Here is a 57671-nt window from a genome sequence, read left to right as displayed (position 1 = left end):
CTGGCCTTCGGCATCGGTTTCGAGTTCCCGATCGTGCTGATATTTCTCCAGATGGCCGGCATGGTGACGCCGCGGCAGCTGAACCGGGCCCGCCGCTATGCCATCGTCGGCATCGTGGCCGGCGCGGCGATCATCACGCCGTCTGGCGACCCTGTGTCACTCGCTGCACTGTCTGTGCCCCTGTACGTGTTCTACGAGCTGTCGATCCTGGTTGGCCTTCTGATCTTGCGCCGCCGCGGCGGGTCTGCGGGGTGGCGATTCGGTCGCCGTCGAGCCCAGGAATCCCAGACACCCGCAGCCGGCGTGACGGACTCCTCCCCGTGAGCGCAACGGACGGTCAAGCGGATCCAGCGGCGCGATGTCCCGAAGCCACCCAGCCAGAGCCGCCGCTTGTCGACCTGTTGACGGCGCGGGGAATCTCGCCGGACGGCTTTCAGGTCGAGGCATTCGAAGCGCTCGACCGGGGCAACTCGGTGCTGGTGGCCGCACCGACGTCGTCGGGCAAGACGCTGGTCGCCGAGTACGCGATCGCAGCGACCCTGCAATCGGGAAAGCGTGCGGCCTACACGACGCCGACCAAGGCCCTGTCGAACCAGAAGCTGCGCGAGCTGCGCTCATGGTTGGGATCGGAGCGTGTCGGGCTGCTCACTGGTGACAACGTGGTCCGCCCCGAGGCCGACGTGGTCGTGATGACCACCGAGGTGCTCCGCAACATGATCTACGCCGACTCGCCGCACGTCGCCCAATTTGGCGTAGCGGTGCTCGACGAAGTGCACTACTTGCAGGATCCGTACCGGGGGGCTGTCTGGGAGGAGGTCATCATCAGCACTCCTGCACATATGCGCTTGGTGTGCCTGTCGGCCACGGTCAGCAACGCGCACGAGCTGGCGTCGTGGATCGGGGCGACTGCCGGCCGGTGCGAGGCGGTGGTGTGCACGCAGCGGCCCGTGCCCCTCGAAGACCGCTACTTGCTTTTCGAGCGGCACAGTCGGCGTCTCGTGGACTTGCCCACCCTGCGGGACGGTCAGCCCAATCCCGAGATCGAACGGTTGCTGGAGCGAGCCCGTTCCCGTTCGGGAGGCCACCGTCGCCCTCGTGCGACAGGTGTGCGTCCGGCGAGACCACGACGCACCGAGATCGTGGAACACCTTGCTTCCACCGCAAGGCTGCCCGCAATCATCTTTGTGTTCTCCCGCCAAGGTTGCGACGATGCGGCCCGGATGCTCGCAGCAGAGGGAGCGGCCTTCTTGGATGCCTCCGAGCAGTACCGGGTACGCCAGATCGCTGCAGCCCACACCGCCTCCTTGGAACCAGGTGACCTCGACGCACTCGGCTACGACGAGTGGCTTGAGGGTCTGACCGCAGGCGTCGCAGCCCACCACGCAGGTCTTGTGCCGGCGTTCAAGGAGGCAATCGAAGACTGTTTCGCCGCCGGGCTGCTGGCGGTGGTCTTCGCGACCGAGACGCTGGCGGTCGGCGTGAACATGCCAGCCCGATCCGTGGTGGTCGAGCAGCTCAGCCGCTTCCGTGGGGAGGGCTTCGCCTCATTGACGCCGGGCGAGTACACCCAGCTCACCGGCCGTGCAGGTCGCCGCGGGATCGACGAAGTCGGCTACGCCTACACGCTGTGGCACCCGCACGCGACGTTCGGCGACACAGCTCGCCTGGCAGCGAGCAACGACTTCGAACTTGAGTCTTCGTTCCGGCCGACGTACAACATGGTTGCCAACCTCATCGCCAAGCGAACGCGCGACGAGGCAGTAGAGATGCTGCAGCGGTCGTTTGCCCAATGGCGGGCGGATCGGCGGGTCGGCGAATGGACCGCTGCGCTCGAAGTCGAGCGCCGGGAACTGCGTGAAGCCCGTGCACGACTGCGGTCGATGGGCGGCGGCCGCGATCGCCCACAGGCACGCGCCCCGCAGCGCGGAGGGTCCAAAGGCGGGCATCGTCATCGACGCGGCAAACCCACTGACCGGCGCCTGGACCGAGCGCTTGTCGACGCAGAGCGGCAAGCCGAACGAATCGGAGCGCGGGTCAGCCGCTTGAAGGACCGGATCAAGCTCGCCAAGGGGGGTCTGGCCCGGCAGCTCGATGCCATCAACGAGATATTGAACATCTTCGGCTGCGCGGACGGCTGGTCGCTCACCCCGGCGGGCGAATGCTTGAAGTCCGTCTTCCATGAATCGGATTTGCTGACCGTGCTGTGTCTGCGTGAGGGCGTGTTCGACGGTGTGGCACCGGCTCGCCTAGCCGGCCTGGTCTCGGTGCTGACTTACGAGCACCGAAGCCGGCTGCCGCCGCCTGCCCCCCGGTATCCGGACAAAGATTGTCGGGATCGGGCGGCGCACATCATTGAGCTGGCGGCACAGATCAATCACGCCGAACGTCAGCACAACGTGGTGGCCTCTCGCCCACCTGAGGCCTCGTTCTTCGCAACAGCACATGCTTGGGCGGCCGGAGCGACATACATCGAGCTGTGGCAGGGCGATCTCTCCGGTGGCGACGCACCTGCTGGAGGCGACTTCGTTCGCCAGATGCGGCAACTGATCGACTTGGTGGACAGAATCGCAGACGTTGCTTCGAACGGGGCCACGCGGCGCACAGCGGCTGACGCACGCTCGGCGCTCGACCGCGGGGTGGTCGCAGCAGCGGCGCGGGTCTCCGACGAACCCGTGGGCACGCCAGCTGCGGTGGGATCGGGGGAGGGTTTCGTCTCAGCACCTGCGGTGATCCGTACTCGCAGGCTCCCATGACGATTCAGCGCAACCAGCCGTGGGGAACGGCCGCAATGCTGCCCGAGGGGGCACCGATCGCTGGCAGCAACGCAGAGTTGCGCAGGTTGATTGCCTGCCAGCGCGCAGCGAATCTCCCACCGTCGCCGATCGGCGTGATCGGCGGTGACCTGTGGCGGGTGGTGGGCGCACCAGCGGGCGGAGCGGAGCGCCTGCGTTCTCAGTTCGCCCGGACTGCACCGATCGATCTCATCGAGGTGGCTGCCGATGAGGTGGTCCACTGGGCGTGCGCTCACGCCGTAGCGCGCAAGTCGTGGTGGCACGGACCCGCCATGGCGGCAATGAGCGTCGAGCTTGCGGGAAAGTATCGCCTCGCGCCCGCTGCCCATCCCAACGACGGGCGACTGCACGTGCTCACCACGGGAATCGATCAGCCGGCGCTGGGCATGGCACAACGAGTGCTGGCACGGCGACTCCTGCCATCGGGAGCCCACCTGCCGCATCCGGCCATCACCATGCGACGTCTGGTGACTACGGAATTCCGGTTCGACCGGCCGTTGTGGCTGTGGCTCGACGGTGAGCGAGTGGGCAGATGCTGCGAGTTGACCGTCTCGATCCAGCCTGACGCTGCGGTGATCGTGTTCTGATCCGCGGGCATCGGTCCTGCGCGCCATACCATCTCACACCAGTGCATCCATGCGACCGGACCTGCTGGTGATCCACTACACCGCCGAGACCTTCACTCGGGAGGAGCAGGACGTCTTGCGGCGCTATGTCACCAACCTGCGCCAACCGGTCTTCGCGCTCGTCAACCTTCCCGAAGTGGTGAAGGGGGCGCTGTTCGCGCGCTACTCGAGGACGCACAAGACCCTGCGACGGCTCCTCCTCGATGAATTCGTCGACGATCTCGACATCTCCGGCGATGAAACCATCGACGCCACCGTCGGCGTCGCTCGAGCCGAACAGCTCTACCAGCGCGTGTTCGTGGAATACGGCGACGATTCGGTGGCCCAACTCGGAGCCGTGCATCTTGCGTGCGAGCAGGCTTCCAACCTGCTCACCAAGGTTCTCGAACGAGGACGGCTGATGTCGTACCTCGAGCAATCCACTCGCTATCTCGCCTACGACGAGCGCGTCCAAGGTCGGTACCGGTATCACCGGCCACCGGGCGTCATGACATCGTCCGCCGGGACCCGTTTCATCGGCGACGTCGACCGCATGTTCGACGCCTACGGCGACATGGTCCGCCGGATGACCGCATGGCTGACCGACCATCACGATCCTGTGCCCAGCGTCGCAGGTGCGGGCGGCACCATGTCATCTGTCGCCGCCAAGGGCGGTGACCTGGCACGCCGCCGGGCCATCCGCGCGCAGGCCTTCGACGCGGCCCGCGGGCTGCTGCCCGCAGCCAGCTTGTCCAATGTCGGCATCTTCGGAAGCGGGCAGGCCTACGAGGCGCTGCTGCTGCGGATGAGGGCCCATCCGTTGCCCGAGGCTCGCAGCTACGCCCAGCTGATGCTGACGGAGCTTCGCAAGGTCATCCCGTCTTTCCTGCGCCGTGTCGACCAGACCGACCGGGGGATCGTGTGGTCGGACTACCTGGAAACCAATCGCATCGCGATGGACGAGTTCGCCGCCGAGCTGTTCGCCGATGAGACGCCCGAGCCGGTGCCCGAGGTTGTCCTGACCGATTGGGACCCTGCGGGTGAAGACAAGATGCTCGCGGCGATGCTGTTCCCCTACACCGACCTGCCCGAGTCACAGATCACCGCCCGAGTGAAGAAGATGACCGAGGCCCAGCGCCTGGAACTGGTGCAGCGCTACGTCGGTGAGCGCGCAAATCGCCGCCACCGGCCCAGCCGAGCGCTCGAGCGAATCGACTACCGGTTCGACGTGCTCGGCGACTACGGCAGTTTCCGTGACCTGCAGCGGCATCGCCTGCTGACGATCGAATGGCAGCCGCTCGGACCTCGTCACGGATACGCCGTGCCCAGCCTCGTCGATGCTGCCGGCGGGGGAGAGGCCTACGACGAGGTCATGGAGCTGTCGACGGAGCTGTACAACGCACTCGTCGAAGCAGCAGGACCGCTGGAGGCTTCCTACGCAGTCGCCATGGCATACCGGGTGCGCTACAGCATGCAGTTCAACGCGCGCGAGGCGATGCACTTGATCGAGTTGCGATCCCAGCCGCAGGGGCACACCGACTACCGACGCATCGTGACCGAGATGTACCGCCAGATCTCCGAAGTGGCAGGCCATCGCGCCGTCGCCGCGATGTTGTCGCATGTGGATCTGTCTGAAGGTGCGCTTGGGCGTCTCGGCGCCGAAGAGGCCACTGTGCGCCGCCGCTCTGCAGAACTCGCCTGATGGACCCCGCCACATGAGCCCGGCAGCCCACATGAGCCCGGCAGCATGGACATAGCAGCCCGCCTCGCCGTTCGGGAAGATCTCGAAGCGCTCGCTGGTCTTGCCGCGGATGCCGTTGCCGAGCAAGTCGATGCACGTGGCGGCTGGGTCTGGTCGCGCCGGGAAGTGCGTCCTCGCCCGTTCGAGATGAGTCTTGAGGCCGCCTTGAGCGACCCGGATCAGCAACTCTGGATTGGCACGATCGACGACACTGCGGTTGGCTATGCCACCGCCGCCATAGAAGTGCTGCAAACCGGTGAGCTCCTCGGTCGGGTACTTGACTTGTACGTGACTCCGGGTGCGCGAGAGGTCGCAGTCGGCGAGGCACTGATTTCAGAAGTTCTCGGCTGGTGCGGCGAACACAGTTGCGTCGGCATCGATGCGTTGGCGTTGCCGGGAAACCGAGCCACAAAGAACTTTTTCGAGACCTTCGGGTTCACCGCCCGTCTTCTCGTGTTGCACCGAAAACTGGAAGGTGAACCGCCCGCGAAAGCGGGGGAGTGATGGGCCCAAGACCAGAGATCTGCGTCGGGGGCATCGCAGTACGGGGCCGCTCGGTGCTGCTCGTGGAGCGAGCCCGGCCGCCCGCAGTTGGGATGTGGGCGTTTCCCGGGGGCCGTGTCGAGCCTGGGGAGCGCCTTCGCACTGCCGTGGAACGAGAGCTGGCGGAAGAAACGGGGCTGACGGTGGAGTGCGGTGACCTTGTCGGTGTCACTGAGCACGTCAGCGCGACGAATCACTTCGTGATCTTGGACTACGCCGTTCGCTGCGAACCTGACGCGATGCCGATTGCCGGCGATGACGCCGCAGATGCGCGTTTCGTCAGCTTTGACGAGATCAGCCACGGCTTGATCCCGCTCTCAGGCGGGATGCGCGACTTCCTCGACCGCCACGTCATCAGGGGTTGAGCCGTCGTCCGACCCCTCCGGCGGGGTGTCACCCAACTCTGGTGAAGCGTCGTCGATCGACGTTTCGGCAGTGTCGGTCTCGGGCGCAGGATCGGCAGCTGGCTCGGCCTCCGGCTCAGCGGCGTCCAAGTCGGCCTTGGGCTGGTCGGCAGCGTCGGGAGTCTCCTCAGCAGACGTCTCTGTTGCGTCCGCCTCGTTCGCAGGTTCGGCGGCGTCGGTTGCTGCTCGTTCGGCGTGCTCTGGGTCGGCTTCGGGTTGGTCGGCTTCGGATTGGTCGGCTTCGGGTTGGTCTGCATCGGGTTGGTCGGCTTCGGGTTGGTCTGCATCGGCCTTCTTGGACCGAGCGGCGACTGCTTGCTTCTTGGACCGAGCGGCGACTGCCTGTTTCTTGGAGCCGCGGCGTGGCCGGCCACCCCGACGAGCAGCCGTGGGGTCGATCCCGAGCGCCGTGGCGACTTCGGGCAGCCGGTCTGCGACTTTGCGCACGACTTCGAGAAGCTCGGCTTCGGGTTCGTCGGGAATGTTCGGGAGCACGACGTAGGGCCGAACAGGTGAGTAAGCAACTGCCTCGAGGACCACGGCGATCCGGTGCTGCGAGGCCCCAGAGCCGAGCGCGGCGTTGGCCTGGGCCGTGAGCTCCTGTGCGATCTCGGGCGGCAAGGGTGCACCGGCCTTAGGCGGACGAGAGCTCAGCCGCAGTGCACGCACAACGCGGCCTTCGGTCAGCGTCAAGCGCAGGTCGTCATGCCATTCACGCTGACCGCGCTCGAGCCGATCGTTGAGGCCATCTCGAATTCGATCTGCTAGTTCACGAGCCTCGGCGTCTCGGGCGAAATCCTCCGCGGCGACGAGGACAGAGCGAAGATCTCGCAGGTCGAGCTTCTCGATCTGGCTGATTGCCGCGTCAGCGCGGTCGCGCCACTCTGCAATCTGCAGCGGGCCGACGAGGGATTCTGCCAAAGAGATCAATCCTTCGGCCGGGACTTCTGGATTTCCTTCAGCCGCAGCTCTTTGATTCTGCGCATCGATCTCGGTTCGTACAGCCGCGAGCCCTCCCCGAGACACTTGTTCGGCTACGACCTGCTGTTCGACAGCCAGGGAGGCAATGAGCGCGTCTCGATGCTTGCGGCCCGGTCGCAGTTTGCGGGCTTTTGGACGAGGCGGGCGATCAGGGGTTTCGGGCTTCGGTGCGGAGCGCTCGGATCTCTTGGCGCGACCTGCGGTCCGAGCCACTCGATCCGCTCGTTTGTCGCCGTCACGCTGGCGGCGTTGCTTTGACGCGTTGCCGCGTTTCGTGGTGGCTCCCTCGGGAGCGCCGTCACCATCCGAGCGCTCGCCGCGCGGCTTACGCCGTGAGCGAGGTCCGCGATCGCCGTCACGTCGACCGGTTCGCTCCCCATCGCGTTTGCGGCCGTCTCGGCGTGCGCCAACGCCCGATGTCGTGACCGAGCCGCGTCCCCTCTCGGGCGGTCCGAGCAACTCGATCCGCTCGGATTCCGGCTTGCCGCTTCGGGTCTTGGCCGGCAGCACCGCGGTGACGATGATCCCGTCGATCTCGAAGTCGGCATCGACCCGGACGACATCGCCTGCAGCAATGCCCGCCGGCACCAGATCGCCGTCGAGGGTTCCTTTGGGCTGCTTGGCTCCCGCAGCGCGCCATGTCCACGAACCGTCGTCGCGCCGACTCGTCAGTTCGACCTCGATGCGTCGGCTCATCGTCGCTCCGCACGTCGGGCAGCCTGCGCTGCGCGCAGCGGGGGCACCGGCTGTGGTGGTGGCACGGCCAGCGTGCCGGCGACGCAGCGTTGCGTGGGGGCAGCGAATCCCGCCGCAGGCCTCACCGACACGTGCCGGAGGGTAGTCCTTGCTGGCCCGCCAACGGCAATGAGACCCAGGGGCGGGCCTCGACTGAGCCGATCCTGCGTAATTGACTCAGCGCGGACTCACAGGGGTCGTACCCTCGGAAGTGCCGGCCGATATGGCCCTCTGACGAATCAGATCGCCTCGGCCGCGATGTCGCGCGCTCGCCGCGCGGGAACACCCAGATCGCTGCAAGGCCAGCCACAGAAAGGAATCGGTGCTGATGGCCGGTCCGACTGCTCCAACGTCAATCGCCCGCGAGATCCACGACGTGGATGTCGCTGATGAGATGCGCGACTCATTCATGCCCTATGCGCTCTCGGTCACCACCGCCCGGGCGATTCCGGACGTCCGCGACGGTCTCAAGCCGGTGCAGCGCCGGATCCTGTACGTCATGGACGACCTGGGCTTGCGCCCCGGCACGCCGTTTCGCAAGTCCGCCGGCGTGGTGGGGGAGGTGATGGGCAAGTACCACCCTCACGGCGACGGCGCCATCTACGAGGCAATGGTCCGCATGGGCCAGGCCTTCGCGATTTCCGCCCCACTGGTGGACCCCAAAGGGAATTTCGGCAGCCTCGACGACCCGCCTGCTGCGTACCGCTATACCGAGGCCCGCCTGAGCGCCGTGGCAATGACGATGGTGGCCGGCATCGATGAAGACACGGTCGACCTCGTGTCGAACTTTGACGGCGAGCGCACCGAACCATCATGCTTGCCGGCGCTGCTGCCGAATCTGCTCGTGAACGGCGCCAGCGGCATCGCCGTGGGTATGGCCACCAACATGGCGCCGCACAACTTGGCCGAAGTGGCGTCGGCGATCAAGCTGGTCCTGCGCCAACGCCGGCCCAAGCCCACAACTGCAGAGCTGATGAGCCTGGTTCGGGGACCGGACTTCCCGTCGGGCGGCACCGTCATCGTCGACGACGGTCTCGCCGAGGCGTATGAGTCGGGCCGAGGCACGATCCGGATCCGGGCAAAGGCCCACATCGAGCCGATCACGGCTCGGCGCGACGGCATCGTGGTGACCGAGCTGCCCTACATGGTGGGTCCCGAGCGTGTGCAGGCCAAGGTCCGGGAATTGGCCGCAGGCGGCCGGATTGAGGGCGTTGCAGCGGTGATCGACCTCTCTGACCGCAATCACGGGCTTCGCCTCGTCATCGAGTGCAAGCCTGGCGTCAACGCCCAGGGTGTGCTCTCGCAGCTGTGGGCGCTGACGCCGCTCGAGGACACCTTCGGCATCAACAACGTTGCGCTGGTGAATGGCGTGCCTCGCCAGCTCGGTCTCGGGGCGCTGTGCGAGCACTACATCGAGCACCGTCTCGATGTGATCGTCCGCCGGACGCAGCACCGGCTGGACCGGGCACTCGAACGCGAGCACATCGTGGCTGGTCTGCTCATCGCGCTCGACAACATCGACACGGTCATCGCCATTATCCGCTCCGCTTCCGATGTCGCTGCAGCACGGTCTGAGTTGATGGCCCGTCTCGACCTGACAGAGATCCAGGCCAATCACATCCTCGACATGCAGTTGCGGCGGCTGACCGCGCTCGAGACCCAGCGCCTGCGGGACGAATTGGGGGAGTTGCGCGACGCCATCGCCGGGTACCGCAGGATTCTCGAATCGGACGCGCGACGCCGAACCATCCTCGAACGCGAGCTCGACGAGCTGGTGGAGGAGTTCGCGGTCCCGCGTCGCACAGAGATCCGGCACCGTGACGACCTCGTTGAGCTCGCCCCGCCACCGCCGCACACAGATGTCGGCGGCGCGTTCGAATTCGACGGAGAGCGCGAAACTGCCGAACGAACCAGCCTGATCACGCTTTCGACATCGGGTCTGCTGGGGCGCCGCCACTCCGAGGACCCCCTCAACGCCAAGCCCGGCCGCCATGACGTCTTGGTGGCCACTGCGACGGCATCGGATCTCGATGCGGTGCACCTCATCACCGACCGTGGTCGTGTGCTTCGCACAGAGGTGCGAGCGGTGCCTGAGATGCTGCGCGGCAGCAGGGGAGCGCCCGTTCGCGAGATGTTCTCCTTGGCGCGTGGCGAGCAACCCGTCGCACTGTTCGGCGACGTCAGCGGACCGATCGCGATCATCACCCGAGGGGGAATCGCCAAACGCCTCGATGCCGCTGTACTCGGCTCGATTCGCAGTGGAAACACGGTGATCTCGCTGAACGAAGGCGACCGCGTCGTGGCTGGCTTCGGGGCACCGGACGGAGGGGAAGTCGCGATGGTCGCCTCGACGGGCCATGTGCTTCGATTCGCCGCAGATTCGGTGACCGTGAGAGGGCCGAACGCTGCCGGGGTGACGGGAATGAAGCTGCGGCCGGGGGCCACGGTGCTCGCGGCTGGGCCGATTGCCTTCGGCACGCTGGTGGCCAAGGTGACCGATGAAGGGGGACTGAAAGTCACTGAGATGTCCGACATCCCGTCCCGCGGCCGGGGCACTTCAGGCTCACCGACGGTTCGGTTGTCGGGATTCGAGACACAAGTGACCTATGCGTGGGTGGGGGTGAACCGGCAAGTTGCGGCGATCACGGCACCCCAGGGCGACATCTCCGCGCCTGATCCGACGCCTGCGCGACCGCAATTGGACTCGACCCGGCGCAACGGTGGAGCCCGAGGAGCGCAGACCCGGATCGTGGCGCTGGGGGAGTACCGATTCTGATGGCCGTGGCCCCCACACCGGTTGGCACGGACTCCCGCGCAGCGACGAAAGGAACGCCCCGCACGATGGCAGACGAAGCTGATCGCGATGCCAGGTCCGAGCCCCGGGCGCGCACTGCCGATTCGAGTGCCGCTGCTGTCTACGACGCCAGCTCCATCGAAGTGCTTGAAGGGCTCGAGGCGGTGCGCAAGCGGCCTGGGATGTACATCGGCAGCACCGGCTCGTCAGGTCTGACGCACCTGTTGTGGGAGATCATCGACAACGCCGTCGACGAGGCGGCTGCCGGCCACGGTCGCAGCATCGACATCACGCTGTACGACGATGGCTCCTATGAGGTCGTCGACCGGGGCCGGGGGATCCCCGTCGACATCAAGCACGACAACATCACCGCCCTCGAGGTGGTGTTCACCGAGTTGCACGCCGGCGGGAAGTTCGGCAATGGGGCGTACGGGTCTTCGGGAGGTCTGCACGGTGTCGGAGCATCGGTCGTGAACGCCCTGTCGGGCGAGCTCGTTGTGGACGTGAACCGCAGGGGCGCCACGCATCGCCTGGAATTCAAGGATCGGATCGCCGGACATACCGACAGCGCCGGCCGTTTCCGCGCCGGGCACAAGCTCAAGCGGATCGGACGAGTGTCAGCTGGACGCACGGGTACTCGCGTGCGCTACTGGCCCGACAGGGGAATCTTCGACCCGTCGGCGACCGTCGATTTCGACGAGGTGCGGGAACGCATCGAACAGGTGTGCTTCCTGGTGCCCAAGGTCAAGATCACCCTGGCCGACCGTCGGGCGGATCCGCCGGTCGTCGAGCAGATTGTCTCCGGGGGCGGTTTGGCCGACTTCGTCGACAAGCTGTGCGGCGATGACGAGCCGGTGACCGGGCTCATCCGCCTGACCGGCTCGGAGGAGTTCACCGAGCGGGTTCCCGTGGACGGCAAGCTCACCGACGTCACTCGCCAGTGCGATGTCGAGGTGGCAATGCGCTGGACGCAGGCCTACGACAGCCGCATTGTCGGGTTCGTGAACACGATCCCGACACCCGAGGGCGGCACACACATCGCCGGGTTCGAACGAGCACTCACGACAGCGGTCAACTCAGCGCTGACCGAGGCCGACCCGCGCAAGCTCCGGCGCCTACGGGACGATGCCCGTGCACAACGAGAGGATGCGCAAGAGGGGCTTGTGGCCGTGGTGCGGGCCACCCTCCCCGAACCCCAGTTTCGGGGCCAGACCAAGCGTGAGCTGGGGACTCCGCAGGTGCAGCGGATCGTGGCCAATGTGGTGCGGGAAGGGTTGCGTGCGTGGTTCGACGGCAGCGCGGCGGGCTCGAAGAAGGTCCATGTGCGAGCGCTGATCGACAAATTCGCCAGTGCGGTCGTGAATCGTGTGGAGGCGCGTCGGGCGCTCGACCAGCGGCGCAAGGCGGCGTCACTGGGCAACAACGGACTCCCGGACAAGCTGGCCGACTGCCGGCTGCATCCGCAGGGCGAGTTGCTGATCGTGGAGGGCGATTCCGCCGCCGGCCCGGCAAAGCGGGCACGTGACAGCGCGTGGCAAGCGGTGCTGCCGTTGCGAGGCAAGGTCGTCAATGCCAGCAAGGGAACTCTGAAGGCGGTTCTTGACAACGCAGAGGCCACGGCGTTGTTCACGGCACTCGGTGCGGGCTCGGGTGCGGAATTTGACCTTGATGTGTGCCGCTATGAACGCCTCATCCTGCTTGCCGACGCAGATGTGGACGGAAGCCACATTCGATGCCTTGTCCTGACGCTCATCTACCACTACATGCGACCATTGCTGGCCGCTGGGAGGGTGTACGCAGCGCAACCGCCGACGCATGCGTTCAGCATCGGCACGCAGAAGAAATTCGTCTACTCAGAAGTACAGCGGGCAGCGCTTGTCGAGGAGCTTGACGCAGCAAACCGGAGGTACCGGCTCACACGGTTCAAGGGCCTCGGCGAGATGGACGACGACGAGCTCTTCGAGACGACGCTCAATCCGCAGACCAGGGTCCTTCGCAAGATCAGCCTCGGCGACGCCAAAGCGGCCCTGGCACAAGCCGAACAAGCATTCACCGTCATGATGGGCGCCGAGGTCGCACCTCGACGCGACTTCATCATCGAGCACAGCCGCAACTACGGCCAAGCACTCGACATCTGACACCAGATCAATGGGCAGCATTCCCCGAATGGAGCCGCGGGCGCAGGCTTCAGCTGCGCGCCAACGGTTGACCCCGGCGAATTGCATAGAAAACAAAAAACACTAAACGAAGCAAAAAGATGCACGCGGGAGCGGCTGAGGCCGGTTGCCTACTACCGAACATTGGTCGATCAGGGGTCGATACGGGAGTCTTTGATGGTCTCGAGGTGGCGGATGGGGTGGTCGGCTTCGACTCGCAGGGGTCCCTTGAGTGCTGTGTGCAGGCGGCGCTCGCAGCGTGTGCTGAGGTGGATTTGAGTGGTATCGATGCCGGCGGCGGCGCAGCGGTGGGTCACGTGGACGGCCACATTGATTGCGACGTTGGCAACAGTGGCCAGGTAGTCCACCTCGAATCCGTCGATCGGCAGATCCGCGGTGTAAGTGCCGCCTTGGCGCCACTGGTGGAACGCTGCGGTGTCGATGTCGGCGGTGAACGCTGCCCAGAGACTGCGTTCAGCGTCCGGCAGAAGACCGACGAGCGTGTCGATGTTGTGGCTGCGGGGCGGGACGGTGTCGGTAGCTAGGGCGATCATGGTCTTGGCGCCGCATTCGATGACGAGGTGCGCCTGGGAACAGGCACCGGCGAAGCGCCATTCCTCAGCCGAGACGAACGCCTCGGTGTCGTCGTCGCTGATGGCGTCGAGCTCGTTGTCGCCGACCCGCGCAGCGTCGGTCAGCCTGGACACGGCGACGGTCATGTCACGGTGGCGTGTTTGCACCTCGGCGGTGGCATTGTCGGGCAATCCGATCTCCTTGTCCCAGTCGATGTCGGCGTGTGTCTCGCTGTCGGTGAGCGGCAGGGCATAAGTGTCAATATGGGCTTCCAACGAGCAAGGCACGCGCGTGGTGCGAACCGCCCACTCGGGAGCGTCCGTGACCAACAGATCGACCGGGCATCCCGCAGCGACCTCGGCTCGGCGCATCAGTTCGCAACGGCGATTCCAGCGGTCGCTGTAGTCACCGAGATCGTCGTATATAGCCACCAGGTCGATGTCGCGTGCGTGTCGATCGCCTCGTGCGAGTGATCCGAACAGCAGAACTCGGCCCACACCCGCAGTGGCAAGCTCGGCGGCAGCGCGCCGGGCGGCATCGATGCTTGGAACACTTGGGGCCTGTGCGGCCATACGCCCAGCGTACCTGCGGACCGCTGCCGGGATTCGTGAGCGCTGTTGTCGCCCAGAGCGAACCGCGGGGAGCGACCCAGTCCGTCGGCTGGCCAGTGATTTCGGCGATTCGGTCGTAGTCGGCGTCGTAGTGGATAAGGGTTAGGTCGTTGAGCTCGGCTGCTGCTGCGATGAGCAGGTCGGGAAGCGCGAGCCGATGGTGGCCGCGGCGTGCGAGTTGGTGCTGGACTTCCATTGCTCGGGAAGTGACGGCCTCGTTGATGGGCACCGACGGCATCGCACGGCGCTCGGCCAGAATCGCTTCGTAGTCAGCGAGTGAGCGGGCGCTGTAGAGCATCTCGAGGTCGACAATCGGGCACGTGGCAACCCGGCCCTCCACGATCAGCGGCGCAAGAAGCTCGGCTACCTCAGCATGGTGGAGCCGTGCCAGGGCGCTCTTGTCGGCGATGAACTGCGGATTCAGCGCCATGCAGCTGTCATGACCTCGTCGTCAGCAATGTCTGTGCCCGCAAGATCTGAGAGTCGACGCACGTGCTGCAGGCGCAGATCGCTCTCGACAAGGTGCCGCAGTGCGGCGTTGACGGCTGCTTTCATGGTGGCGGCACCCGTAACTCGCCGGGTCTCTGCAAGAAGCGCGTCGTCGATGTCGATCAACCGTTTGGTCACACGCCGGAGTATATCTATATCGTAAGTAGTTAGATATACGCCAATCGGTTTCGACGGCAGGTGAACGCGACGAGGTCATCTGCCGGGGCAGCATCCATGACACGGTGCAATGCGGCCAGCACTTGGTTCATGAACACACGTCATGGTCACTGTTTCAGCAACCTGCTGTTGTGTCAGGCACGCCGATAATAGACATTATGTCAAGTTGAGGCTTTTTGCCTCCCACGGCCGTTCCAACGAGGAAATCCCCCGACGAGCGCAGGTGTGCGACAGCTGTCCAAAGAAGCCGCCAGTGTGAATGCGGCAGCTAGTGCCCTGTCAGCTAGACACTGGGAGCACCAGCCGCGGCTTGGCATGCATGCGTGGCTTTGCTGATGTCGTCGAAACACCACGGTTGCCATCCGCTGAGGCGCCAGATCTCATATGCGGTTTCGAGGTTTGTCGCAGGGTCGAGCCAGGCATCGCAGGGTGACGGCGGTCGGCGGCCGGTGTCAATGGCTTCCTCCTTGGCGTGGAAGCACCATTGCGCGGTGGGTGTCGCATCAGTGGTGCCATCGCACTGGAGTTCGGGCGGGTCGATTCCATCGGGCAGACCTCCGATGCGCGGCAGTCCATCGATGCCCTTGCCGGCCCAACAAGTTGCGTTGAGTTGAAGTAGCCCCCAGTCGTTGGTCGGCGACACGGCGCGTTCATTGCAGAGCGATTCCCGCCAGATCAAGGCGAGAACGACATCGGGATCCCAGTCCCCGGTGTCGGCCACCAAGGGTCGGTAGCGATCGCATTCGAGAGGAACGCCAGGAGCGACGGTGCGGCGAAACTCTTGTGCGGGTTCAACAACGACATGGGAGATGACGATCGGCGACGGGTGCAGGTTCGGGTGTTCTCCAACCGCATTGCCCTGGACGCCGGTTCGACGGGCGAGCTCTGTTCCGGAGTTGTCGAAGATGACCGGAGGTTCGGTCAGGGCAGTGCTGGTGGCCTTGACGGAATCAGCCCTGGGATGGAGCGTCGGCTGTTGGGTGTAAGGCTGCGGCGCTGTCGGCGAACCCTCGGCTCCCCTGGTGGCGCCAAGACTCAGCGCCAGCAATACGACGAGGACGACCAGGCAGACCGCTGAGGTCGCCAAGGAATTGGCTGGAACGTCTCTCCTTTGGCCAGTACGCCGCATGCACCACTCCGCTGTTGCCAAACGGGCCGGAGGCTATGGGGCGCAGGAGGCAACTGGTTGGCATTGCTCGGGCGAGCATCTCAGTGCGCGACTACCTTGAAGATGCGGCTCTGGTGCGGTGTCTGCGCGCCTGTGGCCATTTCGGATGACGCGGGGGCGCGCAATGAGCAGCGAATACGACATTCACATCAAGGGCGGCACGATCGTCGATGGCACGCGAGTGCCGCGCTACAAGGGCGACGTTTGGATCAAAGACGGCAAGGTGGCCCAGCTCGGCGGTCGCCCCCGAGGCACTGCGGAGCGGGTGATCGACGCCACGGGGAAGATCGTCGCCCCGGGATTCGTCGATCTGCACACGCACTACGACGCCCAGATTCGCTGGGATCCGTGGTGCACGATCTCGGGCTACCACGGTGTGACGTCGGTAGTGCTGGGCAACTGCGGTTTCGGCTTTGCGCCGGTGAAGCCGGAATTCCGTGACCGCTCCATGCTGACCATGACACGCACCGAGGCGATCCCGTATGAATCCATGCGGCTGGGAATGAACTGGGACTGGGAGACCATTCCGGAGTATCTCGATTCGCTCGAGCGGGCACCCAAGGGCGTCAACGTCATCCAGTACATGCCGACGGCCTCGCTCATGACCTACGTGATGGGACTCGAGAAGGCCAAGGCAGGTGAGCCGGCCTCGGAGGCAGAGCGCAAGGAGATGGCGCGCTTGCTGCACGAAGGCATGGACGCCGGGCTGTGCGGCTTCTCCATTCAGCGTCTCGGTCCCGACAGCGTGCAGGCCGACTTCGACGGCTCCCCCATGGTCACCGACATCATGAGTGACGAGGACATCTTGAACCTGGCGCGAGTGCTGGCCGAACGCGACGAGGGCTTCATCCAGATCACCCAGGGCACCGGCGACATCCGGGCCGACATCAAGTTCCTCGAGGTCCTCGCAGCGACAGCGCAGCGGCCCATCCTGCACAACGTGGTGGCGCCTGCCCGCAAGGACCCTGAAGTACACCGCCGCCCATTGCGCTGGATCGAGGGGTGCTGGTCTGCCGAGCTGCCGATCTACGCGCAGTGCGGGACCGGTCGCGCAGGCTTCGCCTTCACGCTCGAGCACTGGAACCTCTACGACGCCTCCCCCGCTTGGCGTGCGGTCACCACGGGTACCAAGGAGGACAAGATCGCCAAGATGAGTGATCCGGAACTGCGCACGGCGCTCGTCGCCGAAGCCGCAGAGGCCGACCGGCGGTTGCAGGTCATCCAGGCCGGCGTTGGCGGCAACCCCAAGGGCCTCGTGATCCAGGGCGTGAATCGTCAAGCCGACCTGCAGCAGTACGTGGGCCGCTCAGTGGGCGATCTGGCCGAAGAGCAGGGCAAGCATCCCATCGAGGTGATGCTGGACCTGTCGCTCCAAGGTGATCTCAACGTGGAGTTCCTCGGCCCCGACAAGGGCTCGAATGCCGAGTTCATGGGCGAGATGATGCAGTCGCCGTACGCCATTCCCGGCGTTTCCGACGGCGGCGCTCACACCAAGTTCTTCAGCGGAGGCTCCTACACCACCGACTTCCTCACGTGGCTGGTTCGTGACGAGGGCACCGTGACGCTTGAAGAGGCCCACTACCGCCTGTCGGCGCTCGCAGCCCACGCTGCCGGCTTCAAGGACCGAGGCACCTTGCGCGAGGGCGCCGCCGCCGATGTTGTGGTCTACGACATGGAAGAGCTCGAGATCGACCCGCCCTGGATCGGCAACGTCGAGCACGACCTGCCGGGCGGCGAATGGCGCCGGATCCAGCGGGCCAAGGGATACGACCAGATCATCGTCAACGGCGAGGTCACGTTCACCTCCGGCGATTGCACCGGTGCCACCCCAGGCCGATTGCTGCGCCACGGCCGCGGCTGAAAGGAAACCTCAAGGGCATGATTAATGCAGACAACTACACCGGCCCGACCGAAGTGGACTTCCATTTCGACGTGATGTGCCCGTGGGCGTATCAGACGTCGCTGTGGATGAGGGATGTTCGCGACCGACTCGGCCTGCAGGTGAACTGGAAGTTCTTCAGCCTCGAAGAGGTGAACTTGCGCGAGGGCAAGAAGCACCCGTGGGAGCGCGACTGGAGCTACGGCTGGTCGATGATGCGCATCGGAGCGATCCTTCGGCGCGATTCCATGGATCTGCTCGACAAGTGGTACGCAGCGTCTGGACGGGCCCTGCACGTCGACGGCAACCGCCCCCACAACCCTGACGTCGCCCGTCACTTGCTTGAGCAGATTGGCGCCGATCCCGACATCGTGGATGTCTCGATCGCCGACGAGACAACACACGACGAGATCAAGGCGGAGCACCGGCGTGTCGTCGATTCCGGCGGATTCGGTGTGCCGACGCTGTTCTTCGATGACCAGGCCATCTTCGGGCCGGTGCTGCTCGAGCCGCCGACCGGCGACGCCGCGCTGCGAATGTGGGACCTCGTCGTGGGCTGGCTGGAGTTCCCGCGCCTCTACGAGGTACAGCGACCCAAGATGGAAGATGACGAGCGCGCCATCTACGAGACGTTCAAGCCGTACCTCGAAGCGCGCGACTGGGTCAGCATCAACCGCGGCACCGAAGTCGGTTTCGAGTCCCAGGCCGCCGGCTGAACTGGACTCCAGGCCACTACTACGGGCCACTGGGCACGCGCGGCGTGCCCCACCACGACGGTCAGGACGCCGTGCGCCCCTCGCCGTCTGGAGCGAGCAGATCCCCCGCCGCGGCGAGGGCCCCGGCCATGGCTACAGCGCGCTGATAGACGGCCTCGAAATAATGCTCCGCGACCATCTCGCGTCCCGCGAGCGGCGGTTTGCCGAGCGAGCGCACCGTTGAAGTCGGGTCGGTCGTGACCGAGATGAAGCGCGCATCGGTACCGAAGTCGGTGTACCCGATCGCAGCGTCCTCGGCGCTGACGGTCGCCGCCGCTGAACTGGCCGCAGCATCAGGACTTTCCGGCGGCGTCCTCTCCCCGGCTGTGCCATGCCAGAAGGCTGCGCTGGCCACAGCAGCCTGCCGCTGCTGGACCTCGGCACCGTCGAGGCGGCGGGTGCGCGAGGTCTTGCGGCGGCGACGGCTGCTCATGACCCACCTGCGCCGAAGGCACCGGCGGGCACCAGCTCGCCGACCTCCGGGCTGCCGGTGTCGATTCCGTCGAAGTCGTCGGCGAGCAGAGCATCGGGATCGATGCCCAGGGCGTGCCGGAGCTGCTCAGAGTCGAGATCGCCGATGGAGCTGGACTTCGGCAGCACCATGTCGGCGATACGCCGTTTGCCAGCCACGACCTCTTCCACCCGTTCGTCGACGGTGCCCGGGCAGACCAGGCGATGGCAGATGACTGTTCGCGTCTGGCCGATGCGCCACGCCCGGTCGCGGGCCTGATCCTCTACCGCGGGGTTCCACCAGCGGTCGTAGAGCACCACATGGCTCGCTGCGGTCAGGTTCAGGCCCGTGCCGCCTGCTTTCAGCGACAGCACCATCGCCCCGGGTCCTTCCTGTGTCTGGAAGTGGTGCACCATGCGGTCGCGGGCTGTGCGACCCAGACCGCCGTGATAGCAGTCGATCTGCAGTCCGGTCCGTCGCGTCAGGTGGGTCGCCAGGCGTTCGCCCCAGGAGGCGAAGTGCGTGAACACCAGCGCCCGCTCCCCCGTCGCGAAGACTGCCTCGAGAATCTCCTGCAGGCGGTCGAGTTTGCCGCTGCGTCCGGCGATCTGGCTGTCGATGTCGTCGGGGCGGTAGTTGAGCGGGTGGTTGCAGATCTGCTTGAGCGCGGTGATGGCCGCCAAGACGGCCCCCTTGCGCCTCTCGCCTGCCTGCTCGCTCGCCGCGGTGTCGACGATCAACTGGTCCAAGACTGCCTGGTACAAGCCGATCTGTTCGGGCGTCATGGCGCAATGCGCGATCTCGTCGATGCGGTCGGGCAGCTCAGCGGCGATCTGGGGCTCTACCTTGGTGCGGCGGAACACCAGCACGCCGTTGAGTGCATGCAGGGCCGACTCGGCAGCTCCTCGAGCGTCGCCGGGCTGCTGCAGCTGAGCGATGAACGGCGTCCTTGAGCCAACCAAGCCCGGATTGCAGAAATCCATGATCGCCCACAGATCGCCGAGCCCGTTCTCGATCGGGGTGCCGGTCAACGCCACACGGATGCGGGCAGACAGTCGCCGAAGCTGCTTGGCAGTCTCGCTGGTGTGATTTTTGATGACCTGGGCCTCGTCGACCACGATGCGATCCCAGGTGACCTCTTCGAATGCGTCGATGTCGCGCACAGCGGTGCCGTACGTCGTGATCACCACATCGATCTGCTCGCTGCCCTCACGCAGCGTGCGGACCAGCTCTGCAGGTTCGCGCCGAGCCGGACCGTGGTGGATGATCGCCGACAGCCCCGGTGTGAAGCGTGCGGTTTCGGCTGCCCAATTGCCGACTACGGCGGGTGGCGCTATGACGAGTGTCGGCGCTTGGCGCTGGTCTGCTGCGATGCGAGCGAGCATCGTTGGGGTCTTGCCCAGACCCATGTCCAGGGCCAGACAACCCCCAAGACCGGCCCCGTCGAGGAACTCCAGCCACGTGACAGCTTCGGCTTGATAGTTGCGCAGCTCGCCGACGAAACCCTCGGGGCTGGTCCGCGGCGCAGCGGAGATCTCAGCTGCGGAGCGCAGCAGGTCAGCCGCCCAGCCGCCTCCCGAGATGGTGACGCCGCCGCGCACCGTCGGGCCCTCGAGGCCCAGTACCTGGCGCAGCATCTGCGAACCGGTGAGTGCAGTGACATCTGCTCGTTCGGCGAGCGCAGCAGCCGCCTCGGCCAGGTCGGCATGATCGAGCGCGATCCATTTGCCCCGATCTCGTACGAGCGGTCGTGCTTGTGAGGCCAGCTCGTGAATCTGATCCGCTGTGAGCTCAACGTCTCCGAAAACAGCGGTCCAGCTCACTGCGGTGAGCTGCTGCGCTCCCAGGGCGCTGTCAGTGGCCTCGGCGATGAGCCGCAGCGATGGCGCCGGACGCTCCCGCGAGAGGTTCGGGACCTCCACCTTGAAACCAGCCGATTGCAGCGCCGGGCCGGTGGCAGACATCAGCTCCCACGCCTCGTCCTGGCTGAGCACGACCTCGCCGCGTCGCTTGCCGCCAGGGCGCATCAACACCGGCAGCAGCCGTTCGAGGCGGGTGAGCTGGTCGCGTACTTCGGTGCGATGCGAGCTGACGCCGCTCACCATCGCCACCTCGACGGGCTCGGTCGTGCCCTCCGGGCTGAGAGCCAGCACTTCCATGTGCCAGGCACCGGCGTCATCAGGCTCGTCGAGCCGCACAACGAGACATTGGCGAGCGGCGGTAGTCACCGGCCGGGCCCACAGTTCGATTCGCCGGGCCAGATCCGAGCCTTGAGTAGCTGAACCGACAAAGCGAGTGCCATCCAGATAGGCCAGGAATGCCTCTGCCATCTCTGCCCGGCTGCGGGGCTCCGGAGATGCCGCTGGAACGTCAAGGCGTTTTGCGGCACTCGTCACGATGGCGTCCACCATGCCGGCCAGGGCCGATTGCACCGTTGTGCGCGGCTCCGTCTTCGGTTCGGGAGCCGAGACCGCACCCGGCAGGCGGTTGATGAGCGCTGCCAACCGGTCGGCTTCGGCCGAAGCCGGCTGCCACTGAACCGAGAATTCCGCCGTGTCGGGCCGCTTGCGATTGCGGCGTTTTCGAACACGGTGAAGCCGCGGCACCGTTCGTCCCCCCGCCACCAGTTCCACTGCCAAGCGGGCAGCGGTCCGCATCCACAGCGCACTGGCACCGAGGAGGCGATCGTCGTTGGGGTCACCGTCGGTTCCGTCGAGATGCTCATTGCCGTGCAGGGACTCGTCGTAGTTCCTCAGACCGTTCTCGGAGATGACGGCAGGGGAAGCCTCAGCCGCTTCCGGAGACGCCAAAGCAGCACTGGCGACGGGTCCGTCGAGACCGACCAGCCAGCCCAGGACGTCGCTGATATCGGCGACGACTGCCTCGGCGCTGGTGCCCTCGGGCAGCTTGATATTCGGATGCGGACGCCAGACGCTGTCCGGCGCGCCTGCAGCGACGAGACGGTCCATGACTCGCTCGGTGGCGTCGGGTTCGGTGCCAGCCCCAGCAGCCCATGCCACGATCCGCCCGGGCTGCCACGACAGCTGCAGCGCCGCCGGCTCCGCCAGCGGTCCCGAAGCGGCACCGGGGGTATCGGCGCTGGCCGTGCCGGAGGGGGTGTCTTCCGGTCCATGCGCGGCGTCGAGACCGGTCAGGCGCTCGTAGGCAGCGGCCAGCTCGTTGAAGTCGGCCTCGAAGTCTCGGACCACCTGACGCCGAATCGGACGCGGCAGACGGCGTGCCCCCGACAGTGAGGTCTCCGTTTGATCGAGCAGGTCCAGCAAGACCCGTTCCCAGCGCTGCGGATCGGTCTTGAGCGTGGCGACCTCTGTAGGTCCGGTGGTGCCTTGGGCCTCCGCCCATACAAGGCGAGCAATCTGCTCCCAGCGCATCGACGCCAATGCAGAGACCGTTGCGCCATTGCGGAGTTCTGCGGGTGGCGCCACGATGACGTCACCGTTGCCGGCAGCATCTGCGGCGCGCGCGAAGTTCGCAGGCGCCGACGCGCCATGGTTGGGAACCCGTGTCTGTGAGTCTTTGTTGCTCATTGCGTCATGAGGGGGGCCAACAGGTGTACTGCGCCGCCCGTCCGGACTGCGCTGCGCGCTTGGTCCGAGCCGTCGATGCAGGACCCGCTGCGGACACAGTCACCGTGGTCGGCACTGTGGCCCCGGTCCGCTGCCGAGACTGCACGCTTGATGTGCAGTCGTGGCTTCGCAGGGTGAGGATACTGGACACGCTTCGTATCGCAACGCATCCCTGGGCGCCTCTGGGGCCCCGAATCTGCGAAATGGTCGAAGCATGTGACGGTCCGCACGCTTACCCTGCGTCGGATGCGATGGTCTGATTCGTTTATCCCGACGCTGCGTGATGCGCCCGCAGAGGCTGAGGCCGCTAGCCATCAACTCCTCATCCGGGCCGGCTTCATCCGTCAGCTGCACTCCGGGCACTACAGCCTGTTGCCGCTCGGTTTGCGAGTGCACACCAAGGTGGCCGACATCGTGCGGGCAGAAATGGACGCCATCGGCGCGCAGGAGTTCTTGCTGCCGGCGATGCATCCCGCCGATCTCTGGCGGCGCAGCGGTCGATGGGCGCTCATGGGCTCGGAGATGTTTCGCCTGCGCGATCGAAACGATGCCGAGGTCGTGCTGGGCATGACGCACGAGGAAGTCTTCGCAACGCTCGCGGCGGAGATGAGCTCGTATCGGGAACTGCCCCAGACCTGGTACCAAATCCAGACCAAGTTCCGTGACGAGCCGCGCCCGCGCAGCGGACTGTTACGCGTGCGCGAGTTCATGATGAAGGACTCCTACAGCTTCGACATCGACGAAGCGGGTCTGGACGCCTCGTTCGAGGCACACCGCGAGGCCTACTTGCGGATCTTCGAGCGTCTCGATCTCGAGGTGATGGCCGTGCAGGCCTCCTCGGGCGCCATGGGCGGCGATGCCAGTGTCGAGTTCATGGTGGCGTCGCCCGTAGGTGAGGACGACGTGGCCCGCTGCAGCTCATGCGGGTACCGGGCCAACGTGGAGCGAGCCCGCGCGGTGGCGTCGCCCGTCACCGACCCGCCGTCGGTCACCGCACCCGAACGCTTTCCCACTCCAGGGGTTCGCACGATCGATGCGCTCGCCTCCTTCGGCGGTGGCGCGCCGGCTGACCGGCAGATCAAGACCATGGTGATGGTCCTCGACGATCAGCTCACCCTCGTGGCCCTGCGGGGCGATCACCAGCTCAACCTGCAGAAGCTGGCCGATTGCAGCGGTGCCACCGATGTGCGACCCGCCACTGCACCCGAGACGCTCGCTCAGCTCGGCGCCAACCCCGGAAGTCTCGGCGCAGTCGGCGTCGACGATCTGCCGGTCTACGCCGATGAGGCGCTGCGCGGCCGTCGGTCCATGACGACCGGAGCCAATGAAGACGACTGGCACCTGCGTGGCGTGGACCCCGAGCGCGACATCATCGATCCGCGTTGGGCGGATCTGCGCGAGGTGTCGGCAGGTGAACCGTGCATCTTCTGCGGCGCTCGGTTGGAGATTGTGCGCTGCATCGAAGCTGGGCACATCTTCAAGCTCGGCCGCAAGTATTCCGAAGCGATGGGCGTGTCGGTGCTCGATGCACATGGCGTCGCCCAGACCCCCATCATGGGCAGCTACGGCATTGGCATCGGGCGGGCGATGGCCGCCGTGGCCGAGACACACCACGACGAGCGGGGCTTGTACTGGCCCGTCGCCGTCGCCCCGTACGAGGCTGTTGTCACCGTCCTCGACCCGTCTGATGATGCGCAGTCAACCGCTGGCGAGCAGATCTACCGGACGCTGAACGACCACGGTGTCGACTGTCTCTACGACGACCGGCCGCTGCGGCCCGGCGTGAAACTGGCCGATGCCGAGCTTGTGGGCATCCCCTACCGCGTCACGATCGGAGCGCGCAGCTTGGCGCAGGGCAACGTGGAGATCACTGAACGGTCGTCCCGCGACACGCGACTGGCAGTGCTTGCAGACGCCGGTGCCGAACTCGCTGGAAAGATCCGCGCTAATCGCCGCTGAGAGCTGCCGGCCGGCGGCTCCAGTTGAGCCTGGCGCGATGTCGCCGTATGTAGACGTTTGCGCAAGGTACGTGATACCGTACCGCTGTACCGTTCTGCGGCACAGTTCCACTATGCGGAACAAGAGCTAGGTGGAACAACCCTTCCGCAGGACTCCACGCTAGATGTGGTACAGGCGACCGGGACGGGGGTGCCCGGCATACGTCATAACGATGGCGAGGGGGCAGGGCATGGCCGACGCGGCGATCGTCGACACCGACGAAGCTGATGAAGAGATTGATCTCTCCGCTCTTGACGATGACGATCTCATCGCGCAGATGCACGACGATCTCTACGACGGGCTCGGGCCCGAGATCGTGGAAGGCACCGACCTGTTGCTCGGGCGCGGTTGGGGAGCCGACAAGGTCCTCAACGAAGCGTTGGTCGAGGCCATGCGCATCGTCGGCATCGACTTTCGCGACGGGATCCTGTTCGTGCCCGAAGTGCTCCTCGCGGCGAACGCGATGAAAGCCGGCATGGCGATTCTCCGCCCGCTGCTCGCCGAGACCGGAGCGGAGCCCATCGGCAAGATTGTTATCGGCACGGTCAAGGGCGACATCCACGACATTGGCAAGAACCTCGTGGGAATGATGCTCGAAGGCGCGGGTTTCGAGGTCATCGACCTGGGCATCAATACCGATATCGACCAATTCCTCGCTGCTCTCGACGAGCACCGGCCGGACATCTTGGGAATGTCGGCACTGCTCACCACCACGATGCCGTACATGAAGATCGTCATCGACACGCTCATCGAGCAGGGCTTGCGCGACGACTACCTCGTCATCGTCGGCGGCGCCCCGCTGAACCAGGAATTCGGCGAGGCAGTCGGTGCCGATGCCTACTGCCGCGATGCGGCAGTTGCGTCAGAGACCGCCACTGACCTGATTCGCGTCCGGCGGGCGGCAGCGGCCTGAGATGGCAACCCCCAGCGCGCCCGCGGCGATTCCCAACAGCAGTTCACCTGCTGCGAGTGGCGTGCATGCGTCGGCCGAACGCATCCTCGTGCTCGCCTGTGGCGCACTCGTCAACGAATTGCAGGCGATCGTGGGCATCCACGGCCTTGGGCACGTGGATGTGGAGTGCCTGCCCGCCAAGCTGCACAACCGGCCCGCGCTCATCGCTGGAGCCGTGCGCGAGCGCATTGCCCGGCTGCAGGCCGCGGGTCGTACCTATTCCCAGGTGCTGCTCGGCTACGCAGACTGCGGCACCTCTGGCGCTCTCGATGATCTCTGCGAAGAGTTCACGGCGAAGTCTGCGACGGGCGTTGCTCCTGCGGTGTCGCGTATCGAGGGTGCCCACTGCTACGAGTTCTTTGCCACAGCTCAGCGCTTCGCCGAGATGTCCGAGGCTGAACCGGCAACCTTCTACCTCACCGATTACCTCGCCCGGCACTTCGACCTGCTCGTGTGGCGAGGTCTCGGCATCGCCGATCACCCTGAGCTTGCCGAGATGTACTTCGGCAACTACCAGCGGGTTGTCCTGCTGACGCAGACGCCCAACGGCACCGAGCGGGCCCGCATCGCCGAGTACGCACGTGCGGGAGCGGAGCGTCTGGGACTTCCGCTGGAGATCGTCGAGACCGGCTACGGCGACCTTGAGACCGCGCTCACCCACGTCGCAGCACCGAGGGGCCGCTCTGCGATTGCCCAGGTGCCCGCGTGACCGACACCGTCATCAGCTCGGCCACGCGTGAAGTCGTCATCGGCTTCGATCGCCCCTTCGTGATGATCGGCGAACGCATCAATCCCACGGGCCGCAAGATGCTCGCAGAGGAAATGCGGACGGGCGACTTCAGCCGGGTCGAAGCCGATGCGCTCGCCCAGGTTGCTGCGGGTGCCCACATGCTCGACGTGAATGCCGGGGTGCCGCTGGCTGACGAACCGGCGATGCTCGCCGCTGCGGTCAAGCTGGTCCAGTCCGTCACCGACGTGCCCCTCTGCATCGATTCCTCGGTGATCGAAGCGCTCGAAGCCGGCGTCGATGCCTACGTCGGCAAGCCGCTCATCAACTCGGTGACCGGCGAAGGCGAGGTCATGGAGCGCATCCTCCCGCTTGTAGCACGAGCCGGGGCCGCCGTTGTCGCGATATCCAACGATGAGACCGGCATCAGTGAGGATCCCGATGTTCGCTTCGAGGTGGCACGCCGCATCGTGAACGCAGCGGCCGACTACGGCATCGCGCGTCACGACGTGGTGGTGGATCCGCTGGTGATGCCCATCGGTGCCATGGCGACCGCGGGTCGGCAGGTGTTCCAGCTTGTGCGACGCCTGCGAGACGAACTGGGCGTGAACACCATCTGCGGCGCGTCGAACGTGAGCTTCGGCCTGCCCAACCGCAACCTCATCACCGGCACGTTCCTGTCGATGGCGATCGGTGCCGGAATGACCTCAGCCATCATGAACCCGCTCCACCCCGAAGTGAAGGCAGCCGTGATGGCTGGCGATGTCCTGGCGGGCAACGATCGGAACTGCGCGGCCTGGATCTCCGAGTACCGAGATCGGAGTGCCATGGGGGCGAACAACGTTGCCGGCGCCAGAGCCGGCAACGGCGACCGTCCTCGCCGGCAGGGCGGACGTCGCGCTCGCACCGGTTAGCCAGGTCCCGATGCCGCCGGGCTCGCTTCCGCCCGCCGATGCCCCTCCAGGTTCGGTGATTGACGCCGAAGGATCGAACGCGCTTGGCAAAGCAGCCGATGACGAGGCTGGCGTTGAGACCCTGAGGTGCAAGGTGGTGTTCACCCCCTCAGGCCGAGCAGGCACCGTGAGCGCAGGTACCACTGTGCTCGACGCAGCTCGTGACCTCGGAGTGGATCTCGACAGCGTGTGCGGCGGGCGCGGCATCTGCGGCCGCTGTCAAGTCATCCCCTCGATGGGCTCATTCCCGAAGTGGGCCATCACGGCCGGCGCCGACGCTCTCAGCCCGCCGGGCGCAACCGAGACTGCCTATGGGGGCCGTCGACCGCTGGGCGCCGATGCCCGGCTCGGCTGCCAGGCCCGTTTGTGCGCCGACCTCGTCGTCGACGTGCCGCCCGAGAGCCAGCTGCACGGCCCAGTGGTGCGCAAATCGATCGATGTCGGCGACATTGCGCTGGACCCGCTGTCGACATTGCACGCGGTCACCGTGCCACCGCCGACATTGGACGAACGCCGCGGTCTCGCTCAGATCGTGATCGACTGTGTGGCCTCCGAATGGGGTGTTCGCCTCGCCGGGATCCTGCCTGGGGCGCTGGCGGAGCTCCACGCGTCGGTTGCCGCGGGCACTCCCGACGACGCCGGCAACCGGCTGGTCACGGTCGCCGTTCGTTGGAGCGGGCCCGAACCGACACAGCGCACCGGAATGGTGGCAGCGGTCTGGCCCGGAGTCGTGACCGCTGCACTCGGTGTCGCCATCGACATCGGCTCGACGACCATCGCGGGCCATCTGACCGACCTTCACAGCGGCGAAGTGCTGGCCTCGGCAGGCCGGATGAATCCCCAGATACGCCTGGGCGAGGACCTGATGAGCCGGGTGTCGTACGTGATGATGAACCCCGGCGGGGCGCCCGAACTCACCGCGCTCGCTCGGGACGCCCTTGCAGCGCTGATTGCCGAATTGTGCGCAGACGCCGGGTTGGAGCCAGCCACTGTGTTGGAGGTCGTGCTTGTCGGCAATCCGATCATGATCCATATCGCGCTCGGCATCGACCCGACTCCGCTCGGGCAGGCGCCGTTCACCCTGGCGACCGACGCCGCCGTCGAACTCGAAGGATCCGAGTTGGACCTGCCATGCTCAGCGGCTCGGGTCTACGTCGGGCCTGCAATCGCCGGACACGTGGGCGCCGACACCGCAGCAGCGGTACTGGCCGGCGGCCCGCACCGAGACGAGGCAATCACGCTGCTGGTGGACGTGGGCACGAACGCCGAGATCGTGCTGGGCAGCTCGAACGGACTGTGGGCAGCCTCCAGCCCGACCGGTCCCGCGTTCGAGGGAGCACAGATCAGCTGCGGACAGCGAGCGACACCGGGAGCGATCGAACGGGTGCGCATCGATCCGACGACGTGGAAGCCCCGTGTGCGGGTCATCGGCTGCGACCTGTGGTCCGACGAGCCCGGCTTCGCCGAGGCAATCGAGCGTCAGGTGGCGGCTGGTTCTCGCAGTGCTGCCGCTGGGGTCACCGGGATCTGCGGTTCTGGGATCATCGAAGTCATCGCCGAGATGTATCTCGCCGGCGTGCTCTCGCCCGATGGGGTCGTTGCGGCACCGCCGAGCGAGGGCGAGCGGGCGACCCGGGTGATCTCGGAAGGCCGGACGTCATCGTTCGTGCTGTACGAGCCACCCGAAGGCACCGGCGGCCCGACCATCACCATCACCCAGAACGATGTCCGGGCGATCCAGCTGGCAAAGGCAGCGCTGCGCGCCGGCATCGACCTGCTGTGTGAGCGTGCCGGCATCGCAGCACCCGATCGTGTGCAGCTCGCTGGAGCGTTCGGCGCACACATCGACCCGGTGCGGGCGATGGTCCTCGGCCTCATCGGCGACTGCGACCCGGCCGCAGTGCGCTCCGTCGGGAACGCCGCGGGCACGGGCGCTGTTCGAGCGCTGCTGTCAGGCAGTCAACGGGCCGAGATGGAACGTGTGGTCCGCGGCATCCGCAAGATCGAGACCGCTACCGAGCCCCGTTTCCAGGAGCTCTTCGTGGCAGCCATGGCACTCCCCCACGCCACAGCTCCGTCTCCGAGGCTCTCGTCGGTTATTGATCTGCCAGAACGAGCGGATCTGGGCGCCACCGTTGGCGCCCGCTCGGATGGGTCCCCACGGCGCGCCCGGCAGCGACGGCGGCGATGAACCAAGGTAGGTCTGCAAGAAAGGATTCTGCAGTGGAAGGCAACAAGCAACGATGACGGAACGAACACGACGACGAGGAGGCGGGCGGGCGGCCCGGCAGGCTCTGCGGGCTGCCAGTGACGATGTCACGCACACCCACCTGACCCGCAAGCTGGCCCCGGTCAGTGTGCTGGATGCCGAAGGCCTGGCCCAGATCGAGGCGAATGCCGAGACGATCCTGTCCGAGGTGGGTATCGCCTTTCAGGAATTTCCTCGCGCCCTGGAGCTGTGGCGCGACGCGGGTGCCGATGTTGATGGGGAGCTCGTCCGCTTTCCACGAGGTCTGTGCCGGCAGATCGTTCAGGACAACGCGCCCTCGGAATACATTCAGCACGCTCGAAACCCGGCTCGGTCCGTGCCGATCGGCGGCGATGCGACGGTCTTTGCCCCGAACTACGGGTCGCCGTTCGTGACCGACCTAGACAAAGGCCGTCGCTACGCCACCCTCGAGGACTTCGAGAACGTGGTGAAGCTGGCGTGGATGCTCCCCCACCTGCACCACAGCGGCGGCACCGTGTGCGAGCCGGTGGACGTGCCGGTGAACAAGCGCCACCTCGACATGGTGTATTCCCACCTGCGGTACAGCGACAAGCCGCTCATGGGCTCGGTCACTGCGGCCAAGCGAGCCGAGGACTCGGTCGAGCTGTGCCGTATCGGCTTCGGCGGTGACCTGGGCGACCGCACGGTGCTGACGAGCCTCATCAATGCATCGTCGCCCCTGCGCTGGGATGCCACCATGCTGGGTGCAGCGGAGGTCTACGCGCAGCACAACCAAGCGTGTGTGATCTCGCCGTTCATCCTGGCTGGCGCCATGTCGCCGGTGACGGTGGCCGCGCTGGCGGCACAGTGCCTGGCCGAGGCGTTGTCGGGCATGGCGTTCTGCCAGCTAGTGCGCCCGGGCGCGCCAGTGATCTTCGGAACGTTTGCCTCGTCGATGTCGATGGCGACCGGAGCCCCGACCTTCGGCACGCCCGAGGCGGGTCTGGCCATCTACGTCATGGCCGAGCTCGCCCGGCGCCTCGGACTGCCCTTCCGTTCAGGCGGGCAGTTCACGTCGTCCAAGGCTCCCGATGCACAGGCTGCCTACGAATCGGCATCCACGCTGCTGCCCACGATGGCAGCGGGCGTGAACTTCGTGCTGCACGCAGCGGGGTGGCTCGAGGGCGGTCTGGCGTTGAGCTACGAGAAGCTCATCATGGATGCCGACCAGCTCGGAATGATGGAGGTCTACGCCAGGGGCATCGACATGTCGCCCAACGGGCAGGCCGTCGAAGCGTTCCTCACGAACCCTCACGGCAACCATTTCCTAGGACACCCGCACACGTTGGAGAACTTCGAGTCGGCCTTCTACCAGTCCTCCATTTCAGACAACAACAGCTTCGAGCGTTGGTCAGACGACGGCTCGCTCGACGCAGCCCAACGCGCCAATGCGGTGTGGAAACAGATGCTGGCCGACTACGAAGCGCCGCCAATCGACGACGCCATCGACGAGGAACTCCGCGACTACATAGCCCGCCGCAAGGCCGAAGAACCCGACGCACTGGTCTGATCCTTCCTCGCGCCCAGTCGACGTCACTCGCCCAAGAACTCTGCGGCCGCCACAGTCGCGCGCGTCTGCGGATTCAGCGGTATTGACAGTGGCTTCCTGGGTACGCACCGCGAATTCACCGCTACGACGGTCCAGTGATCGGTATGGTGCGGGCGAGTGGATGGCAAGGAGATTCTCATCGTCGCTGGCCCCAACGGCGCAGGCAAGACGACCTTCGCGTCTACCTACTTGGACATCGAGGCTCGCGCGATGGCATACGTCAATGCTGACGTCATCGCTCAGGGACTTGCGCCGACTGATCCGAATCGCGCCGATGTCCAAGCGGGACGACTCATGATTGCCGAACTGGGTCGGCTCTCGGATGAGAGTTGCAATTTCGCCTTCGAGACCACGCTGTCAGGGCGCGGATATCTCCGCAAGATCCGTCGATGGCGCAGCGATGGCTATGTCGTGTCGCTCCTGTTCCTGTCGCTGCCTTCGGCAGAGCACGCCGTCGCCCGGGTTCGCCAGCGTGTTGCTCTCGGCGGTCATGACATTCCCGACGACGTCATACGCAGGCGCTTTCGCACAGGCTTGGACAATTTCCGGCGCGCGTACGCGCCCATAGTCGACGATTGGATACTCTTTGACAATCAAGGCGAGATTCCGCAGATTCTCGAACGGAGCAGCAACATTGTCTGAACTGGCAACAGCTAGCGCACAAGAACAGCAAGACGAAGCCGACAGTACAAACGGCAACGGCCGTGCCCACGGTGAAGACTGGGTAGACGGCATTACCCGAGCACTGATCCGGGCGGCGAAACAAGCGCATCTGATCGCCTACCAGACAGGCACGGGCGTGGCCTATTCGCGCGACGGCGTGTTCGGCGTGTACAAGCCCGACCCAGCGATGTACGAAGACCTCATACCGCCTCCTTTCGAGGACGAATACGTCGTGCGCGTTAAGGGCTGATATTCGGCCTGCTGACGGGCCGCCTTTCCGACGCTTGGATCCTGTTCGAGCGGGCTGATTCCATCCCAGGGTCGGCGCTTACGGTGCTGAGACAGCTCAGAACGCGACGACGGCGGTGACGCCTGCCACGGCCGCGGCGATGCCGATGGCCTGGCGCATGTTGATGGGATCGTTGTAGGCGGCCCGGCCGACGAGGACGCTCATCACCGGGAACATTGATGCGCCCACAACGGTTGCCGGCGCGTCGAACCAGATGCCGACGATGTAGAAGATGGTGGCAGCGGCGCTCGCAACACCGGTCAGCATGGCGTAGCCCATCACTTCGGGCGGTGGCAGTGCCGGTAGCCGGCGGATCGCGACCAGCGCCCCCATGGCCGCCACCGAGGAGAGCCGTTGCCCGACTCCCGGCCAGGCACCCGAGCTTTCGGAGAGGTCCACCAGGATCCCGAGTCCCACCCCGTACGCGAGACCCGACACCAGTGCCCATGCCGTTCCGGTCGCCACGTGACTGCCGCGGGTGCCCCCGGCGGTCACCAGTCCGAGGCCTCCGAAAGCCACCGCTGCGCCGATGATGGCGATGAGCGGCGGATCGTGGCCTCGCAGCGTGGTGTAAGCGAACGGGATGACGGCTGACAGCGTGGCGACGATCGGTGCGGCCACTGCCGACCCGGCCCGATCCAGCGAGGTGTAGTAGCAGGCAAGGCCTGTGCCCAGGCCGATGCCCGAGATCAGGCCGCGCAGGAAGTCGTCGCTGGCGAACGATCCCGGAACGAAGGGCACGATGGCCAGCGAGACGATCGCGGCGCTGCCTTGGAAGGTGACCATGGCCGAGAGCACGTGGCATCGCATCACGACGCGACGCCCGAACAGGTCGCTGGTGCCGATGCTCAACGAGGTGAGCAGACCGAACAGCGCCCCCATCGATCCCGCCTAGGGCCGCTGCGCCGTCACCGGCGCCGACGCAGCAGCGCAGCCACTGCAGCCGAGGCCCGTGCCGGGATCGGGAGGAACTCGCCCTGCTGTGCCACGGTCGGACCGGCAACGAGCAGCATGCGGCCGGCGACGAAGACTGCGACCGAGACATACGCCGCCGCCATGACGAAGTAGAACGCGTTGAGCGTGACCGACATCCCGATTGCGGCACAGATGGGCCCCACCGTGGCGCCGACCCCGTTCATGCGCACCAGCACAGCACTGGCTCCGGCCCGCTGGGAGCCTCGAAGCCAGTCGTTTGTCTGTGCCACTGCCATTGAATAGATCGGGTAGGCGAACGCTCCCATCACTCCCATGACGGCGATGCCTGCAAGGCCCCGCTCGTCGAGAGCGAGCATGACGAGACTTGCAGCGCCGGCAATGGAAGCTGCCGCCACGATGACGATGCGCCGAGGCACACGATCTGAGAGGCGGCCGAGCGGGATCTGCCCGAACAGGCTGCCGATCATCGGGGCTGCCACGAACAACGCGACCTGTAGCGGCGACAATCCCCTCGACGCGGCGTACACCGATCCGATGCCGGAAATGGATCCCAGAGCCCCGCCGACCAGGAACGACACCACCACGCCGGTGGGTGCGATCCCCATGAGCGTCCGGAGGCCCACTGGTTCATGTTCCACCACCGGCGGGCTGGCGGATGCGGACAGCGACATCGGCACCAGCGCCAGCGAGACCAGCACGGAGATCACGGCGAACAGGGCGAAGCCATTGGTATCGGCGACGGCCACCAAGAGCTGGCCCGTGGCGATGGCGCCCATCGTGATGACCATGTAGCGGGCCACCATCCGACCGCGATTCTCGTTGGTCGCCAGCTCATTGAGCCACGTCTCGGCAACGACGATCAACACGGCAAAGCACATCCCCCACATGAAGCGACATGCACCCCAGACCAGTGGATCGACGAAGACCGCCTGCACGAGCACCACGCTGCTGCCGGCCGATGCCCCCGCAGCGAAGACGCGTACGTGACCGACCTGACGCAGGAAATGGGGAGCCAGCCCGGAGCCAACCAGGAATCCGACGAAATTCATCGCCATGACCAGGCCTGAAATGGTGGAACCGAAGCCTTCCGAGGTGGCCCGTACTCCCAGCAGGGTGTTCTGCAGTCCGTTGCCGGCCATCAAGAGCGCGATGCCGGCAAAGAGGGCAGTGCTGCGGGCGGCGTGTGAGGCGAGCGCCGGGCCGCCCACGAGGGGTTCGGCGACCGCGGCGGGGGAGATCAGGGGAACCTGTTCAGTCGCCATCTCATGTGCGCGGTGCTGCGCACGCTGACGGCGAGTGATCCGCACCGTGGCCAATGCGCCGCCTTCTGCGCCTGTGCCGGATGCGCCGCCTTCAGCGGCCGGGGTCGGCTCGGTCGCCGACACCTGCGGCTAGTGCTCCGCTGCGTCAGTCGTCGGTGGCTCGAAGGCCGGCGCGTGAACGTACTGCCAGCCGAATCGACCCTTGATGCACAGGTGACCGCTCGTCACCGAGTGATCTGCGGGCGACATCACCTTCACGATCTGCTTGTCTTGTACATGCAGTTCGAGATTGCATCCCACGCCGCAGTACGAGCACACGGTCCGGGTGACGGACTGGTCGTCGGGGCGCCACTCCCCCACAGCGCGCAGGTCGAACTCGCTGCGAAATTGCAGAGCCCCGGTCGGGCACACCGCGACGCAATTACCGCAATAGACACACGCACTCTCGGGCAATTCGACGTCGTACTCGGTGCGGATGCGGGCGTCGAAGCCACGCCCGGCCACGGCAATGGCGAAGGTGTGCTGAGCGTCATCGCCGCATGCTTCGACGCACTTGTAACACAGCACGCAACGGTCGTATGCACGGATGTACAGGTCGTCCTGGATACGGACGGGATCGTCGACACGGGCGGGCGCCGAGGGGGCGTCGTCTCGGGGCGCCGAGCTGTACCGACTCGTGTCGGCGCCGTAGTGCAGCGACCAGTCGTTGATCTCGGGGGCCTGACTGAGGTCGTTTGCAGTGCCCAGGAATTCCAGCACCATGCGCCTGCTATGACGCACGCGATCGGAGTCCGTGCTGATCGCCATGCCGTCTTCGACGGGTCGAGAGCAAGCGGGAACCAATGTGCGCGATCCCTCGAGTTCTACGACGCAGATGCGGCACACGTTGACCGGGGTCAGATTGGGGGCCCAGCAAATGGTGGGCGTTTCCACTCCGGCTTGCGTGCAGGCGGCCAGAATCGTCTCGCCCGCGGGCACCGTCACCTCGCGCCCGTCGATGCTCAGCGTGACAGGCGTCTCAGCAGAGTTCTCACCGGCTGCGTTCATGCTCGATCGCTTCCTAGCAGACCGAGTCGCATGGCCGACAGCACCGCTGAAGACGCCGTGTGGCCGAGTCCGCAGATGGACGCATCGCCCATGGCGACGGCAATGTCCCCCAGCAGCTCGCGCTGAGGGTCCGTCGACGCGCCAGCCACGCGGATCTGTGTCACCAGCTCGTGCTGACGGACGGTGCCCACGCGGCACGGCACGCACTGCCCGCACGACTCGTCCCGGAAGAACTTGGCCAGTCGCTCGATCACAGCGCCCATGTCGGCGGTGTCGTTGAACACCATCACCGGGCCTGAGCCGAGCGTCGTGCCCGCCGCACGCGTGTCCTCCAGCGAGAGCGGCAGATCGGTGGCGTCGGGTCCGACGAAGCTGCCCGCAGCGCCTCCCAGCAGGACTGTCGCCAGCGTGCCCTGCACGCCACCGGCCAGCGTCAGCAATTCGCCCAGGGTCATCCCGAAGGGAGCTTCATAGAGCCCTGGTCTGCCGACGTGACCGGACAGGCAGAACAGCTTCGTCCCCGGCGAACCCTCGGTTCCCACACTGCAATAGGCCTCGGGGCCGATTCGCAGGATCTCGTTCACGTTGAGCAGCGTCTCAGGGTTGTTCACGACCGTGGGACGGCCGAATAGCCCATGCGTGGTGGGGAACGGCGGCTTGTTGCGGGGCTCCCCCCGGAATCCCTCGACGGAGTTGAACAGCGCGGTCTCTTCGCCGCAGATGTAGGCACCTGCACCTCGGCGCAATTCGATGTCGAAGCGCTGGCCCGACCCCGCCGCATCGTCGCCCAGCCAGCCCGCGGCCCGAGCCTGCGCGATGGCGTGCCGCAGACGCTGTGTGGCCAACGGGTACTCACCACGGATGTAGATCCAGCCCTGCTCTGCACCCACGACCAGACCGGCGACCGTGATGGATTCCACGATCGCCAAGGGGTCCAGCTCGCACAGCAAGCGATCTTTGAACGTACCGGGCTCGGACTCGTCGATATTTGCCACGACGTGCTTGGGGCCGTCCCCGTCGGCCACCGCCCGCCACTTGATGCCGGTAGGAAACGCGGCTCCGCCCCGGCCGGACAGCCGCGAGGCGCTGACCTGTGAGATCACCTCGTCAGGTCCGAGGCGCAGCGCGGTGTCGAGCGCTGCGCCCCCGCCTCGGTCCTGATACGCCTCCATCGAGGTGAACTCATCTGGGTCCCGATGGCGTCCCACCAGTTGTCGCAGGAGGCTCGGGGCCTCAGGGGTTGAAGCGGTGAGGCTCACCAGCAGCGAGTCAGGTCCGCCGTCGTCAGCCGGCACTCGATCGGGTTCACGGCGACCCTGGATGAACACCGCCGGAGCGCGTTCGCATTGCCCAAGGCACGGCCCTTCGTGCACCGCGTGGCCCTGAGAGCGGAGATGCTCTGCCAACGGTGCCGCGCCAGCGAGCGCGCAGATCGGGTCGACGCAGACGTGGCGCACGCTGAGCTCGTGAGCCGGGGAGTCGGTGCGGAACATCTCGTAGAACGTGGCCACCCCGTAGGCCTCAGCCGGCGGCACACCCAGCGTGCGACCCACAAAGTTCAGACCGCCCGGCGAGATCCACCCGGCCTCTCGCTGAAGGGCATGCAGGGCGGGCAGCAACAGGTGCCGCATCTGCTTTCGGCGGCGAGTGCCTCCCCGTACAAGACGGGGATGATCGAACACGACGGCTCCATCGCCGGCGTCGGTGACGCTGAGCGCGGCCATTACCGCTCGTCGTTCCGATGCGGTGGGCTCCGCATCGGAGAAGAACAGGTCAGCCACCAGCGCCACCTGCCACGGCAACTGGGCTTGATGTGTCGGCTACGGCGGCTGGGCTCAATGCGCCGCCTACGGCGTCCGAGCCGGATCTCAGCGGGTCGATGCGTACCGCTGCGGCCTTGAATTCAGCTGTCCCGCTGCGCGCGTCCCAGACGTCGTTGGTGAGCAGATTCGAATCGACCAGATCCGGGAAATGGAATGTCGTGAACACCAAGCCGGTGGGCAGGCGATCGGTGACGTGCACCTCCATGTTCACCGAACCGCGGGGCGAGCTCACCCGGACCGCTTCGCCTTCGGCAATCCCGAGATCTGCCGCGTCGGCGGGACTCACTTCGATCGCGTCGCCGGATCGGATCGGCGAGGAATAACCGGCTGACTGTGCGCCCGTGTTGTACGAGTCGAGGACCCGACCGGTGGTCAGGCGCAGCGGGAACTGCTCGCTCAATACCTCGGCGGGCGGGCGATGTGTGACGACCGAGAACGGCGCAGAAGCGTGACCTCCCAGATCTGGCTCCCAGAGCCACTCGTGGAGGAACTCCGTGCCCGGATGGTCCTCGTCGGGACACGGCCACCGCAGGCCGCCGTTTTCGGCGAGCCGCTCCCAGCTCATGCCTCCGTGCAGCGGTGACAGCGACCGCAGTTCGTCCCAGAGTCCTTCTGGTGAGGTGGTGGGCCACTGCGCACCCATGCGCAAGGCCAAGTCGCTGATGATCCGCACGTCGTCGCGTGCATCACCTTGGGGCGGCACAGCAGCTCGCACGCGCTGGACACGGCGTTCTGAGGACGTCACCGTCCCCTCGCTGGATGACCAGCCCGCTGCCGCAGGCAGGACCACGTCGGCCATGCGCGCGGTACGTGTCAGCGAGATGTCCTGCACGATGAGCAGATCGAGCCCCTCGAGTAGCTTGCGGGCGTGTGCCACGTTGGCTTCAGAGTCGGCTGGGTTCTCCCCGATGACGTACAGGGCTCGAAGCTCACCCTCTTCCATGGCTTCGAACATCAAAGTGAGATGCTTGCCAGGCACAGGGTTCAGCTCGCAGTCCCACGTCTTCTCGAACTTCGCCCGGGCCTGAGGATCGGCGAGCGGCTGGAACCCGGGCAGGCGGTCTGGCAACGCGCCCATGTCACCGCCGCCCTGAACGTTGTTCTGGCCTCGCAGGGGCACGAGGCCCGAGCCGCGACGTCCGACATGACCGGTAAGCAGGGCCAGGTTGCACAGCGACAGCACGTTCTCGACGGCAGTGTGATGTTCGGTGATGCCCAGCGTCCACAGGATCTGGGCCCGGCCGGCAGTGGCATAAGCGTGGGCCATCTCTGCGATGGCCTCGGCTGGCACGCCAGTCAGTCGCTCTCCCTCATCAAGCGTGAACGGTTCGACCGATGCCGCGAAGGCATCGAAGCCCGTGGTCGCATGGTCGATGAAGGACCGGTTGTGCAGGCCCTGGGCGATGATCTCGCGGGCCACGGTGTTCGCCAGAGCGATATCGGTACCCACGTCGAGACCTAGCCACACGTCTGCAAACTCGGCCGAGGAGGTGCGGCGCGGGTCCACCGCATACATAGCGGCTCCGTTGTCGACGCCTCGCAACAGATGGTGGAAGAAGATCGGGTGCGCCTCGCGAGCGTTCGATCCCCACAGCAGGATTACATCGGTCTCGTGGATCTCTTGGTAGGAACTCGTCCCGCCCCCAAGACCGAACACCGTCGCCAGACCGACGACAGAAGGCGCGTGTCAGGTGCGATTACAGGAGTCGATGTTGTTGGAGCGCAGCACCGTTCGCATGAACTTCTGGGCTGCATAGTTCATTTCGTTGGTGCTCTTCGAGCATGAGAACATGCCGACGCCACCGGCACCGTGCTGCTGAGTGGCCGCCGTCAAGCCCGTCGCGGCACGGTCAAGTGCGTCGTTCCAGCTCACAGGCCGCAGGACGCCGCCGTCGCGAATCAGCGGCGTGTCGAGCCGGGGCAACGCTCGGTTGCGGTTCTTCAATCGTGAGTTGATCCGCTGTGGCATCAGCCTTCCCCCCAATGGATGACCCCGTCGCGCGCTCCGCCCCGATAGCAGGACGCGGACACGGCACCGTCCGTCATTTGTGCCCCAATGTGTTCCACAGAGCAGAACAGTTCCACAATACGGCACAAATTGATAGTCAGGAGACGGGTCCGTGTCGCACGCGCAGTACGGTGGTGAAGGTGCAGTCCATCTCTCGTGCGTTTGCGGTGCTGCGCGCGCTGGCCGTCGGGCCGCAGGGCGTCACCGATGTCGCAGATCACGTCGGACTGCCCAAAAGCACGGTGGCGCGGCTGCTGACATCGCTTGAAGCCGTCGGTGCGGTCGCCCAGGACGACACCGGCGGCGACTATCGGATCGGGCAAGGGCTCATCGACATCATCGGTGCAGCTGGTGACGACCGAGGTCTGCTGGCTGCGGCTCGCCCACACCTGCACAGCCTGGTCAACCAGGTCGGCGAGACGGCGGGAGTGAGCGTCCGTGCGGACCGGACGGTCTACTACCTCGACCAGGTCCAACCCGAGTCCGAAGTGCAGGTGCGCTCGTGGATCGGTGAGTACTGCCCACTGCACCTGGTGCCCTCGGGACTGGTCTACCTGGCCCATCTCAGTCCCGAGTCCCTGGAGGAGTACTTCGCAGACGGCCTCGAAGCGACGACCGCGAACAGCATGGTCGACCCAGACGCGTTGTGGACCCGGCTGGCACAGATCGCCAGCGCGGGCTATGTCTGGGTGTACGAGGAGTTTGCCGTCGGCATCAACTCGGCGGCGGCGCCGGTTCTGAATGAAGAAGGCACAGTGGTGGCGGCGCTGCACGTGCATGGCCCCGCCTACCGGTTCCCCGATCCGAACCGCACCCACGACATCGGCCTCATGCTGATCGCGGCGGCATCGAACCTGGCCGACCACCTCGCCGGCCGGGTACCCCTGTCGACGTGAAGCCGGGCTAGCTGGGGCGGTCGCGGCGGCGCCGGATCTCGTCGGAGATTGCCGGCACGACTTCATGCAGATCGGCGATGACGGCGTAGCCCGCCTTGGTGACCATGTTGGCTTCGGGGTCGATGTTGATGGCGAGGATGTTCTTCGATCCCATGGCACCCACCCAATGCTGGATGGCGCCCGAGATGCCGCACGCGATGTAGATCTCCGGAGCAATACGGGTGCCGGTCTGGCCCACCTGATCGGCGTGATTTCGCCAGCCGTTGTTCGTGACAGCACGAGAACAGCCGACGCGGCCGCCGAGCAGCTCGGCAAGCTCTTCGAGCGGCCCGAATCCCTCCGCGGAGCCGACGCCGCGGCCGCCAGACACCACGACCGCCGCGGTCGACAGCGTGATGCCCTCGGTCAGGGTGACCCGGTCGCGAACCAAGGTGCGCCGCGCCTCGGCACCCAACTCGGGCTCGAAGTCGACAATGTCGGCATCGACGGCGCTGCCGGCTGCCGGCTCGGCTTCGATGGCGTGCTGGGCGTAGGTCAACAACGGCAGAGTCGTGTCCAGCGTCACGTCCTCGAGCAGCGATCCGCCCCACTGGATCCGGGTGATCTGCCACGATTCGCGCTCGGCTGACACGCTTACGCAGTTGGCCACGAGCGGCAGGTCGGTTCGGGCCGCCAGCTGGGCCATCGCCTCGGCTCCTCGATCGGTGCCCGCCGCGACCACCGCGGCGGGCTGTGAGGCGTCGAGGAACGAGGCCAGCGCAGCGCCCCAGGCATCGGGCCCGTAGTCGGCCAGCAGCTCGTGGCGTCCGCAGTGCACCGTCGTTGCGCCGTAAGCCGCACAGGCAGCGGTGAGCTCGGCCCCGTGGGACTCGAACAACGCCACGTCGCCCAACACGACTGCCTCGGTGGCTACGCCGAGATCGGCGGCCAATGCCCGGGCAGCGGTGAGGGCTTCGAGAGCACCGCCGGAGGGCACACCACGGTCGTGGTCGATGAGCACAGCGACGCCGCTCACAGCACCCCCAGCTCGTCCAGCAGGTCCACGACGGCAGGAGCAGCTGTGGCACTGTCGCCAAAAACAACCGTGGTGCTGGCACGCTCGGGCGGCCGGTGCAGCCGCACCCGGGCCTGCCCTCCCGCTGGGGCGTCCGGCGCGCCCTCGAGCACCTGGATCTGCGCCTTGCGTGACGCCAGCCGGCCCTTCATCGTCGGGTAGCGGGGCAGGTTGATGCCCTCCTTGACGCCCAGGGCGCAGGGAGCGTCCAGCTCGTACACCTCATAGCCGGCGTCGGTCTCGCGGCGAGCCACAAAGCCGTTCTCCGCGACGTCGATGCCCTTGATGCCGTTCACGATCGGGCGTCCGAGTGCGTGCGCCACCCGGATGCCGACCTGGAAGTTCCCGCCGTCGGCAGACTCGTTGCCGAACAGGATCAGATCGAATTGCCCGTCGGCGGCCTCGAGGTCCCGTACTGCGTCGGTGATCGCGACCGCTGTGCGCTGGGGATCCCAGTCGAGTCCGCCGGGGGCCGCCACCAACGCCAGCTCGGTGCCCCCGACGCTGGCTGCATAGCGCAGCTGCTCGATCGATTCTTCGGGGCCCAGGGTGAGCACCACCACGGCATGGTCGTCGCCGTCGATCCGCTCGACAATCTGGGCGGCTGCCTCCACTGCGCATTCCTCATGCGGGCTGGTGGTGAAACCCAAGTGCGCGGTGTCGACCTGCTGGCCGTCTCCGCTCACGTTGATGCGCGAGCCGACCGCGGGCACTCGCTTCACGCAGACCAGGATGCGCACTGGCGTGCCTTTCAGGCCTTCATTCGACTGTCATCGGGATCGAACAGTGCGAGGTTCGATCCGGTGGCCGCCACCGTCACCGGATACAGCTCGTTCTGGTACATCACCGAGAGCTCGGTGCCCACCGTCGCCAGCTCGGTGGGCAGGTAGGCCGTCGCCAGGTAGGCGCCCAGCGACGGCGCGTTGCCCGCTGTCGTCAAACGGCTCACCCTGCCGTGGGAGTCGGTGATCCGCTCCCCCGCCGGCGTCAGGACCGGCTCGTTGCCGGCTCCCATCGGGAAGCGGTCGTAGCCCTCGGCGCAGCGCAGGCTCTCGAAGCGCAGCATCGCGAGCTGGGCGACGGGCGGTGCCTCACGGGCTGCAAGGTACGCCTCCTTGCCGATGAAGTCGGCAGCCTTCACGCGGGGGCGTGCCAGGCCCGCCTCCACCGGGTTGTAGTCGCTGTCGAGCTCGGCGCCCATGAGCCGGTAGCCCTTCTCGAGTCGTCCGGTGGTGCCGTACACACCAGCTCCGACAGGTCGCAGGTTGAAGTCTCGCCCGGCCTCGGCAATGGCATCCCACAAAGCGAGACCGGCACTGGTGGCGCAGTAGATCTCGAAGCCGGCGTCACCGACATAAGAGATGCGGAACATCTGCGCCGGGATCCCGGCCAGCAGCGCGTTGCGCACCTGCCCGTAACCGAACGCCGCCTGGGACAGGTCTGTCTCGGTCAGGGTCGCCAACAACGCGACGGCGTTGGGACCCCACACGCCATAGGTGGCAAGCGCCTCGGTGCGGTTCTCGAAGGCCACGCCGCCCTCAGGCAGGTTGTGGCGGAACCAGTACTCGTCACGGCCGCCGTCGAACGCACCGGTGGCGATGCGGAACCGGTCCTGCGCGAGGCGCACGATGGTGAGATCCGAACGGAAGCCGCCGTCCTGGGTGAGCACAGGGGTGTAGATCGAGCGCCCGACGGGCAGGTCGCACTTGTTGACGACCATCCTCTCGATGTAGGGCACGACGCCGGGACCCGACACCTCGAACACTTGGAACGGCGAGATGTCCACCAGACCGCAGTGCTCGCGCAGGTGCAGGTGCTCGGCATCGGTGATGGGGCTCCACCAGCGAGCATCCCACTCGTGAGTGCGGGCCCTGATGCCGTAGTGCTCGACGAGATCGGCATTCGACTCGTACCAGTGCGGCCGCTCCCAGCCGCCGGCCTCGAAGTAGAAGGCGCCCAGCTCGTCGGTGCGCGGTTTCGCGGGCCCGCAGGTGACATTGCGACGGCTCGCCCACTGTTCGCGGGGGTGCACGATCCCGTAGGTCTTGTTGAAGTGCTCATCCGCCCGAGTCTCGATGTGGATGACGTTGCGGTCCTGGGGGTAGAAGCGCGTCACGTCGGAGCCATGCGGGTCGGTGAGGCGTGGATAGCCGTAGGTCATCCATTCGGCTATCAGCCGGCCGACGCCGGGGCCTTCCTTCACCCACACGGCTGCGACCGACCACAGGTTCTCTACTTCGACGGTGGGTCCGAGCAGTGGGCCTGCGTCGGGTGTGAGTGACAGCAAGCCGTTGATGGCGTACTTGATCTCGCCGTCGCCCAGGAACTCCATCAGCTCGATGGCCTGTTCGAACTGCTCGTCGAAATCATCGGGTGTGAATGGCAGCTCCGTCGGGCTGAGGGCCGCTTCCTCGTTCGAAGGGATGTCCTCGACGCGGTGCAGGATCGGTCGATGGGCGTAGCTGCCCACCTCCATCGAGCCAGCGGACTGCCGCTCGTAGCAGAACGTGTCCATGTCCCGCACGATCGGGTAGGCCAGCTCTTGATTGGTTTCCACCAAGACATCGAAGGGGCCGACGTCGACCATCTGGTGCACGGCTGGCGTCAATGGAATCGTCGCCCCCGCCATCTCTGCGAGCTTCGGGCTCCACACGCCGCAGGCGATCGCAACCGTGGAGCACTCGATGCGCCCCTTGTCGGTCACGACGGCCGCTATCCGCGGACCGTTGGGCCCCGGGGCGGTCTCGATGTCGAGCACCTCGGTGTTCGCATGCACCGACAGGTGCCCGGCATCCTGGGCACGCTTGCGCATCTGCGTGCCCGTCTCCAGGGAATCCACCGCGGACACGCTGGGCGTGTAGAAGCCGCCCAGAATGACGCTCGGATCGATGAAGGGCACCATCTCGACGACCTCGTCGACGGTAAGCAGCTTGGACTCGATCCCCCAGCACTTGGCAGAGGTCATGCGTCGGCGGAATTCTTCGAGGCGTTCCGGCGAGCGGGCCACCTCGAGTCCTCCGCAAGTGTTCTGCAGGCCGAGCGCCTCGTATTGCCGCTGGCTCTCGACGGTGAGGTCGACGATTTCTTTCGAGTGGTCGATGGGGAAGATGAAGTTCGATGCATGCCCTGTCGAGCCCCCCGGATTGGGCAGCGGACCCTTGTCGAGCAGCACGATGTCGGTCCAGCCGAGGTCGCTGAGATGGCCGACCAGGCAGTTGCCGACGATTCCTGCGCCAATGACGACACAGTCGGCCCGCTCGGGAAACTCGCTCATGCCAACCCCCTCGAAAGACAAGCATGCAACCGAAATTTGGCCCTGGGCGCCGCCAGAGTACGACATGCCAAAGTGACCGATCGGGCCACTGCTGTTCTGTATGATGGAACAGTTCCGCTCAGTGGAACAGACTAGCGCGGAAAGGTAACTCAGGAACGCGCTGATGAGCGACACTGAGGGAACGTGAAGCGGCCGAGTGGCCGTATCCGTCAGCACGGCACAGGGGGTGCGCGCCATGGCAGCAGCCAGTGAATTTCCGAGCGACCTGGAGATCGCCTCAGTGGCGACAATCCGACCGCTCACCGAGATTGCAGACGAGGCGGGCATTCCGCCGGAGTACCTCGAGCTGTACGGCACGGGCGTCGCCAAGGTCAAGCTGGAGGCCGCCGAAGCAATGGCCGAGCGGCCTCGAGGGCGTTACGTGGTGGTCACTGCCATCACGCCGACGCCTCTTGGCGAGGGCAAGACCACGACAACTGTGGGTCTCGGGCAGGCTTTCGCCCATATCGGCCGCACTGCCACGATTGCCATCCGGCAGCCGTCGATGGGCCCCACCTTCGGCATCAAGGGAGGTGCAGCCGGCGGCGGCTACAGCCAGGTGGTCCCGATGGACCTGTTCAACCTGCACCTCACCGGCGATATGCACGCCGTAACCGCCGCCCACAATCTCTGCGCCGCCATGCTGGACGCGCACCTGTACCACGGCAACGAAACGGGTCTTGATCTTCACAACATCACCTGGCGACGGGTGCTCGACGTCAACGACCGGGCGTTGCGCAACATCACGATCGGGCTCGGCGGGCGCCTAGACGGCATCCCCCGCGAGTCCGGATTCGACATCACTGCTGCCTCCGAGGTGATGGCGACCCTGGCGTTGTGCACCTCGATGGAGGACTTGCGGGCCCGGCTCGGCCGCATCGTGTTGGGCTACACCCGCTCGGGCGAACCGGTGACCGCAGAGGACATCGGCGCAGCCGGCTCGATGGCGGTGCTGCTGCGCGAGGCCATCAAGCCGAACCTGATGCAGACCTTGGAAGGTTCCCCGGCGCTGGTGCACACGGGGCCCTTCGGCAATATCGCCACCGGCAATTCCTCGATCGTGGCCGACCGCATCGGCATCCATACGTCCGACTTCCTGCTGACCGAGGCCGGATTCGGCGCCGACATGGGCGCCGAGCGCTTCTTCAACATCAAGTGCCGCTATTCGGGCGTCTCCCCCGACGCGGCCGTCATCGTCGCAACCGTGAGGGGCCTCAAGGCGCACTCGGGCAACCACCGCATCGTTGCGGGCCGGCCCCTGCCCCCGGCCTTGCTCGAGGCCAACCCCGACGAAGTCCACGCCGGCGGCGACAACCTGCGCAAGCAGCTCTCCAATGTGCGGATTCACGGGGTGTCGCCGGTGGTGGCCATCAACGAATTCCCCGGCGATCACGAGGTCGATCTGGACGCCATCGCCGAGATCGCTTCCGAATACGGCGCCCGTTCGGCCCGGTGCACCCACTTTGCGAATGGCGGAGCAGGGGCAGCCGAGCTCGCCACCGCAGTGGCCGAGGCCGCAGAGGAGCCGACGAACTTCGCCGTGCTCTATCCCGACGACATTCCGCTGCGGGACAAGATCAGTGCCGTCGCCACCAACGTGTACGGCGCCGACGACGTGAGCTACACCGCCCGGGCGAACCGCGAGCTCGACAGCTACGAGCGAAACGGCTTTGGCAACCTGCCCGTGTGCATCGCGAAGACTCACCTGTCGATCTCGTCGGATGCGTCGCTGAAAGGCGCGCCGACGGGCTGGACGCTGCCGGTGCGCGAGGTGCGTGCATCGGTGGGTGCTGGCTTCGTGTACCCGATCTGCGGCGACATGCGCACCATGCCGGGCCTCGGCAGTGACCCTGCCGCCCGCCACATCGACATCGATGCCGACGGTGAGATCGTCGGCCTGAGCTGATCAGGAGCGGCCCGAATGGCCTTGATGTTCACCCCTTTGCGCGCCTGTCGCGCTGCTGCGAGATGGATGCCTGCGGCTGCACGTGCGCGGTCCTCGCGGCTCGCGGCTCCGATGTCAACAAGCACCAAGGATGCGCTGCACCGGCTTCTCAGCGAGGCCCAGTGGGAGCTGATCCCGCTCAACAACCTCGCTGAGCAGCTCGGGCACTTGCCTGCGAATTCTCCGCTGTCGGTGACGGCCTCAGCGGCCAAGACGCTCGAGGACACGCTGGACCTGACAGCGCAGTTGTGCACGCTCGGGCATCGTCCAGTCCCCCACATCGCCGCCCGCATGGTCCGCGGCCGGGGGCATCTCGAAGAGCTGTTGGGGCGCGTGGCGTCCTTGGGTCTCAATGAGATCTTCCTTGTCGGCGGCGATGTGACCTCGCCCGCCGGCCCGTTCGACAGCGCCGTCGCACTGCTCGAGGCACTGGTCGATGCCGATCATTCACTGACCCACATCGGTGTGACTGCGTACCCCGAAGGGCATGCGCTCATCGCGGACGATGTGCTCCATGACGCGCTCCACGCAAAGCAGGCAATCCTGTCAAGTGCGGGCATCGAAGGGCACGCGTCCACGCAGATGTGCTTCCACGGGCGCTCGATCACCGACTGGCTGGCCGCTGAGCGCCAAAGCGGTCTTGTGCTGCCGGTCCACCTCGGCATCCCTGGCGCAGTCGAACCAGCGCGTCTGCTGCGCATCGGCACTCGCTTGGGCATCGGAGCCTCTCTGCGTTACCTGCGGAAGAACCGAGGTGCTGTCGCGCGGCTCATGCGACCAGGCGGCTACGACCCCAGCGCATTGCTCAACAAGCTCGCTGCGGAGGCCGATCGGCTCAACATCGCTGGCCTGCATGTCTTCACGTTCAACGCCATCGAGTCCACGATCGCCTGGCGAGACGCCGCTCTGGAACGCCTCCGCTAGACCGCCTTCGTTAGACCGTTTCTGCGGGGACAACCGGTTGGGCGCCGGGATGCGAACCCGTCGGGGCAGCATCGGCGGGCTCATTCGCCACAGGTCGCTCGGAGATCTTGAAGTGAATGAGGGCCGCGGCGATGCCGAGCGCCGCAGCAATCCACCACCACAGGTCATATGAGCCGGTGAGCTTGCGGGCAAGCCCGCCGCCGTAGGCGCCGGCGAATGCGCCGAGCTGGTGGCTGAGGAAGACGAGGCCGAACAGGGTTCCGGCATAGCGTGCTCCGAACTGCCCGAGCACGATGCCCGATGTCAGCGGCACGCTGGCCAGCCACACGATTCCCATCAGGGCACCGAATCCCAGCGCCACCTCGGGTGCGGCTGGCAGGACGACCACAGCGGCAAAGGCGACGGCCCGTGTCGCGTAAATCACGGTGAGCAGGCGGCTCTTGTCGATGCGTGAACCCAAGTAGCCCGCCACGAATGCGCCGACGATGTTGAACAACCCGATGAGGGACAGCGACCACGTAGCGATTGCGGTGGAATGTCCGGCGTCTACGAGCGACTTGGGCAAGTGCACCGCGATGAAGGTCACATGGAAGCCGCACACGAAGAAGGTGCAGTTGATCAGCAAGTAGTCGCGGTGTCGCGCTGCGGTTGCGACGACGCCGCGCAATGGTGCTGTGCCGCTGGTGTCTGTGGCCGGATCGTCGCTCAGGAGCGTCCCGGTGCGCAGCGGCCGGACCATCAGGACGATCGATGCGGCGATCACGGCGAGAACGGTCAACGTCGTACGCCATCCAAAAGCCCGGATCAGCACCCCGGTCACTGGAACGAGCACGAAGTGCCCGAACGAGCCGAATGCCGTGGCGATGCCCAGTGCCATGGAGCGACGACTGGGCTCGATGAGCTTGCTCATCGCTGCGAGCACGACGGCGAATGACGCCGCCGACATGCCCAGACCGACAATCAGCCCGCCTCCCAGATACAAGCCCATGGGACCCGAGGCTGATCCCATGACGAGCAGTCCGGCGCCGTAGGTGACTGCGCCCGCCATCAGCACCCGAACTGCCCCGAAGCGATCGGCGATCGCGCCGGCGAACGGCTGTGCAAGTCCCCACACGAGATTCTGGGCTGCAATCGTCAACGCGAAGGTGTCAATTCCCACGCCGAGACCTGTGTCGATCTCAGGGCCGAACAGGCCCATCGTGGCCCGCACGCCCAGTGTGACAGCGGTGACGATGCTCCCAGCCACGAGCACCGGCACCATCGAGCTCTGCGGTGACCGGGCGCGCATCGGATCAGGCTACGGAAGACCGCTGGCAGGTTGTCTCAGCAGGGTTTGATGAGGCGGACTCCGTAGACGGCTTCCATTCCGTCGAGCTCAGCCAGCACCTTTTGGGAGGGACGGCGTGATACACGGATCGTCGCCACGGCTGCATGGTGCTTCGGTCCGGTCAGGATCTCGTTGTGCATCTGCAACACGTTGATACCGCTCGCTCGCAGCGTCATCAAAATGCCCGCTAGCACGCCGACCTGATCTCGGTGTCGCACCACGATGGTGCTGCGTCCCAGGGGCCGCTCGGCACGATTCACGCAGTTCAGCACTTCGCCGGTCGAGAATGCCTCGAGCACCTCCACGACACCGTCGGCAATGCCGTCAGAGGCTTGAGTCGTTGAGGCTCCGATGTGATGCGTGCCGGTCACGCCCCGATGCGAGGCCAGCGGCGAGCGCCAATTCGGCTCGGCACCAGGAGGCTCGCCCTGGAAGACATCGAGCCCTGCCCGCATGCCTCGCTCGTCGAGTGCCCGCAGCAACGCCCCCTCGTCCACGATCTCGCCGCGGGACGTGTTGAGCAGGATCGCACCGTCGGGCATCTTCGCCAGGAACTCTGCATCGACGAGGCCGCACGTCTCGGGGTTGGCAGGCAGGTGCAGCGAGACGATGTCGGCCCCGGCCAGCAGGCTGTCCCAGTCGGGAACGACCTCGATCTCGAGCCGTTTCATCTCGGCAAGCAACTCGGCCGAACGGTCCGAGCGATACAACGCCGCCACCTCGATGCCGAACGCAGCGGCTCGGCGGGTTACCTCGATGCCGATGGCGCCCATGCCCACGACCGCCATTCGCCGACCCTTCAGACCTGTGGCGCCCATGTACTGGGACTTGTTCCAGCGACCTTCGTGCAGGTCCGAGGTGGCGTCGGGGATCTGGCGGTCGACGGCCAGCAGCAAGCCCATTGTCAGCTCTGCAACGGCCACGGCGTTGCGTCCCGGCACGTTGCAGACGTACACGCCGTACTTGCTGGCACCGTCGCAGTCGATGGAGTCGGTTCCGGCGCCGGCGCGCAGCACCATGGCGAGCCGATCGGCGGCCTTGAATACCTTGCGTTTCACCTCGGTGCTGCGTACGACCAGGACCTCGATGCCGTCGATGTGCTCGGCAAGGTCGTCGGCCGTCAACTCGGGCTTGACGAGGCACACGTGACCTGAGGCTTCGAGCCGGCCAAGGCGTCCGGTATCGATGTTGTCGGCGAAGAGAATGTGCATCGGCGCTACCGCTGGGACGGGGCTTGCCATCACAGCGCCGCCGCAGCGGCCGCCGGGACATGTACCCACATGTCTAGCCAGTGTGCCAAACGCGCGACCCTGCGCGGTGACACCCGTGCTCAGCGCGAGGCGAAGTCGTCTTCGATGTAGGCGCGAATGATGTCGTCGTAGCTCTGGTCGGGTACGAAGCCCAGGTCCAGAGCCCGCCGAGTGTCGAATCGCTCGGGCCACCCGGAGACGATCTCTGCGATGGTCGGGTCGGGTGATTCGGCGATCAGAGCTTCCGCTTCGGGCCCAGCGACGCGAGTGAGGGCTTCGATCTGTTCGCCGACTGTTACCGAGACCCCAGGCATGGTGAGGTTGCGGCGTGCTCCCAAAGCCGCGCTGTCGAGTTCGGCAGCATGGAGCATGTACTCGATTGCCGTACGAGGACTGGCGTGGCTGTGGCGTACCTCCCTGGAAACGGGCAGCACGGCCGGTGTTCCAGCCAACGGTTCACGGATGATGCCGCTGAAGAAGCCGGATGCAGCGGCATTGGGGGGACCGGGGCGAACGCTGATGGTGGGAAGCCGTATGCCGATGCCATCGAAGAAGCCACGGCGGCTGTAGTCGGCGAGGAGTGCTTCGGCGACCATCTTCTGCGTGCCATAGGAGGTGAAATGCGCCGACGTCCACCAGTCGCTTGGTCAACTTGCGGCCAAGCATCCCTGCGGCCCCAGTGATCAGCACGTGCATCCGGCGAACCTAACTTGAGATTTCTCCCAGACGCCGCCATCGGTACCGGGCTGTGGCGTGCTACAGCAGCTGTCCCACATCAAGAATCAGCAGGATCACCAGCAGCACGATGATTCCGACGTTGAGCACGCTGACCGGCCACTTCCAGCGGTGATCTGAGTGCCAGTGCCGCTTGATGCAGGCAACGTTCGCCCACAGTGCGACGAGCGCGATGGGTATGCCCACCGCAGGTCCGACGCCGGGTGCCAGCCCGATGAACGGCGCCACGAATGGCAGGAGCACATAGGTCAGCGTGCAGCGAATCGCCGAGACCAGGATCGAGAACCGCAGTGTCCGGGCAGAGGCCTCGTCGAGCTCGGGGGCTGCGGCGGCGGCGGTTCCGGTCACGGTCTCCCATTCTCGCAGCCCGTCTCGCTGGCACCACCCAGGTTGCAGGCGCTGCAGGCGTCGGGGCTGCCGCCAGGACGCTGGCAAGCGGTCGCCGAAGCGCCACTACCATCATCGGCAATCCACGGACTCAAGGGGAAACATGCCTGGTGCACTCGACGGAATTCGCGTTCTGGACCTGTCAACGCTGGTGCAGGGTCCCCAAGCCGCCGAGATGCTGCACGACCTCGGTGCCGAGGTGATCAAGATTGAGCTGCCGGGCATCGGCGACGTAGGCCGCCACGTGGACATGCTGGAGGACTTCGGCCACACCTCGGTCTACATCGCCTGTAACCGGGGCAAGCGTTCGGTGACGCTGGATCTGCGCGTCGAGGCGGGTCGGGAGGCCTTCCTGCGGCTGGTGGAGAACGCCGACGTGGTGCTGTCGAACTTCAAGCCGGGCACGCTCGACGAGTGGGGCCTGAGCTACGAGGAGCTCTCTGAGGTGAATCCCGGGATCATCTGGGCGGCGGGCAGTTTCTTGGGCCCAATCGGGCCCGACGCCTTGCGCGAGGGCGCCGACATTGCAGGTCAGGCCTCCGGGGGTGTGATTGCGTCCAGCGGCTATGACGGCGGCCCGCTGTCGACCTATGGCTCGCTTGTGGCCGACCATTGCGGCTCGCAGAACCTCCAGACCGGCGTTATTGCGGCTCTGTACGCCCGGGAGCGCACGGGCCGGGGCCAGCGAGTCGACGTCAGCCTGCTGGGTGGGCAGATCTGGCTCCAAGCAGTCGAGTACACCCATCTGCTGCTGACTGGCAACGAGGCAGGCCGTTCGAACGGCGGGCATCCCCTGGTGCATGCGCTGTACGGCATCTTCCCGACCTCCGACGGCTACATCGCTATGGCGGGCTGCCCGGAGCACCTGTGGCCGGGCATGTGCAGGGCCATCGAGCGTCCCGACATGGTGGACCATCCGACCTTCAACGCCTACTTCGTCAGCCGGGAAGTGGCCGCGGAGATGCGGGCGTTCTTCATCGAGGTGTTCCAGACACGGTCCACCGAGGAATGGTCGAAGCGGCTCGAGGCCGAGGAGCAGCGGTTCTGCCCGGTGCGTTCGCATTCCGACGTAGTGGCCAGTGACCAGCCGTACGCCAACGGCTACCTGGGCAAGCTCGACCATGACGAATGGGGCGAGCAGACCTGGGTGGGCTGCCCGATCACGATGAGCGACACGCCGACGCGGTTCAGCAACATGGTGGCTGAGCTTGGCCAGCACACCGAGGAAGTGCTGCTTGAAGCCGGTGTCGAATGGGACGACCTGGAGCGGTGGCGTGAGGCGGGGGCCTGGTAGCTGCGTGAGGCACGGTTGAGTCGCCGGGCCTAGCCGTCGAGGTGGGCTCCGAGGCTCAGCTGCAGAGTTCGCCGTCGGCGACGACGGGGTGGCCGGCCAGCACGGTGTGACGCACCTTGCCGGTGAGCTCGCGGCCCGCCCATGGCGTGTTGCGGCTGCGTGACTGCAGTTCGTCGGCGTGGACCGTCCAGCGCTGGGCAGGGTCGAATACTGCGAGGTTGGCGGGCAACCCGGCTTCTACCCGGTGACCGTGCTCGGCGATGCCAGCGATTCGTGCTGGCGCAACCGAAACCACTTCGACGAAGCGGGTGGGCGACATGGCCCCCGTCGCCACGAGTTCCGTCCAGATCACCGACGCCATCGTCTCGACGCCGGTCATGCCAGGGGCGGCATCGAGCAGCGACGTGTCCTTGAGCGATGGGTGGTGCGGCGCGTGATCGGTGGCAACCGCGTCGAGCGTGCCGTCGCAGATGCCGAGACGCAGGGCCTCCACGTCGCTGCGCAGGCGCAGCGGGGGGTTCATCTTGCCGGTCGTGCCAAGGCGCTCGATGTCGTCCTCGGTGAGGACGAGATGCTGGGGTGTCACCTCAGCGGTCGCATTGATTCCGCTTCGCTTCGCAACCGAGACCCGTGCCATCGCAGCGGAGGTGGACAGGTGCAAGACGTGGTAGCGGCCGCCGGTCGTGGCAGCCAGCGCCAGATCACGTCGCACGATGCTCTCCTCGGCTGCCGCCGGGCGGCCGGCGAGGCCCAGTCGTTGAGCGACCGCACCGTCGTTGATGACTCCCCCGGCCACCATGTCCGGGTCTTCGGCGTGCTGGCTGACGACCGAGCCCGGCAGGCCGACGGTGGCGGCGAGCGCAGCTTCCATGAGAGCGTCGTCGGCCACGCAGTCGCCGTCGTCGGTGAACACCCTCACGCCTGCGCTGTACAGCGCGGCGAAGTCGGTGAGCCGCTCACCGGCACGTCCGGTGGTGATGGCGGCTGATGTGCGGACGTCGCAGGGCACTCCCGCGGCCAGCGCCAGGACTTCTCGGACCATGTCGGGCGTGTCGATGGTCGGGGTGGTGTTGGGCATCATCACGCACGCGGTCACGCCGCCCATGGCAGCCCCCGCTGCTCCCGAGGCGATGTCTTCGCTGTCGGTCCCTCCAGGAGTGCGGAAATGCACCTGGATGTCGACGAAACCGGGCATCACCAACGCAGCCGAGGCATCCAGCCTCCGCCGGGCTGGTGGTCCTTCGCCGGCCGGCACCACCGCCGAGATGCGTCCGTTCTCGATGACGACATCGACTCTTTCACCGCCAAGGGCGGAATCGGCCAGCCTTCCACCGGAGATCACCAGATCGGCAGCCATCGCCTCACCTTATGGCTGAGGGGAACAACCACGGTGTGAGGCGGCGATGCGTCACGCCTTCTCTGCGCAATTTTGCCGCCTGTGGCGGCAATTCTGCACAAAGAATCCAGGAAGCATCTTCTCTGCGCAAATCTGCCGTCTGTGACGGCAATTCTGCACACAGAATCTCGGCGGCTGTACCCGGTACGGTTTCTGTCATGACGCTCGCAGACGCACCCCCGACAGCAAGCGAACTCATCTCGGGCGCCCAGCGCGCCGACTACCAGGCGAACGGCTACTTGTGTCTGCCTGGTTTGGTCGGTTCTGAGTGGCTCGATGAGCTGCGGGCGGTCACGGCGGAGTTCGTTGAGGCCAGCCGGGCCGAAACAGCCTCGAGCAAAGTGTTCGATCTTGAACCCGCGCACACCGCTGCCGCCCCGAGGCTGCGACGCCTGAACTCACCGGTGGATCAGCACCCGACGTACGCCCGGTTCACCTTCGAAGGTCCGCCGGCGCAGCTGGCTTCTGCACTGCTGGGCGGCCCGGTGCGCTACCACCACTCCAAGCTCAACTTCAAGTGGTCTGACGGCGGCGAGGAGGTGAAGTGGCACCAGGACATCCAGTTCTGGCCTCACACCGATTTCACGCCGCTGACGATCGGGGTGTATCTCGAAGATGTCGATCCGGCTATGTCGCCGATGGGCGTGCTTCCTGGCAGCCATCTGGGGCCGCTGTACGACCTGTACGCGCCCGATGGCAATTGGGCGGGGGCGATGAGCGACGACGACGCTGCCGGACTCGACCTCGACGCCATGGAGTACCTGGGAGGTCCGGCGGGCTCGGTAACCGTGCACAACTGCTGCATGGTGCATGGCTCGATGCCCAACAATTCGCCGCGGCCCAGACCGCTGCTTCTGCAGACGTACTCGGCCATCGGCTCCTACCCCATCTCCCACGTCGGTGCGAACGGCGTGCTGGGCTCGAGTGGCGGCCGTCTCTGCGGCGGCGAGTCTTCCCAGATGCTCACCATCGATGGCCGGCAGATGCATGGGGCGCCGGACTGGTCACGCAAGGGCCCGCCGACGATCTTCGGCTCCCAGCAGAAGGACGACTGAGTCGCTGCAGCGCGGGATGCGCTCTTGTCGAGAGGTATCGCAGCCATGAGCGACGACCGCCAGCACGCGCTGCCCGATTTCGCTGGGGCTCTTGAGGCTGTTCTGCGGCGCGAGATCGACGACTGCGACGGGCTGGTCTCGGCTGAGCGGCTCAGCGGAGGGGCGAGCATGGAGTCGTATCGGCTTCGGTGTCGCCGTGTTTCGGACCCTGATGGCGTTCTTGACATCTGCCTGCGTCGGGGGCCTGACGGCATGGACCGCGAGGGCGACAACGTCACCGGTGTCGAGGCCGAGGCTCTGTGCATGAGCACAGCTCGTCTGGCGGGTGTGCCTGAACCCGAAGTGCTGTATGTGCTGACACCGACCGATGGCATCGGGGCGGGCTTCATCATGGAATGGCTCGACGGGGTCACGCTGGGTGCTCGCATTGCTCGGGCTCCAGAGCTTGACGAGGCACGCTCGCAGCTGGCGTTTCAGTGCGGGCAGGAAATGGCCCGCATTCATGGGATCGATGTGGATGCGACCGGTCTGGGCGATGTGCTGCGGCGTGCGGCGCCCAGCGAGTATCTGGAAGAGACCTGGGACCGCTGCCGGGAGCTGCCGACGCCGCAGCCGATGATCGACTACGCCGCCCGCTGGCTGGCCGAACAGCTCGAGGAGCAGGATCCCGTCGAGCTGACGCTGGTGCACAACGATTTCCGCAACGGCAATGTGATGGTGGACGCCGAAACTGGGCTCGTCGCAGTGCTGGACTGGGAGACGGCTCACATCGGCGACCCGATGCGAGACCTGGGCTGGATGTGCACGAACTCGTGGCGCTTCGGGCAGCGGCATCTGCCCGTTGGCGGCTTCGGGCGCTACGAGGACCTGTTTGCCGGATACTCCGACGTGGCCGGGGTGCCGGTGGATCCGGCACGGGTGCAGTACTGGGAGGTGTTCGGGTCGTTCTGGTGGGCTGTGGGGTGCCTGGGGATGGCCGATCGGTACCGCCAGGGGTCTGATGCCACCGTCGAGCGGCCGGCCATCGGGCGGCGGAGTTCTGAGTGCCAGCTGGACTGTGCACATCTGATCATCCCCGGGCCGGTCGAGTTCTTGCCTGCGGTGCATTCGCTGGGGCTGCTTGAGCCCGATTTCGGTCGTCGGGCGGCGGAGGCGTCAGCTCTTGGAGGCACTGCGACGAGCGCGGAGGCGAACGATGCGGCCGGGGATATGCCCCGTGTCGACGAGATCCTCGAGAGCGTTCGGGATTTCCTGCATGGGGAGGTCCGGCAGGCCACCGAGGGCCGCACGAACTTCTTGGCGCTCGTGGCGGGCAACTCCATCGACATCGCTCTGCGGGAACGGCTGATCGGCCCGCAGCTGCATCGCTACGAACTGGCCCGGCTGACCTCACTGGTGGGCTCCCCCACCGAGGGCGGCGCTGGCGTGCCCGCGGCTGGGGCTCGGGCTGCGGCTGCTACGTCTGATGTTGCGGTCGCTGCGGCTGCGTCTGATGCAGAGGTTGCCGAGCAGGTCACCGAGCTGCGCTGGCGGCTCGTGCAACGGCTGCGGGACGGAACCATGGCGCTCGACACTGACGGGCTCGCCGCGTACCTGCGGACCTCGGTGGCCCATCAGGTTGCCATCGATCAGCCGAAATACTCGGCATTCCGGCACCTCGCTGCGCAGGCCAGCGAGTAGCTGTTCGACGAGTAGCGCCGAGCCAGCAGCACGCCCAGCCGGCGGCGGTCGCCCGCGAGCTCCGCTGCAGTCTCAAAGTGATCGGCGGCTGCGAATACGGCATCGATATCGGCGGTGACCGCAGCCCTTGACGATCCCCTCAGAATGAGGCGGCGACACGCGCGCCCGTGCTGGTCTTTCCGACGCCTCTGATGCCCTCGATCACACAAGCGGGATGGATGGACAGCAGATGTGTCAACCGTGCATCTGCATGCCGTCGCAAGTACTCCATGCACAAAAGACTAATGGATTATCCATTAAATGGCTATTCAATTAGTCGTTTATGTGAGTCGTCAATGAACACAACTCGTTGGGGTTGTCAGTCATTGCCAGAGCGCGCTCGTCGACGACACCAATCCCAGAACTGTCACAGCGCTATTGGCGTGGTGATTGCAATGCTGGCAATGCATACTCTGTATACAAGAGACACGGAGACGGGTTCATGGCCAGCATCACTGTGCGCAATATTGACGAAGGGCTGAAGCGGCGACTGCGTATTCGCGCAGCAGAGCACGGACGCTCCATGGAGCAGGAAGCCCGCGACATTCTCAAGGCAGCGTTGGACGAAGTGGCCGCGCCGCTGGAGAACTTGGGCACAGCCATCCATGAGCTCTTCCGACCCTTCGGCGTCGAACGTCTGGAGATCCCGCCCAGGGAGCCGATGCGCGAACTCCCCCAGTTCGATTGAGGACCGCAACGGTGTTCATACTCGACACCAACGTCGTTTCCGAGGTCATGCGACCCCAGCCCCAGGCTGAGGTACTGGCATGGATCGACCGCCGGCTCACTGATGACCTCTACGTCACTGCTGTGACGGAAGCGGAGATCCGCACGGGCATTGCGATATTGCCCGAAGGAACGCGGCGGCGTGGGCTGACCACTGCGGCTGCGCATGCTTTCGGCGTGCTGTTCGCCGGAAGGGTCTTGCCCTTCGACAGCGACGCAGCTCAGGCGTTCGCAGTAATAGCCGCGACGCGCCGCTCCATCGGCCACCCAATCAGCCAGGCCGACTGCCAGATCGCTGCCATTGCCCGCTCGGTCAGCGCATCGATTGCAACGAGGAACGTGAGCGACTTCGAGGGCTGCGGAATCGACGTCATCAATCCCTGGAACTGAGACTGCCCGTCGGCGCTGTCGGCTAGCGCCACAGAGCCAGCAGCACCCCGATCACGCAGTAGGGGATCAGCGGGTAGCCGGCGTTGATCGCGAAGAGCCGCAGGCTGCGTCCCCCAAGAGTCCCGTGTTGCTCACTGGCTCGGAGCGTAGGTCGGTGGGATGAGGCAGTGCCGAGATCTGTGGGTGGTCTATTGGTGTGGGCCGCTGACCGTGAACTCCAGACGGTTGGACAGTTTCCTGTCGTCGTCGGTGCAGATAGCCCCAGTTGCGTCGCAGTCCGTGGTTGCCGGGAGTTCGATCGTCACGTCGCTGGTGGAGTCGGGTTTGACGGTGATGCGCCAGG

The 57671-nt window shown here is 66.0% G+C and carries 46 protein-coding genes and 1 pseudogene (2 of these 47 only partly in view); 26 read left to right on the top strand and 21 right to left on the bottom strand.

Annotated elements, in window-relative coordinates:
- The 6 genes in view from tatC to ACOOHB_RS05235 are tightly spaced (at most 49 nt apart) and all read left to right on the top strand, a layout consistent with a single transcriptional unit that may run on beyond the window.
- On the top strand, positions 1-324 hold the final stretch of the coding sequence (gene tatC / locus ACOOHB_RS05260) for a twin-arginine translocase subunit TatC (RefSeq protein ID WP_420443757.1). It extends 483 nt beyond the left edge of the window; the window shows 324 of its 807 coding nt (coding positions 484-807); its start codon lies beyond the left edge, outside the window; the stop codon is at positions 322-324.
- Positions 321-2753 (top strand): DEAD/DEAH box helicase, encoded by a 2433-nt coding sequence (locus tag ACOOHB_RS05255; RefSeq protein ID WP_420443756.1) that lies wholly within the window; start codon positions 321-323, stop codon positions 2751-2753. The genes tatC and ACOOHB_RS05255 overlap by 4 nt, the downstream gene beginning before the upstream one ends.
- A complete protein-coding gene (locus tag ACOOHB_RS05250; RefSeq protein WP_420443755.1) occupies positions 2750-3379 on the top strand; it encodes a hypothetical protein in 630 nt (209 codons plus the stop codon). The genes ACOOHB_RS05255 and ACOOHB_RS05250 overlap by 4 nt, the downstream gene beginning before the upstream one ends.
- Before the next feature lie 49 nt (positions 3380-3428).
- Entirely contained in the window at positions 3429-5099 is a 1671-nt protein-coding gene (locus ACOOHB_RS05245; RefSeq protein ID WP_420443754.1) for an FAD-dependent thymidylate synthase, read from the top strand.
- A 45-nt stretch (positions 5100-5144) separates the two neighbouring features.
- The gene (locus tag ACOOHB_RS05240; RefSeq protein ID WP_420443753.1) at positions 5145-5642 is read left to right on the top strand and encodes a GNAT family N-acetyltransferase; all 498 of its coding nucleotides are present in this window, start codon (positions 5145-5147) and stop codon (positions 5640-5642) included.
- Complete coding sequence (locus ACOOHB_RS05235) at positions 5642-6046, top strand: NUDIX hydrolase (RefSeq protein ID WP_420443752.1); 405 nt, start codon at positions 5642-5644, stop codon at positions 6044-6046. The genes ACOOHB_RS05240 and ACOOHB_RS05235 overlap by 1 nt, the downstream gene beginning before the upstream one ends.
- On the opposite strand, the gene ACOOHB_RS05230 is transcribed toward ACOOHB_RS05235, so the two are convergent.
- Positions 5999-7762, bottom strand: coding sequence for a hypothetical protein (locus ACOOHB_RS05230; RefSeq protein WP_420443751.1), 1764 nt, complete (start codon positions 7760-7762; stop codon positions 5999-6001). The genes ACOOHB_RS05235 and ACOOHB_RS05230 overlap by 48 nt on opposite strands.
- 367 nt (positions 7763-8129) lie before the next feature.
- Here ACOOHB_RS05230 and ACOOHB_RS05225 point away from each other — a divergent pair, with 367 nt between their 5' ends.
- Together ACOOHB_RS05225 and ACOOHB_RS05220 are read left to right on the top strand one after the other, a co-directional pair.
- Positions 8130-10577: a DNA gyrase/topoisomerase IV subunit A gene (locus ACOOHB_RS05225; protein ID WP_420443750.1), complete on the top strand. Its 2448-nt coding sequence runs from the start codon at positions 8130-8132 to the stop codon at positions 10575-10577.
- Positions 10578-10642: 65 nt separating this feature from the next.
- Positions 10643-12733 (top strand): DNA gyrase/topoisomerase IV subunit B, encoded by a 2091-nt coding sequence (locus ACOOHB_RS05220; protein WP_420443749.1) that lies wholly within the window; start codon positions 10643-10645, stop codon positions 12731-12733.
- 170 nt (positions 12734-12903) lie between these two features.
- Here ACOOHB_RS05220 and ACOOHB_RS05215 read toward each other — a convergent pair whose 3' ends face one another.
- From ACOOHB_RS05215 to ACOOHB_RS05200, 4 genes are all read right to left on the bottom strand, one after another.
- Positions 12904-13755, bottom strand: coding sequence for a hypothetical protein (locus tag ACOOHB_RS05215; RefSeq protein WP_420443748.1), 852 nt, complete (start codon positions 13753-13755; stop codon positions 12904-12906).
- Positions 13730-14365 (bottom strand): PIN domain nuclease, encoded by a 636-nt coding sequence (locus ACOOHB_RS05210; RefSeq protein WP_420443747.1) that lies wholly within the window; start codon positions 14363-14365, stop codon positions 13730-13732. Before ACOOHB_RS05210 ends, ACOOHB_RS05215 begins: the two co-directional genes overlap by 26 nt.
- Complete coding sequence (locus tag ACOOHB_RS05205; protein ID WP_420443746.1) at positions 14356-14562, bottom strand: type II toxin-antitoxin system VapB family antitoxin; 207 nt, start codon at positions 14560-14562, stop codon at positions 14356-14358. Before ACOOHB_RS05205 ends, ACOOHB_RS05210 begins: the two co-directional genes overlap by 10 nt.
- A gap of 322 nt (positions 14563-14884) precedes the next feature.
- Positions 14885-15688 (bottom strand): transglycosylase SLT domain-containing protein, encoded by an 804-nt coding sequence (locus tag ACOOHB_RS05200; RefSeq protein WP_420443745.1) that lies wholly within the window; start codon positions 15686-15688, stop codon positions 14885-14887.
- A gap of 205 nt (positions 15689-15893) precedes the next feature.
- Here ACOOHB_RS05200 and ACOOHB_RS05195 point away from each other — a divergent pair, with 205 nt between their 5' ends.
- Together ACOOHB_RS05195 and ACOOHB_RS05190 are read left to right on the top strand one after the other, a co-directional pair.
- Positions 15894-17630: an N-acyl-D-amino-acid deacylase family protein gene (locus ACOOHB_RS05195; protein WP_420443744.1), complete on the top strand. Its 1737-nt coding sequence runs from the start codon at positions 15894-15896 to the stop codon at positions 17628-17630.
- Positions 17631-17647: 17 nt separating this feature from the next.
- On the top strand, positions 17648-18364 hold the full coding sequence (locus ACOOHB_RS05190) for a DsbA family protein (RefSeq protein ID WP_420443743.1): 717 nt from the start codon (positions 17648-17650) through the stop codon (positions 18362-18364).
- Between the two features lie 61 nt (positions 18365-18425).
- Here ACOOHB_RS05190 and ACOOHB_RS05185 read toward each other — a convergent pair whose 3' ends face one another.
- Entirely contained in the window at positions 18426-18836 is a 411-nt protein-coding gene (locus tag ACOOHB_RS05185; protein ID WP_420443742.1) for a hypothetical protein, read from the bottom strand.
- Complete coding sequence (locus ACOOHB_RS05180; protein WP_420443741.1) at positions 18833-22402, bottom strand: DEAD/DEAH box helicase; 3570 nt, start codon at positions 22400-22402, stop codon at positions 18833-18835. The genes ACOOHB_RS05185 and ACOOHB_RS05180 overlap by 4 nt, the downstream gene beginning before the upstream one ends.
- A gap of 285 nt (positions 22403-22687) precedes the next feature.
- Between ACOOHB_RS05180 and ACOOHB_RS05175 the strand changes: the two genes are divergently transcribed.
- The 8 genes from ACOOHB_RS05175 to ACOOHB_RS05140 all read left to right on the top strand — a co-directional run bounded on the left by ACOOHB_RS05175 (position 22688) and on the right by ACOOHB_RS05140 (position 31802).
- The gene (locus tag ACOOHB_RS05175) at positions 22688-24400 is read left to right on the top strand and encodes a proline--tRNA ligase (protein ID WP_420443740.1); all 1713 of its coding nucleotides are present in this window, start codon (positions 22688-22690) and stop codon (positions 24398-24400) included.
- A gap of 229 nt (positions 24401-24629) precedes the next feature.
- Positions 24630-25352 carry a corrinoid protein gene (locus tag ACOOHB_RS05170; protein ID WP_420443739.1) on the top strand — a complete coding sequence of 241 codons (723 nt, stop codon included), beginning with the start codon at positions 24630-24632 and terminating at the stop codon, positions 25350-25352.
- Between the two features lies 1 nt (position 25353).
- Entirely contained in the window at positions 25354-26100 is a 747-nt protein-coding gene (locus ACOOHB_RS05165; RefSeq protein ID WP_420443738.1) for a DUF1638 domain-containing protein, read from the top strand.
- Complete coding sequence (locus ACOOHB_RS05160; protein WP_420443737.1) at positions 26097-27032, top strand: dihydropteroate synthase; 936 nt, start codon at positions 26097-26099, stop codon at positions 27030-27032. Before ACOOHB_RS05165 ends, ACOOHB_RS05160 begins: the two co-directional genes overlap by 4 nt.
- A 10-nt stretch (positions 27033-27042) precedes the next feature.
- Positions 27043-29262 (top strand): ASKHA domain-containing protein, encoded by a 2220-nt coding sequence (locus tag ACOOHB_RS05155; RefSeq protein ID WP_420443736.1) that lies wholly within the window; start codon positions 27043-27045, stop codon positions 29260-29262.
- Positions 29263-29314: 52 nt separating this feature from the next.
- Complete coding sequence (locus ACOOHB_RS05150; RefSeq protein ID WP_420443735.1) at positions 29315-30850, top strand: trimethylamine methyltransferase family protein; 1536 nt, start codon at positions 29315-29317, stop codon at positions 30848-30850.
- Positions 30851-31006: 156 nt separating this feature from the next.
- Complete coding sequence (locus tag ACOOHB_RS05145) at positions 31007-31531, top strand: AAA family ATPase (RefSeq protein WP_420443734.1); 525 nt, start codon at positions 31007-31009, stop codon at positions 31529-31531.
- Positions 31524-31802 (top strand): hypothetical protein, encoded by a 279-nt coding sequence (locus tag ACOOHB_RS05140; protein WP_420443733.1) that lies wholly within the window; start codon positions 31524-31526, stop codon positions 31800-31802. Before ACOOHB_RS05145 ends, ACOOHB_RS05140 begins: the two co-directional genes overlap by 8 nt.
- A 96-nt stretch (positions 31803-31898) precedes the next feature.
- Here the strand turns inward: ACOOHB_RS05140 and ACOOHB_RS05135 are convergent, their stop codons facing one another.
- The 5 genes from ACOOHB_RS05135 to ACOOHB_RS05115 are packed head-to-tail and all read right to left on the bottom strand — an operon-like array spanning position 31899 to position 38878.
- Positions 31899-32723 (bottom strand): EamA family transporter, encoded by an 825-nt coding sequence (locus ACOOHB_RS05135; RefSeq protein WP_420443732.1) that lies wholly within the window; start codon positions 32721-32723, stop codon positions 31899-31901.
- A gap of 26 nt (positions 32724-32749) precedes the next feature.
- Positions 32750-34162: an MFS transporter gene (locus tag ACOOHB_RS05130; RefSeq protein WP_420443731.1), complete on the bottom strand. Its 1413-nt coding sequence runs from the start codon at positions 34160-34162 to the stop codon at positions 32750-32752.
- A 6-nt stretch (positions 34163-34168) separates the two neighbouring features.
- Positions 34169-35086: a 2Fe-2S iron-sulfur cluster-binding protein gene (locus ACOOHB_RS05125; RefSeq protein ID WP_420443730.1), complete on the bottom strand. Its 918-nt coding sequence runs from the start codon at positions 35084-35086 to the stop codon at positions 34169-34171.
- A complete protein-coding gene (locus ACOOHB_RS05120; protein WP_420444664.1) occupies positions 35083-36810 on the bottom strand; it encodes an NAD(P)H-dependent oxidoreductase subunit E in 1728 nt (575 codons plus the stop codon). Before ACOOHB_RS05120 ends, ACOOHB_RS05125 begins: the two co-directional genes overlap by 4 nt.
- A 49-nt stretch (positions 36811-36859) precedes the next feature.
- Positions 36860-38878 (bottom strand): molybdopterin oxidoreductase family protein, encoded by a 2019-nt coding sequence (locus ACOOHB_RS05115; RefSeq protein WP_420443729.1) that lies wholly within the window; start codon positions 38876-38878, stop codon positions 36860-36862.
- 179 nt (positions 38879-39057) lie between these two features.
- Here ACOOHB_RS05115 and ACOOHB_RS05110 point away from each other — a divergent pair, with 179 nt between their 5' ends.
- Positions 39058-39813 carry an IclR family transcriptional regulator gene (locus ACOOHB_RS05110; RefSeq protein WP_420443728.1) on the top strand — a complete coding sequence of 252 codons (756 nt, stop codon included), beginning with the start codon at positions 39058-39060 and terminating at the stop codon, positions 39811-39813.
- A gap of 7 nt (positions 39814-39820) precedes the next feature.
- On the opposite strand, the gene ACOOHB_RS05105 is transcribed toward ACOOHB_RS05110, so the two are convergent.
- The 3 genes from ACOOHB_RS05105 to ACOOHB_RS05095 are packed head-to-tail and all read right to left on the bottom strand — an operon-like array spanning position 39821 to position 44141.
- Entirely contained in the window at positions 39821-40828 is a 1008-nt protein-coding gene (locus tag ACOOHB_RS05105) for an electron transfer flavoprotein subunit alpha/FixB family protein (RefSeq protein WP_420443727.1), read from the bottom strand.
- Positions 40825-41589, bottom strand: coding sequence for an electron transfer flavoprotein subunit beta/FixA family protein (locus tag ACOOHB_RS05100; RefSeq protein WP_420443726.1), 765 nt, complete (start codon positions 41587-41589; stop codon positions 40825-40827). The genes ACOOHB_RS05105 and ACOOHB_RS05100 overlap by 4 nt, the downstream gene beginning before the upstream one ends.
- 29 nt (positions 41590-41618) lie before the next feature.
- Positions 41619-44141, bottom strand: a complete 2523-nt coding sequence (locus ACOOHB_RS05095) for an FAD-dependent oxidoreductase (protein WP_420443725.1) — start codon at positions 44139-44141, stop codon at positions 41619-41621.
- Between the two features lie 235 nt (positions 44142-44376).
- Between ACOOHB_RS05095 and ACOOHB_RS05090 the strand changes: the two genes are divergently transcribed.
- Together ACOOHB_RS05090 and ACOOHB_RS05085 are read left to right on the top strand one after the other, a co-directional pair.
- On the top strand, positions 44377-46086 hold the full coding sequence (locus ACOOHB_RS05090; protein ID WP_420443724.1) for a formate--tetrahydrofolate ligase: 1710 nt from the start codon (positions 44377-44379) through the stop codon (positions 46084-46086).
- A 111-nt stretch (positions 46087-46197) separates the two neighbouring features.
- Positions 46198-47049 (top strand): methylenetetrahydrofolate reductase, encoded by an 852-nt coding sequence (locus tag ACOOHB_RS05085; protein ID WP_420443723.1) that lies wholly within the window; start codon positions 46198-46200, stop codon positions 47047-47049.
- A gap of 10 nt (positions 47050-47059) precedes the next feature.
- Here the strand turns inward: ACOOHB_RS05085 and ACOOHB_RS05080 are convergent, their stop codons facing one another.
- From ACOOHB_RS05080 to ACOOHB_RS05065, 4 genes and pseudogenes are all read right to left on the bottom strand, one after another.
- Positions 47060-48337 carry an MFS transporter gene (locus ACOOHB_RS05080; RefSeq protein ID WP_420443722.1) on the bottom strand — a complete coding sequence of 426 codons (1278 nt, stop codon included), beginning with the start codon at positions 48335-48337 and terminating at the stop codon, positions 47060-47062.
- Between the two features lie 35 nt (positions 48338-48372).
- Entirely contained in the window at positions 48373-49617 is a 1245-nt protein-coding gene (locus ACOOHB_RS05075) for an NAD(P)-dependent oxidoreductase (protein WP_420443721.1), read from the bottom strand.
- 89 nt (positions 49618-49706) lie between these two features.
- Positions 49707-50243 (bottom strand): annotated as a pseudogene (locus tag ACOOHB_RS05070) (NAD-dependent epimerase); the annotation flags it as partial.
- Between the two features lie 139 nt (positions 50244-50382).
- Positions 50383-50709: a hypothetical protein gene (locus tag ACOOHB_RS05065; RefSeq protein ID WP_420443720.1), complete on the bottom strand. Its 327-nt coding sequence runs from the start codon at positions 50707-50709 to the stop codon at positions 50383-50385.
- 142 nt (positions 50710-50851) lie between these two features.
- Here ACOOHB_RS05065 and ACOOHB_RS05060 point away from each other — a divergent pair, with 142 nt between their 5' ends.
- Positions 50852-52042, top strand: a complete 1191-nt coding sequence (locus ACOOHB_RS05060) for a CaiB/BaiF CoA transferase family protein (RefSeq protein ID WP_420443719.1) — start codon at positions 50852-50854, stop codon at positions 52040-52042.
- A 55-nt stretch (positions 52043-52097) separates the two neighbouring features.
- Here the strand turns inward: ACOOHB_RS05060 and ACOOHB_RS05055 are convergent, their stop codons facing one another.
- Entirely contained in the window at positions 52098-53399 is a 1302-nt protein-coding gene (locus tag ACOOHB_RS05055) for a dihydroorotase (RefSeq protein WP_420443718.1), read from the bottom strand.
- 197 nt (positions 53400-53596) lie between these two features.
- On the opposite strand from ACOOHB_RS05055, the gene ACOOHB_RS05050 reads away from it, so the two are divergent.
- The 4 genes from ACOOHB_RS05050 (at position 53597) to ACOOHB_RS05035 (ending at position 57328) form a co-directional block, all read left to right on the top strand.
- A complete protein-coding gene (locus tag ACOOHB_RS05050) occupies positions 53597-54493 on the top strand; it encodes a phytanoyl-CoA dioxygenase family protein (RefSeq protein WP_420443717.1) in 897 nt (298 codons plus the stop codon).
- 45 nt (positions 54494-54538) lie between these two features.
- Positions 54539-56173: a phosphotransferase family protein gene (locus ACOOHB_RS05045; RefSeq protein ID WP_420443716.1), complete on the top strand. Its 1635-nt coding sequence runs from the start codon at positions 54539-54541 to the stop codon at positions 56171-56173.
- A 481-nt stretch (positions 56174-56654) separates the two neighbouring features.
- A complete protein-coding gene (locus tag ACOOHB_RS05040) occupies positions 56655-56900 on the top strand; it encodes a FitA-like ribbon-helix-helix domain-containing protein (protein WP_420443715.1) in 246 nt (81 codons plus the stop codon).
- A gap of 11 nt (positions 56901-56911) precedes the next feature.
- Positions 56912-57328: a type II toxin-antitoxin system VapC family toxin gene (locus ACOOHB_RS05035; RefSeq protein WP_420443714.1), complete on the top strand. Its 417-nt coding sequence runs from the start codon at positions 56912-56914 to the stop codon at positions 57326-57328.
- 188 nt (positions 57329-57516) lie between these two features.
- Here the strand turns inward: ACOOHB_RS05035 and ACOOHB_RS05030 are convergent, their stop codons facing one another.
- Positions 57517-57671, bottom strand: the end of a protein-coding gene (locus ACOOHB_RS05030; RefSeq protein ID WP_420443713.1) for a hypothetical protein. 1384 nt of this gene lie beyond the right edge of the window; only the last 155 of its 1539 coding nucleotides appear in the window; its start codon lies beyond the right edge, outside the window; it ends in the stop codon at positions 57517-57519.

The organism is Candidatus Poriferisodalis sp. (assembly GCF_965215815.1).
Taxonomy (GTDB): Bacteria; Actinomycetota; Acidimicrobiia; order Acidimicrobiales; family Poriferisodalaceae; genus Poriferisodalis.
This window is presented reverse-complemented; position numbering and strand designations above follow the sequence as displayed.

What these genes read in the sequence shown, in the direction of transcription:
- ACOOHB_RS05180 (WP_420443741.1), bottom strand. Translation starts at nt 22,402, where the DNA reads ATGAGCAACAAAGACTCACAGACACGGGTTCCCAACCATGGCGCGTCG.
- ACOOHB_RS05250 (WP_420443755.1), top strand. Translation starts at nt 2,750, where the DNA reads ATGACGATTCAGCGCAACCAGCCGTGGGGAACGGCCGCAATGCTGCCC.
- ACOOHB_RS05185 (WP_420443742.1), bottom strand. Translation starts at nt 18,836, where the DNA reads ATGAGCAGCCGTCGCCGCCGCAAGACCTCGCGCACCCGCCGCCTCGAC.
- ACOOHB_RS05045 (WP_420443716.1), top strand. Translation starts at nt 54,539, where the DNA reads ATGAGCGACGACCGCCAGCACGCGCTGCCCGATTTCGCTGGGGCTCTT.
- ACOOHB_RS05095 (WP_420443725.1), bottom strand. Translation starts at nt 44,141, where the DNA reads ATGAGCGAGTTTCCCGAGCGGGCCGACTGTGTCGTCATTGGCGCAGGA.
- ACOOHB_RS05050 (WP_420443717.1), top strand. Translation starts at nt 53,597, where the DNA reads ATGACGCTCGCAGACGCACCCCCGACAGCAAGCGAACTCATCTCGGGC.
- ACOOHB_RS05150 (WP_420443735.1), top strand. Translation starts at nt 29,315, where the DNA reads ATGACGGAACGAACACGACGACGAGGAGGCGGGCGGGCGGCCCGGCAG.
- ACOOHB_RS05240 (WP_420443753.1), top strand. Translation starts at nt 5,145, where the DNA reads ATGGACATAGCAGCCCGCCTCGCCGTTCGGGAAGATCTCGAAGCGCTC.
- ACOOHB_RS05245 (WP_420443754.1), top strand. Translation starts at nt 3,429, where the DNA reads ATGCGACCGGACCTGCTGGTGATCCACTACACCGCCGAGACCTTCACT.
- ACOOHB_RS05195 (WP_420443744.1), top strand. Translation starts at nt 15,894, where the DNA reads ATGAGCAGCGAATACGACATTCACATCAAGGGCGGCACGATCGTCGAT.
- ACOOHB_RS05175 (WP_420443740.1), top strand. Translation starts at nt 22,688, where the DNA reads ATGCGATGGTCTGATTCGTTTATCCCGACGCTGCGTGATGCGCCCGCA.
- ACOOHB_RS05125 (WP_420443730.1), bottom strand. Translation starts at nt 35,086, where the DNA reads ATGAACGCAGCCGGTGAGAACTCTGCTGAGACGCCTGTCACGCTGAGC.
- ACOOHB_RS05080 (WP_420443722.1), bottom strand. Translation starts at nt 48,337, where the DNA reads ATGCGCGCCCGGTCACCGCAGAGCTCGATGGTGCCGGTGCTCGTGGCT.
- ACOOHB_RS05060 (WP_420443719.1), top strand. Translation starts at nt 50,852, where the DNA reads ATGCCTGGTGCACTCGACGGAATTCGCGTTCTGGACCTGTCAACGCTG.
- ACOOHB_RS05210 (WP_420443747.1), bottom strand. Translation starts at nt 14,365, where the DNA reads ATGGCGCTGAATCCGCAGTTCATCGCCGACAAGAGCGCCCTGGCACGG.
- ACOOHB_RS05075 (WP_420443721.1), bottom strand. Translation starts at nt 49,617, where the DNA reads ATGGCAAGCCCCGTCCCAGCGGTAGCGCCGATGCACATTCTCTTCGCC.
- ACOOHB_RS05090 (WP_420443724.1), top strand. Translation starts at nt 44,377, where the DNA reads ATGGCAGCAGCCAGTGAATTTCCGAGCGACCTGGAGATCGCCTCAGTG.
- ACOOHB_RS05170 (WP_420443739.1), top strand. Translation starts at nt 24,630, where the DNA reads ATGGCCGACGCGGCGATCGTCGACACCGACGAAGCTGATGAAGAGATT.
- ACOOHB_RS05230 (WP_420443751.1), bottom strand. Translation starts at nt 7,762, where the DNA reads ATGAGCCGACGCATCGAGGTCGAACTGACGAGTCGGCGCGACGACGGT.
- ACOOHB_RS05190 (WP_420443743.1), top strand. Translation starts at nt 17,648, where the DNA reads ATGATTAATGCAGACAACTACACCGGCCCGACCGAAGTGGACTTCCAT.
- ACOOHB_RS05040 (WP_420443715.1), top strand. Translation starts at nt 56,655, where the DNA reads ATGGCCAGCATCACTGTGCGCAATATTGACGAAGGGCTGAAGCGGCGA.
- ACOOHB_RS05220 (WP_420443749.1), top strand. Translation starts at nt 10,643, where the DNA reads ATGGCAGACGAAGCTGATCGCGATGCCAGGTCCGAGCCCCGGGCGCGC.
- ACOOHB_RS05120 (WP_420444664.1), bottom strand. Translation starts at nt 36,810, where the DNA reads ATGGCCGCGCTCAGCGTCACCGACGCCGGCGATGGAGCCGTCGTGTTC.
- ACOOHB_RS05155 (WP_420443736.1), top strand. Translation starts at nt 27,043, where the DNA reads ATGCCGCCGGGCTCGCTTCCGCCCGCCGATGCCCCTCCAGGTTCGGTG.
- ACOOHB_RS05085 (WP_420443723.1), top strand. Translation starts at nt 46,198, where the DNA reads ATGTCAACAAGCACCAAGGATGCGCTGCACCGGCTTCTCAGCGAGGCC.
- ACOOHB_RS05135 (WP_420443732.1), bottom strand. Translation starts at nt 32,723, where the DNA reads ATGGGGGCGCTGTTCGGTCTGCTCACCTCGTTGAGCATCGGCACCAGC.
- ACOOHB_RS05225 (WP_420443750.1), top strand. Translation starts at nt 8,130, where the DNA reads ATGGCCGGTCCGACTGCTCCAACGTCAATCGCCCGCGAGATCCACGAC.
- ACOOHB_RS05055 (WP_420443718.1), bottom strand. Translation starts at nt 53,399, where the DNA reads ATGGCTGCCGATCTGGTGATCTCCGGTGGAAGGCTGGCCGATTCCGCC.
- ACOOHB_RS05235 (WP_420443752.1), top strand. Translation starts at nt 5,642, where the DNA reads ATGGGCCCAAGACCAGAGATCTGCGTCGGGGGCATCGCAGTACGGGGC.
- ACOOHB_RS05165 (WP_420443738.1), top strand. Translation starts at nt 25,354, where the DNA reads ATGGCAACCCCCAGCGCGCCCGCGGCGATTCCCAACAGCAGTTCACCT.